The 57671-nt window shown below is 35.3% G+C and carries 65 protein-coding genes, 2 tRNA genes and 2 rRNA genes (1 of these 69 running past the window's edge); 5 read left to right on the top strand and 64 right to left on the bottom strand.

Annotated elements, in window-relative coordinates; all coding sequences use genetic code 11:
* The 7 genes from E0Z07_RS02250 to E0Z07_RS02280 all read right to left on the bottom strand — a co-directional run.
* A 23S ribosomal RNA gene (locus E0Z07_RS02250) occupies positions 1 to 566 on the bottom strand (it extends 2329 nt beyond the left edge of the window).
* 151 nt (positions 567 to 717) lie between these two features.
* Positions 718 to 791, bottom strand: a tRNA-Ala gene (locus E0Z07_RS02255).
* Positions 792 to 884: 93 nt separating this feature from the next.
* A tRNA-Ile gene (locus E0Z07_RS02260) sits at positions 885 to 958 on the bottom strand.
* An 81-nt stretch (positions 959 to 1039) separates the two neighbouring features.
* A 16S ribosomal RNA gene (locus tag E0Z07_RS02265) occupies positions 1040 to 2557 on the bottom strand.
* Together the 16S and 23S rRNA genes with 2 tRNA genes alongside form the textbook arrangement of a ribosomal RNA operon.
* Positions 2558 to 3647: 1090 nt before the next feature.
* Positions 3648 to 4214, bottom strand: a complete 567-nt coding sequence (xpt, locus tag E0Z07_RS02270; protein WP_006259458.1) for a xanthine phosphoribosyltransferase — start codon at positions 4212 to 4214, stop codon at positions 3648 to 3650.
* 153 nt (positions 4215 to 4367) lie between these two features.
* A complete protein-coding gene (locus tag E0Z07_RS02275; protein ID WP_006259459.1) occupies positions 4368 to 5702 on the bottom strand; it encodes an MATE family efflux transporter in 1335 nt (444 codons plus the stop codon).
* A gap of 209 nt (positions 5703 to 5911) precedes the next feature.
* Positions 5912 to 6406, bottom strand: coding sequence for a class I SAM-dependent methyltransferase (locus tag E0Z07_RS02280; RefSeq protein ID WP_233446007.1), 495 nt, complete (start codon positions 6404 to 6406; stop codon positions 5912 to 5914).
* Positions 6407 to 6536: 130 nt separating this feature from the next.
* On the opposite strand from E0Z07_RS02280, the gene E0Z07_RS02285 reads away from it, so the two are divergent.
* On the top strand, positions 6537 to 7505 hold the full coding sequence (locus tag E0Z07_RS02285) for an AraC family transcriptional regulator (protein WP_006259461.1): 969 nt from the start codon (positions 6537 to 6539) through the stop codon (positions 7503 to 7505).
* A 236-nt stretch (positions 7506 to 7741) separates the two neighbouring features.
* Here E0Z07_RS02285 and E0Z07_RS02290 read toward each other — a convergent pair whose 3' ends face one another.
* From E0Z07_RS02290 to rpsL, 40 genes are all read right to left on the bottom strand, one after another.
* Positions 7742 to 8380 (bottom strand): hypothetical protein, encoded by a 639-nt coding sequence (locus E0Z07_RS02290; protein ID WP_006259462.1) that lies wholly within the window; start codon positions 8378 to 8380, stop codon positions 7742 to 7744.
* 172 nt (positions 8381 to 8552) lie between these two features.
* Positions 8553 to 9995 (bottom strand): HmuY family protein, encoded by a 1443-nt coding sequence (locus E0Z07_RS02295; RefSeq protein WP_006259463.1) that lies wholly within the window; start codon positions 9993 to 9995, stop codon positions 8553 to 8555.
* Positions 9995 to 12118 (bottom strand): TonB-dependent receptor plug domain-containing protein, encoded by a 2124-nt coding sequence (locus E0Z07_RS02300; RefSeq protein WP_016650416.1) that lies wholly within the window; start codon positions 12116 to 12118, stop codon positions 9995 to 9997. Before E0Z07_RS02300 ends, E0Z07_RS02295 begins: the two co-directional genes overlap by 1 nt.
* A 144-nt stretch (positions 12119 to 12262) precedes the next feature.
* Positions 12263 to 13201, bottom strand: coding sequence for a citrulline utilization hydrolase CtlX (ctlX, locus tag E0Z07_RS02305; protein ID WP_006259465.1), 939 nt, complete (start codon positions 13199 to 13201; stop codon positions 12263 to 12265).
* A gap of 10 nt (positions 13202 to 13211) precedes the next feature.
* On the bottom strand, positions 13212 to 14126 hold the full coding sequence (locus E0Z07_RS02310; RefSeq protein ID WP_006259466.1) for a dimethylarginine dimethylaminohydrolase family protein: 915 nt from the start codon (positions 14124 to 14126) through the stop codon (positions 13212 to 13214).
* Positions 14127 to 14234: 108 nt separating this feature from the next.
* Positions 14235 to 15521, bottom strand: coding sequence for a citrate synthase (locus E0Z07_RS02315; protein ID WP_006259467.1), 1287 nt, complete (start codon positions 15519 to 15521; stop codon positions 14235 to 14237).
* Between the two features lie 339 nt (positions 15522 to 15860).
* Positions 15861 to 17153, bottom strand: coding sequence for a phosphopyruvate hydratase (gene eno, locus E0Z07_RS02320; protein ID WP_006259468.1), 1293 nt, complete (start codon positions 17151 to 17153; stop codon positions 15861 to 15863).
* A gap of 96 nt (positions 17154 to 17249) precedes the next feature.
* Positions 17250 to 18374, bottom strand: a complete 1125-nt coding sequence (carA, locus tag E0Z07_RS02325; protein WP_006259469.1) for a glutamine-hydrolyzing carbamoyl-phosphate synthase small subunit — start codon at positions 18372 to 18374, stop codon at positions 17250 to 17252.
* 105 nt (positions 18375 to 18479) lie between these two features.
* Entirely contained in the window at positions 18480 to 18956 is a 477-nt protein-coding gene (gene rplQ / locus E0Z07_RS02330) for a 50S ribosomal protein L17 (protein WP_006259470.1), read from the bottom strand.
* Positions 18957 to 18988: 32 nt separating this feature from the next.
* Positions 18989 to 19981, bottom strand: a complete 993-nt coding sequence (locus E0Z07_RS02335; protein ID WP_006259471.1) for a DNA-directed RNA polymerase subunit alpha — start codon at positions 19979 to 19981, stop codon at positions 18989 to 18991.
* A 25-nt stretch (positions 19982 to 20006) separates the two neighbouring features.
* A complete protein-coding gene (gene rpsD, locus E0Z07_RS02340; protein ID WP_006259472.1) occupies positions 20007 to 20612 on the bottom strand; it encodes a 30S ribosomal protein S4 in 606 nt (201 codons plus the stop codon).
* Positions 20613 to 20701: 89 nt separating this feature from the next.
* Positions 20702 to 21085 carry a 30S ribosomal protein S11 gene (gene rpsK, locus E0Z07_RS02345; protein ID WP_006259473.1) on the bottom strand — a complete coding sequence of 128 codons (384 nt, stop codon included), beginning with the start codon at positions 21083 to 21085 and terminating at the stop codon, positions 20702 to 20704.
* Positions 21086 to 21096: 11 nt separating this feature from the next.
* A complete protein-coding gene (rpsM, locus tag E0Z07_RS02350) occupies positions 21097 to 21471 on the bottom strand; it encodes a 30S ribosomal protein S13 (RefSeq protein WP_006259474.1) in 375 nt (124 codons plus the stop codon).
* A gap of 2 nt (positions 21472 to 21473) precedes the next feature.
* Entirely contained in the window at positions 21474 to 21590 is a 117-nt protein-coding gene (gene ykgO / locus E0Z07_RS02355; RefSeq protein WP_002987490.1) for a type B 50S ribosomal protein L36, read from the bottom strand.
* A gap of 13 nt (positions 21591 to 21603) precedes the next feature.
* Positions 21604 to 21819 (bottom strand): translation initiation factor IF-1, encoded by a 216-nt coding sequence (infA, locus tag E0Z07_RS02360; protein WP_002987492.1) that lies wholly within the window; start codon positions 21817 to 21819, stop codon positions 21604 to 21606.
* A gap of 5 nt (positions 21820 to 21824) precedes the next feature.
* Positions 21825 to 23171: a preprotein translocase subunit SecY gene (gene secY, locus E0Z07_RS02365; RefSeq protein ID WP_006259476.1), complete on the bottom strand. Its 1347-nt coding sequence runs from the start codon at positions 23169 to 23171 to the stop codon at positions 21825 to 21827.
* 16 nt (positions 23172 to 23187) lie between these two features.
* A complete protein-coding gene (rplO, locus tag E0Z07_RS02370; RefSeq protein WP_006259477.1) occupies positions 23188 to 23640 on the bottom strand; it encodes a 50S ribosomal protein L15 in 453 nt (150 codons plus the stop codon).
* A gap of 11 nt (positions 23641 to 23651) precedes the next feature.
* Complete coding sequence (rpmD, locus tag E0Z07_RS02375; RefSeq protein WP_006259478.1) at positions 23652 to 23834, bottom strand: 50S ribosomal protein L30; 183 nt, start codon at positions 23832 to 23834, stop codon at positions 23652 to 23654.
* A 12-nt stretch (positions 23835 to 23846) separates the two neighbouring features.
* On the bottom strand, positions 23847 to 24371 hold the full coding sequence (gene rpsE, locus E0Z07_RS02380; RefSeq protein WP_006259479.1) for a 30S ribosomal protein S5: 525 nt from the start codon (positions 24369 to 24371) through the stop codon (positions 23847 to 23849).
* Between the two features lie 6 nt (positions 24372 to 24377).
* Entirely contained in the window at positions 24378 to 24728 is a 351-nt protein-coding gene (gene rplR, locus E0Z07_RS02385) for a 50S ribosomal protein L18 (RefSeq protein WP_006259480.1), read from the bottom strand.
* Positions 24729 to 24739: 11 nt separating this feature from the next.
* Positions 24740 to 25282 carry a 50S ribosomal protein L6 gene (rplF, locus tag E0Z07_RS02390; protein WP_006259481.1) on the bottom strand — a complete coding sequence of 181 codons (543 nt, stop codon included), beginning with the start codon at positions 25280 to 25282 and terminating at the stop codon, positions 24740 to 24742.
* Between the two features lie 17 nt (positions 25283 to 25299).
* Complete coding sequence (gene rpsH, locus E0Z07_RS02395) at positions 25300 to 25698, bottom strand: 30S ribosomal protein S8 (protein WP_006259482.1); 399 nt, start codon at positions 25696 to 25698, stop codon at positions 25300 to 25302.
* Between the two features lie 21 nt (positions 25699 to 25719).
* A complete protein-coding gene (rpsN, locus tag E0Z07_RS02400; protein WP_006259483.1) occupies positions 25720 to 25989 on the bottom strand; it encodes a 30S ribosomal protein S14 in 270 nt (89 codons plus the stop codon).
* A gap of 2 nt (positions 25990 to 25991) precedes the next feature.
* Entirely contained in the window at positions 25992 to 26543 is a 552-nt protein-coding gene (gene rplE, locus E0Z07_RS02405) for a 50S ribosomal protein L5 (RefSeq protein WP_006259484.1), read from the bottom strand.
* Positions 26544 to 26545: 2 nt separating this feature from the next.
* Positions 26546 to 26863, bottom strand: coding sequence for a 50S ribosomal protein L24 (rplX, locus tag E0Z07_RS02410; RefSeq protein ID WP_006259485.1), 318 nt, complete (start codon positions 26861 to 26863; stop codon positions 26546 to 26548).
* Positions 26864 to 26875: 12 nt separating this feature from the next.
* Positions 26876 to 27244, bottom strand: coding sequence for a 50S ribosomal protein L14 (gene rplN, locus E0Z07_RS02415; protein WP_006259486.1), 369 nt, complete (start codon positions 27242 to 27244; stop codon positions 26876 to 26878).
* A gap of 2 nt (positions 27245 to 27246) precedes the next feature.
* Positions 27247 to 27504, bottom strand: coding sequence for a 30S ribosomal protein S17 (gene rpsQ / locus E0Z07_RS02420; RefSeq protein WP_006259487.1), 258 nt, complete (start codon positions 27502 to 27504; stop codon positions 27247 to 27249).
* Positions 27505 to 27521: 17 nt separating this feature from the next.
* Complete coding sequence (gene rpmC / locus E0Z07_RS02425) at positions 27522 to 27713, bottom strand: 50S ribosomal protein L29 (RefSeq protein WP_006259488.1); 192 nt, start codon at positions 27711 to 27713, stop codon at positions 27522 to 27524.
* 13 nt (positions 27714 to 27726) lie between these two features.
* Positions 27727 to 28146: a 50S ribosomal protein L16 gene (gene rplP, locus E0Z07_RS02430; protein ID WP_006259489.1), complete on the bottom strand. Its 420-nt coding sequence runs from the start codon at positions 28144 to 28146 to the stop codon at positions 27727 to 27729.
* 18 nt (positions 28147 to 28164) lie between these two features.
* The gene (gene rpsC, locus E0Z07_RS02435) at positions 28165 to 28884 is read right to left on the bottom strand and encodes a 30S ribosomal protein S3 (RefSeq protein ID WP_006259490.1); all 720 of its coding nucleotides are present in this window, start codon (positions 28882 to 28884) and stop codon (positions 28165 to 28167) included.
* A gap of 8 nt (positions 28885 to 28892) precedes the next feature.
* The gene (rplV, locus tag E0Z07_RS02440; RefSeq protein WP_006259491.1) at positions 28893 to 29303 is read right to left on the bottom strand and encodes a 50S ribosomal protein L22; all 411 of its coding nucleotides are present in this window, start codon (positions 29301 to 29303) and stop codon (positions 28893 to 28895) included.
* Between the two features lie 9 nt (positions 29304 to 29312).
* Positions 29313 to 29591, bottom strand: a complete 279-nt coding sequence (gene rpsS / locus E0Z07_RS02445; protein ID WP_006259492.1) for a 30S ribosomal protein S19 — start codon at positions 29589 to 29591, stop codon at positions 29313 to 29315.
* An 11-nt stretch (positions 29592 to 29602) separates the two neighbouring features.
* Positions 29603 to 30427, bottom strand: coding sequence for a 50S ribosomal protein L2 (gene rplB / locus E0Z07_RS02450; protein WP_006259493.1), 825 nt, complete (start codon positions 30425 to 30427; stop codon positions 29603 to 29605).
* Between the two features lie 6 nt (positions 30428 to 30433).
* Positions 30434 to 30724, bottom strand: a complete 291-nt coding sequence (rplW, locus tag E0Z07_RS02455; RefSeq protein ID WP_006259494.1) for a 50S ribosomal protein L23 — start codon at positions 30722 to 30724, stop codon at positions 30434 to 30436.
* A 7-nt stretch (positions 30725 to 30731) separates the two neighbouring features.
* Positions 30732 to 31361: a 50S ribosomal protein L4 gene (rplD, locus tag E0Z07_RS02460; RefSeq protein ID WP_006259495.1), complete on the bottom strand. Its 630-nt coding sequence runs from the start codon at positions 31359 to 31361 to the stop codon at positions 30732 to 30734.
* Positions 31361 to 31978 carry a 50S ribosomal protein L3 gene (gene rplC, locus E0Z07_RS02465; RefSeq protein WP_006259496.1) on the bottom strand — a complete coding sequence of 206 codons (618 nt, stop codon included), beginning with the start codon at positions 31976 to 31978 and terminating at the stop codon, positions 31361 to 31363. The genes rplD and rplC overlap by 1 nt, the downstream gene beginning before the upstream one ends.
* Positions 31979 to 32090: 112 nt before the next feature.
* A complete protein-coding gene (rpsJ, locus tag E0Z07_RS02470; protein ID WP_006259497.1) occupies positions 32091 to 32396 on the bottom strand; it encodes a 30S ribosomal protein S10 in 306 nt (101 codons plus the stop codon).
* A gap of 12 nt (positions 32397 to 32408) precedes the next feature.
* Entirely contained in the window at positions 32409 to 34544 is a 2136-nt protein-coding gene (fusA, locus tag E0Z07_RS02475; RefSeq protein ID WP_006259498.1) for an elongation factor G, read from the bottom strand.
* A 21-nt stretch (positions 34545 to 34565) separates the two neighbouring features.
* Positions 34566 to 35042, bottom strand: a complete 477-nt coding sequence (gene rpsG / locus E0Z07_RS02480) for a 30S ribosomal protein S7 (protein ID WP_006259499.1) — start codon at positions 35040 to 35042, stop codon at positions 34566 to 34568.
* A gap of 25 nt (positions 35043 to 35067) precedes the next feature.
* Positions 35068 to 35448 carry a 30S ribosomal protein S12 gene (gene rpsL, locus E0Z07_RS02485; RefSeq protein WP_002987523.1) on the bottom strand — a complete coding sequence of 127 codons (381 nt, stop codon included), beginning with the start codon at positions 35446 to 35448 and terminating at the stop codon, positions 35068 to 35070.
* A gap of 462 nt (positions 35449 to 35910) precedes the next feature.
* On the opposite strand from rpsL, the gene rlmB reads away from it, so the two are divergent.
* Together rlmB and E0Z07_RS02495 are read left to right on the top strand one after the other, a co-directional pair.
* On the top strand, positions 35911 to 36645 hold the full coding sequence (gene rlmB, locus E0Z07_RS02490; RefSeq protein ID WP_131540181.1) for a 23S rRNA (guanosine(2251)-2'-O)-methyltransferase RlmB: 735 nt from the start codon (positions 35911 to 35913) through the stop codon (positions 36643 to 36645).
* Positions 36646 to 36648: 3 nt separating this feature from the next.
* Positions 36649 to 37695, top strand: coding sequence for a hypothetical protein (locus E0Z07_RS02495; RefSeq protein WP_131540182.1), 1047 nt, complete (start codon positions 36649 to 36651; stop codon positions 37693 to 37695).
* 22 nt (positions 37696 to 37717) lie between these two features.
* Here E0Z07_RS02495 and E0Z07_RS02500 read toward each other — a convergent pair whose 3' ends face one another.
* Entirely contained in the window at positions 37718 to 38461 is a 744-nt protein-coding gene (locus E0Z07_RS02500) for a rhomboid family intramembrane serine protease (protein WP_131540183.1), read from the bottom strand.
* A 737-nt stretch (positions 38462 to 39198) separates the two neighbouring features.
* On the opposite strand from E0Z07_RS02500, the gene E0Z07_RS02505 reads away from it, so the two are divergent.
* Positions 39199 to 40476 carry a replication-associated recombination protein A gene (locus tag E0Z07_RS02505; protein ID WP_131541069.1) on the top strand — a complete coding sequence of 426 codons (1278 nt, stop codon included), beginning with the start codon at positions 39199 to 39201 and terminating at the stop codon, positions 40474 to 40476.
* A gap of 14 nt (positions 40477 to 40490) precedes the next feature.
* Here the strand turns inward: E0Z07_RS02505 and E0Z07_RS02510 are convergent, their stop codons facing one another.
* From E0Z07_RS02510 to E0Z07_RS02520, 3 genes are all read right to left on the bottom strand, one after another.
* On the bottom strand, positions 40491 to 41189 hold the full coding sequence (locus tag E0Z07_RS02510; RefSeq protein ID WP_131540184.1) for a YjjG family noncanonical pyrimidine nucleotidase: 699 nt from the start codon (positions 41187 to 41189) through the stop codon (positions 40491 to 40493).
* A 55-nt stretch (positions 41190 to 41244) separates the two neighbouring features.
* Positions 41245 to 41937, bottom strand: a complete 693-nt coding sequence (gene radC, locus E0Z07_RS02515; RefSeq protein WP_131540185.1) for a RadC family protein — start codon at positions 41935 to 41937, stop codon at positions 41245 to 41247.
* Between the two features lie 165 nt (positions 41938 to 42102).
* On the bottom strand, positions 42103 to 43464 hold the full coding sequence (locus E0Z07_RS02520) for a UDP-N-acetylmuramate--L-alanine ligase (RefSeq protein ID WP_131540186.1): 1362 nt from the start codon (positions 43462 to 43464) through the stop codon (positions 42103 to 42105).
* A 106-nt stretch (positions 43465 to 43570) separates the two neighbouring features.
* Here E0Z07_RS02520 and E0Z07_RS02525 point away from each other — a divergent pair, with 106 nt between their 5' ends.
* Complete coding sequence (locus E0Z07_RS02525) at positions 43571 to 43870, top strand: hypothetical protein (protein ID WP_073145607.1); 300 nt, start codon at positions 43571 to 43573, stop codon at positions 43868 to 43870.
* Positions 43871 to 43919: 49 nt separating this feature from the next.
* Here E0Z07_RS02525 and E0Z07_RS02530 read toward each other — a convergent pair whose 3' ends face one another.
* The 13 genes from E0Z07_RS02530 to hpt form a co-directional block, all read right to left on the bottom strand.
* Positions 43920 to 46241 carry a hypothetical protein gene (locus E0Z07_RS02530; protein ID WP_131540187.1) on the bottom strand — a complete coding sequence of 774 codons (2322 nt, stop codon included), beginning with the start codon at positions 46239 to 46241 and terminating at the stop codon, positions 43920 to 43922.
* Complete coding sequence (locus tag E0Z07_RS02535) at positions 46201 to 47205, bottom strand: hypothetical protein (RefSeq protein WP_131540188.1); 1005 nt, start codon at positions 47203 to 47205, stop codon at positions 46201 to 46203. The genes E0Z07_RS02530 and E0Z07_RS02535 overlap by 41 nt, the downstream gene beginning before the upstream one ends.
* 85 nt (positions 47206 to 47290) lie before the next feature.
* Positions 47291 to 49444 (bottom strand): S46 family peptidase, encoded by a 2154-nt coding sequence (locus E0Z07_RS02540; protein ID WP_131540189.1) that lies wholly within the window; start codon positions 49442 to 49444, stop codon positions 47291 to 47293.
* Between the two features lie 65 nt (positions 49445 to 49509).
* On the bottom strand, positions 49510 to 49911 hold the full coding sequence (mnhG, locus tag E0Z07_RS02545; protein WP_131540190.1) for a monovalent cation/H(+) antiporter subunit G: 402 nt from the start codon (positions 49909 to 49911) through the stop codon (positions 49510 to 49512).
* A complete protein-coding gene (locus E0Z07_RS02550; protein WP_006259512.1) occupies positions 49904 to 50179 on the bottom strand; it encodes a cation:proton antiporter in 276 nt (91 codons plus the stop codon). The genes mnhG and E0Z07_RS02550 overlap by 8 nt, the downstream gene beginning before the upstream one ends.
* On the bottom strand, positions 50176 to 50658 hold the full coding sequence (locus E0Z07_RS02555; protein ID WP_006262079.1) for a Na+/H+ antiporter subunit E: 483 nt from the start codon (positions 50656 to 50658) through the stop codon (positions 50176 to 50178). Before E0Z07_RS02555 ends, E0Z07_RS02550 begins: the two co-directional genes overlap by 4 nt.
* 7 nt (positions 50659 to 50665) lie before the next feature.
* Positions 50666 to 52177: a proton-conducting transporter transmembrane domain-containing protein gene (locus tag E0Z07_RS02560; protein WP_006264730.1), complete on the bottom strand. Its 1512-nt coding sequence runs from the start codon at positions 52175 to 52177 to the stop codon at positions 50666 to 50668.
* Positions 52174 to 52527, bottom strand: a complete 354-nt coding sequence (locus tag E0Z07_RS02565; protein ID WP_006259515.1) for a Na+/H+ antiporter subunit C — start codon at positions 52525 to 52527, stop codon at positions 52174 to 52176. The genes E0Z07_RS02560 and E0Z07_RS02565 overlap by 4 nt, the downstream gene beginning before the upstream one ends.
* An 11-nt stretch (positions 52528 to 52538) precedes the next feature.
* Positions 52539 to 52982 carry a Na+/H+ antiporter subunit B gene (locus E0Z07_RS02570; RefSeq protein WP_006259516.1) on the bottom strand — a complete coding sequence of 148 codons (444 nt, stop codon included), beginning with the start codon at positions 52980 to 52982 and terminating at the stop codon, positions 52539 to 52541.
* A complete protein-coding gene (gene mbhE / locus E0Z07_RS02575; RefSeq protein ID WP_131540191.1) occupies positions 52972 to 55278 on the bottom strand; it encodes a hydrogen gas-evolving membrane-bound hydrogenase subunit E in 2307 nt (768 codons plus the stop codon). Before mbhE ends, E0Z07_RS02570 begins: the two co-directional genes overlap by 11 nt.
* Before the next feature lie 163 nt (positions 55279 to 55441).
* On the bottom strand, positions 55442 to 56443 hold the full coding sequence (gene obgE, locus E0Z07_RS02580; protein ID WP_006266952.1) for a GTPase ObgE: 1002 nt from the start codon (positions 56441 to 56443) through the stop codon (positions 55442 to 55444).
* An 88-nt stretch (positions 56444 to 56531) separates the two neighbouring features.
* On the bottom strand, positions 56532 to 57107 hold the full coding sequence (locus E0Z07_RS18170; protein ID WP_006259519.1) for an adenylate kinase: 576 nt from the start codon (positions 57105 to 57107) through the stop codon (positions 56532 to 56534).
* Positions 57108 to 57137: 30 nt separating this feature from the next.
* Positions 57138 to 57671, bottom strand: a complete 534-nt coding sequence (hpt, locus tag E0Z07_RS18175) for a hypoxanthine phosphoribosyltransferase (protein ID WP_006259520.1) — start codon at positions 57669 to 57671, stop codon at positions 57138 to 57140.

The raw sequence follows: 57671 nt of genomic DNA on the forward strand, positions 1-57671 counted from the left end.
AGCTCCGACCGCTTGTAGGCGTATGGTTTCAGGATCTGTTTCACTCCGTTATTCACGGTTCTTTTCACCTTTCCCTCACGGTACTGGTTCACTATCGGTCTCTCAGGAGTATTTAGCCTTAGCGGATGGTCCCGCCAGTTTCAATCAAGGTTTCACGTGCCCCGACCTACTCAGGATACCACTATTCTTATCTTCTCTTACTTATACGGGACTATCACCCTCTTTGGTTTACCTTTCCAGGTAATTCTAATTAAATCCGCAAGAAATCTCGTGGTCCTACAACCCCAAAATTGCCGTAACAACTTTGGTTTGGGCTATTCCGCGTTCGCTCGCCACTACTTACGGAATCACTTTTGTTTTCTTCTCCTCCGCCTACTTAGATGTTTCAGTTCAGCGGGTTCGCCTCCTATACAGGATAGTATGTCTTCAACATACTGGGTTGCCCCATTCGGATATCTACGGATCAATTCGTGTGTGCCAATCCCCGTAGCTTTTCGCAGCTTATCACGTCCTTCTTCGCCTCTGAGAGCCTAGGCATTCCCCATACGCCCTTATTTTGCTTATGTGCTTACAATTCTTTCGAATCGTACTTTCTATATATTTCTATATCTTTTTTATTCTTTCTAACTGTTTTGTTAGTTAAGTTTTATCAATATGTCAATGAACTTGTGGCGAATCGTCACTGATAATTAAACCAGTTTTGATTTTATGCCGTAGTGGAGAATATCGGAGTCGAACCGATGACCTCCTGCGTGCAAGGCAGGCGCTCTAGCCAGCTGAGCTAATCCCCCGTCTCTAGTGTTTGGTTAACAGCTTACAGTTAACAGTAACTTTTGGGCGGTTAGTTTAACCTCTAGTATTTCCTTATCGAATTAGTAAATTAGTAGTCCCGGGCAGACTCGAACTGCCGACCCCTACATTATCAGTGTAGTACTCTAACCAGCTGAGCTACGAGACTCTGTATTACTTAATTCTTTTATTCTTTTTTTTGGTATTAACAGCGAGAGTAAAGTATCATACTTCTATAATTATTCTCTAGAAAGGAGGTGTTCCAGCCGCACCTTCCGGTACGGCTACCTTGTTACGACTTAGCCCTAGTTACTAGTTTTACCCTAGGCAGCTCCTTGCGGTCACCGACTTCAGGTACCCCCAGCTTCCATGGCTTGACGGGCGGTGTGTACAAGGCCCGGGAACGTATTCACCGGATCATGGCTGATATCCGATTACTAGCGATTCCAGCTTCATAGAGTCGAGTTGCAGACTCCAATCCGAACTGAGACAAGCTTTGGAGATTCGCATCCTGTTGCCAGGTAGCTGCTTTCTGTACTTGCCATTGTAGCACGTGTGTAGCCCAGGACGTAAGGGCCGTGATGATTTGACGTCATCCCCACCTTCCTCACGGTTTGCACCGGCAGTCTTGCTAGAGTCCCCGCCACTACGCGCTGGTAACTAACAATAGGGGTTGCGCTCGTTATAGGACTTAACCTGACACCTCACGGCACGAGCTGACGACAACCATGCAGCACCTTGTAAATTGTCCGAAGAAAAATCTGTTTCCAAATCTGTCAATCTACATTTAAGCCCTGGTAAGGTTCCTCGCGTATCATCGAATTAAACCACATGCTCCACCGCTTGTGCGGGCCCCCGTCAATTCCTTTGAGTTTCATTCTTGCGAACGTACTCCCCAGGTGGGATACTTATCACTTTCGCTTAGCCACTCAGTCCGAAAACCGAACAGCTAGTATCCATCGTTTACGGCGTGGACTACCAGGGTATCTAATCCTGTTCGCTCCCCACGCTTTCGTTCATCAGCGTCAATAAATACGTAGTAACCTGCCTTCGCAATTGGTATTCCATGTAATATCTAAGCATTTCACCGCTACACTACATATTCTAGTTACTTCCATACTATTCAAGCTCTGCAGTATCAATGGCAGTGTCCTAGTTAAGCTAGGAAATTTCACCACTGACTTACAAAGCCGCCTACGAACCCTTTAAACCCAATAATTCCGGATAACGCTCGGATCCTCCGTATTACCGCGGCTGCTGGCACGGAGTTAGCCGATCCTTATTCTTACAGTACCGTCAAGTCCCTACTCGTAGGGAGGTTTCTTCCTGTACAAAAGCAGTTTACAATCCATAGGACCGTCATCCTGCACGCGGCATGGCTGGTTCAGAGTTGCCTCCATTGACCAATATTCCTCACTGCTGCCTCCCGTAGGAGTCTGGTCCGTGTCTCAGTACCAGTGTGGGGGATCTCCCTCTCAGGACCCCTAATCATCGTTGCCTTGGTATGCCGTTACCACACCAACTAGCTAATGATACGCATGCCCATCTTATACCGATAAATCTTTATTATCAATACGATGCCATATCGATAAACCATGGAGCATTAATCCGAATTTCTTCGGGCTATTCCCCTGTATAAGGTAGGTTGCATACGCGTTACTCACCCGTGCGCCGGTCTCAAAAAAGCAAGCTCTTTCTACCCCTCGACTTGCATGTGTTAGGCCTGCCGCTAGCGTTCATCCTGAGCCAGGATCAAACTCTTCATCGTATATTTTTAATTTCGTAAATTAAAAAAGTATAATTCCAAATCTTAGCGATTTGCCTTACTCTCTTATTTGTATGCTGTCAATCCAATATGTTTATGAACGTGTCTTCTTATTTTATTCTCACTTGTTTTTCAAAGCGAGTGCAAAAGTAAAAACTTATTTTGAATTAGCAAAACTTTTTAAGAAAATATTTTTCTTTATTTTTTCGCTCAACTCCCGTTTTTACTGAAGCGGACTGCAAAGATACTACCTTATTTTTTACTTATCCAAATTTATTTTTGTAAATTTTTTAAAGCTTATTTTTAGTCGTTCTTGCTTCACTTTTTGTTTATGATCGTCTGCTCTTCGAGACATTGTTACCGTAGCAACTACTTCTCTAATGCGGATGCAAAAGTAGTGTCTTTTCTCTTACTTCCAAACTTATCTTTGTCTTTTTTTCAATGTTTTTAAAAAGTATTTCATAACTCATTATTATACCACCTTTTACAAGCGAAAGTTTTTTTGTCTTTTTTTAATGGTTATAGCGTTATGGCGTCTCTATACTATATATACGTAAGGTTGGACGGTAGAATGTATTTAATATTGTACTCTATTATATATATGTAATAATTGAGAATATACCTTCTTATGCCCTTTCTGTCTATTTCTAAATGTTACTTTATCCTACCCAAAGGTGTTTTATCTACTTTTTTGTAGTTGATCTACTTATATAGGTATGCTTTTTTAGAAGAAAAGTCCCTTATTATATGGCTATTATCTTGTTTCGAAGAAAAACAGATGTACTTTTTTTATTCTCACATTGAGTAATTATCATCGTAAACAATTGTCTATCAAAAAGTAAAGTAAATTACCAGTATTATCTTTCTAAAGCCAAAACACTTCTGTATCCCAGTAATAGCAAGCCTTTATGCCTACTTCTTCAACACCGCTTCAACATTTCTCCAAGATTGCTCTATCTGAGCACCTCTTTCTTGAAGCAATATTGAAAAGGTCTTGTCGCACTCTTGAAGAGGGGTAACTTATGATGACAATAAAAAAGCCCTAGACTATATAGTCCAGGGCTGTATATGAATATAAAACTATTCTAAAATATTATCTAATCGTAATCGTGCAGTTAGACAGATCTTCTATTATTGCTAAAGATTCTACTCTTACTCCTTGCTCTTCTATTAACTTACGTCCGTCTTGAAATGCTTTTTCTATAATGAATCCCATTCCTACTAAATTAGCACCAGACTGTTTTATTAAATCTAGTACTCCTAAAGCGGCATTACCATACGCTAAAAAGTCATCTACAAATAAAACATTGTCTGTAGGCTGAAGAAAATCATTACTTATAACTACATCATACGTTCTATCCTTAGTAAAAGAGTGTATCTGTGTATGTAACATATTCTCCATTGTGCTAGGTTTTTTCTTCTTAGCAAATACCACAGGAAGATTTAATAAATATCCTGTCATAATAGCTGGAGCAATCCCACTAGCCTCAATAGTCATAATTTTATTCACATTAGTTCCTGCAAATCTTCTTACGAATTCTACTCCAATAGATTTCATTAGTACAGGGTCCATCTGATGGTTGATAAAACTGTCTACTTTTAAAATTCCTCCTTCAAAACATCTTCCATCTTGCAAAATTCTCTCTCTTAATAATTCCATATATGTTGTGTTGTATAATTATAAAATGAAAAGGACGACTAAACTTCCTTTGAAAATTGCAAGCGAATTTACGCATAATCCTTTTATCCCTATCCTAGTTCCTTTAAATTCTTTACTCAAGCAAGAAAAAACAGTCTCTATTCTTCTATTAATTTATACCATCCTCTTAAAACTACGTCTTAACACAAAAATCACGACAATAAAAATAGCCCAATCGATCAAAGCACTTGCCCAATAAATACCATTAATCCCAAAAATACGGGGCACAACTAACATAATAGGAACATACAACACTAGCTGTCTAAAAAGCGCAACCAAACTAGCTGGCCTCGCATTCTCTACAGATGGAAACCAAACCATACCCATGAATATAGCTGGCAACACCAACAAAACACTCATATATACACGAAAATTAATCAATTGATCTATTGAAAATAATTGGTTTGGTATCATTAAGGATAAGACATCCTGAGGAAAAAACATTACTAAACACCAGAAGGGTAATAATAGCCCTACTCCAGTCCAAGTAAATAATACATATGATCGCTTAGTACGAACATAATTCTGGACACCATAATTCATCCCTGCTACTGGCTGAAGTGCACGCATCAATCCGAACATAGGTGTACACAATAATAAATAAAAACGATTAACAGCAGTAAAGAAGGTAATGTCACTATCTGTACCATACTTAGACAAGGCATTAAAAATGACTATATTCTGAATGACAACCATCACCATCATAATCATGGCAGGCATTCCTAGCTTAATAATAAATCTAGTAATCTGCTTATCATTAAAAAATGACCAAACATTAGTCTTAAAAGAAGATTTAGAAAAATGATAATACCCTATACCTAGAATAGTATAAACAATCATCGATACATTAGTAGCCCAAGCAGCACCAACTACCCCACCTCCTAATGTAGAGATAAAAATAGGCTTAAGTACTATATCGATTATTAACCCTATCGCTATCATTATAGCTGCAGTCTTCATCTTTCCTTCTGCGCGAATCATCATATTCAACGCTAAACCATGTACCCAAAAGAAAGTACCTAATAGAATAACCTTATAATACTGGGAAGCTAAAATAGCTATCTCCCCTCTGCCTCCCATCAAATAGATTAGTTCATCGGCAAAAATATAGGCGGGAAGCATAAAAGCCACGGAGAATAAAATGCTAAGAAAATTAACTGAACCTAAACATCTAGCCAAATTACTCTGATCATCTGCTCCTATCCAAATACTAATAGCGGCACCTGCACCCGTGCCTATAAGGCTACCGATAGCTTGTCCAATCTGTGCTAAAGGAAAAGCTATCCCAACAGCTGCCAATGCTGTATCATTAATCAGGTGCCCAACAAAGACACCGTCTAAAAAGTTATTTAGCCCAAATAAGACCATCGCTATAATAGCTGGCCAAGACATCTGCCACATCACATTAGGCAAATTGCCTTTTAAAATCAATTGTTTCTGTTTATCCATATTTATAAGTGAATGATTTAATAATTCTCACAGATAAACATTAGAAACAAGGATAAGAAGATTTCTTTCTTTACAACTTAGTCGCTTTTAGAATAACAAATGGACGTACAACAGCTTGTCCCAACTTATTAGTTGTATTCTCCATATACTGCCATTGTTCTATATTATAGAAACCAATATTAGTCAATAAACGAATAAGCCACTCTGTCTTATGAAAATGGAAGACTTCTTCTGTAGCAAAAGCTTGTTTTAGAGCAAAGTCCTTCTGAACGTAAAATACGATATATATCTTGAAAATACTTATTTGGCTCTTCCCAAAAATAAATAGTGTTGATCGAAAAGAAACCGTCAAAAGATTTGTCTTCAAAATCCATTCTTCCTGTATCATTCCCTAAAGACAATTTGACTTTACTTTCTTTTATTAGCTCTTTATTGAATTCGGCTGCTTCACTTAACATGACATCAGATAACTCAATACCTTCATAACTCAAGCTTTTTTCTTTAGAAAACAAATATGGCAAATGGCGACCATTACCAAACCCTAATTCTAGAATATGCATCCCTGCTTTAATGTTTAAGCGGTCAATAGTTTTATAAATCATATTGCTATTGGATGCATACATCCTATTTCCAACCCTAACTCCATCATCTCCACTAGGACATTTAAGCTGCTTTGCTAATTCAATATTATCCATTGGCTCCATATACTATAAATTTTGACCAAATATAGTTATTTAGAATTAATCTTAATAATTATATTTGTGCAAATTTCCTTCATGTAACTAAAATAGTTGTTACCTAAAAAGGAATAAACTTTACGCAAAACGGATTATTATGGAAATGATCATTAAGGACATCAATACAAAAGAGATCTTACTAGAGAAAAGATATCAAACTTTATGCTCAGAAACAGCTAATCTAGATAAATGTAAGACCATACGCATCCACAATGATATAGTAGAAAATAAAGTAACAGAGTACTATAATCAGAATTCTATTCTAATCTTCGGGATGATGAATATAAAAAAGGATATCTCTATAGAGATGTATACAGATGAACCATTTTATGAAATGCACTTTTGTATAAATGGTAGATCAGCCTTTAATTCGACTTACAACAATGTAAAGTTTAATAAAAATCAACACAACCTATATTTACAAAAAGAACTACAAGGTACTTTTAAACAAAATGAAAACAGCAATGAATATATGGAGGTACTATTCCCTCAAGACCATGTGGACTCCTTAATTAATCAATATGAAGGTCTGATCCCTCCTATCAATAAAACAAACAACCAGTTATTCCAAAACAATGCTTTAGTAAACGTAGAAATAAAAGCAGTTCTTACCGAAATTTATAACACAAATAGAACTGGTGTCATGAAACAATTATACTTAGATGTAAAGAGTAAAGAATTACTCCTATTACAATTCGAGCAATATATACGTTTAAATTCCAATAAGGATTTGACAAAAATATCTCTATCTGATAAACAAAAACTGGCAGAAGCTAAAGAACACATAGAACAAAACTATCAAGCCCCTCTTAGTTTATCAGAACTTGCACTAGAAGTGGGATTAAATGATTATAAACTAAAGAAAGGCTTCAAAGAGGTCTACAATACTACAATATTCGGATATGTGTATCAATTAAGAATGGAATACGCTCATAAATTGTTGCGCAACACAACTATACCTATCAAAGAAATAGCTCACTACTGTGGATATGAGCATGTACAACACTTCACTTCTGCCTTTAAACGTATGTATCAAACTACACCAGCTAAATACAGAGAAGCTTAGAATTTCTTCTTTAAGGGGCTTATCAAATTTCTTTTGAAAGCTCTGACTTCCTTTTTAGGATATGGTAGTTTAGTGATATCAACATCTCCTATCCCTTGAACTCTAACCATAATCTCAAGAAGAGTAATTTTAGCTCTAGTGTTCTCTTGTGTGATGACAAACTTAACCAGATCAGATTCATAGTAAACGCTATCTTTCTGTCCCTCTTCGACATCTAATAATCTACCTAGTACATATTAATCATTTAGTTCATAATGTATCAAATCATTAACCGAGTCAATTACAATAGGTCTTTGAACAGGAGTAAGTTTATTATTCCACTCCTGCACTTTTTCTACTTGAACTTCATTTAATTTTTGAATCAGTTCTCTCTTCGTTCCTTTAAAATAATACTCTTGGTCCTGAATAGGATAAAAAGTAGATACTTTAGGAATCTGAGAAGTTGCCATAAAAGAAAAAATAGAAAGATAAATCACTCCTACTTTGGCACTGCGATATGATCTATGGATAGTAATATTATTAAATACATAATAGGACAACACCACACTGACTAAAGCCATATAGTCAGTATAATCAACCACCCGTCCGATAGATAATCCAAAACCATTAAGCCATGATAACACAGGGGTAGATAAAGGACTTTTAAACCATATAAACAATAACACTGTACTTATATGAATACCTCTAGTATATTTTGGAAAAAAGGCAGACCAAAAAAATGGGAAGATAAATAGTCCTGTAAAATCTGATAGTTTGCCCGTTATCACATTAGAAAACTCTTCTTTCAACCAAAAATCATTACACAGAAGCAAAGCTAGGCATACTAAAAATAAAGGATGTAGAATCTTATTAGAATGTGTAACTATAGGCATCATAGACAGATTAAAAACTTAAAAGTAATAAAAAAACCCCAAGAGCGACAATCTTGGGGTTTTCTAACAAAAATAAACTAACAACTCAATAAACAACAAATACTTGAAGTACTGTATGATTACATTGAATCACATACATAACCTGCGACAACAAATAGTTATGTAATATTATTAATTACCTTAATAGGCTATATTCAAATCTTGGGTATCCACGTTCACCTTTTTCATTCATAAAGCTCAATACACGCATCTTATAGTAGTTGCCTTTTGAATCTTTAATTACGTAAAAGATATTAGTAAATAATTTTTTATCATTCGCTACGTCCCTCCATGTACCACCTATAGTACGTAAATCTAAAGATAGTGCGCTTTTATCTACATCAGCTAAAGAGAAATTCTTATACATTGTTTTATCCTTTTCAGGTATTGTAACTTTATAAGCAGTAACACCCGCATATCTATTGTTTACAATAAAATCTGAATAACCATAAGAACCTTTAGGATCTCCGTTTTGATCAACTGTATTTGTAAATACAGTAAAGTTTAAATCCCATTTTTGTTTACTTGGTTCAACATTAACAATCTTATTAGTATCGAAACTAAAGAAAACAAAGTTATAAGATGAATTCTTCTCTATAAACACTTCCTTATGTGTACTATCATTTAAATCTGCATACTGCAGTAGATAACCTTGATCTTTTCTTAGTATTCTAATCTTCTTCCATCCTCTTGTATCACCAGTTACATTTACAGAACCTGCAGCAACACTAGAAGCACCAGGTTTAAAACCTAAGTTTACTAAATAAACTTTATTTTCATCAGGGTTAAGTTTTACCTCCTTAATTGCTGTTGCTGATAATTCACCAGTAGGAGCATCTATATAAGCAACATTAGCTGGATCAAATGTACCTATCTGTACCTGAGTTTTTAGACTCGTTACATCACTTTCTCTCACTTTATCAATATCTGTACTTGATAAAGCACTTGTAGCCATATAAATAGATCCGTTCAATTTAACTCTAAACTCTTTATCTGCATAAAAGGCTAAGTCCCAAGAATCACGTTGTACAAGATACATTGCCTTTCCTCCTAAATCTACGTATACTTGTTTAGGTTGGCTCGGTCCACCAATAGCAGGCATTAAAAGACCTCCAATAGCTGTATCAAAACTAACCACCATCACATTATATCCTTGAATCTTAGGTTCTTTTATTGAATAATTAACCTTCACTATATCAAACTGGACTGTCTTATCAGAACGATCATAAGGATATATTAGGTTATTAAATACAAAATTCACTTTTCGATCGCCTTTAGCGAAAGGAATAGTTAATATACCCGCTTTAGCACTTGGAATAGTATTATAATCTACATCATATCTTGCATTTACTTCAGAAACTCTCATCTCAATACTACCCGCTTCGGCAGCCGGTTCAGAAAAAATCACATTTAATTCTTTCTTTTCTACGATTTCTCCATAACTGATAGATTGTTCTTCATAAGCTACAATAAAATCCCTTGTGTCACTATTACCATTCTTAGAATCCTTTTCACATGATATCATCATAAAAAGAGATACAATAAATATGCTAATATGTAATAAACGTCTCATCATCATTAAAAACCTAATTTATATTGTAATTTTACAAAGAAGCTTCTTCCATATCCCAGTGGTTGTGAAGGAGAAGAAGAGCTATGCGCTGTTCCAGAACTTGTTGTTGATGTTAAATCTTTAACATCAAATATATTTCTTACCCCAACTGTTGCAAACAACATATTCTTAAAGAAAGGCTGGCGGACACTAAAATCCATCCAAGAATAGCTTTCTTGCTTTCCTTTCATATAGTATTCACCAAAAAGATCTGACTCCATCTTATAACGATACTCTTCCCCATTAAATTTATAATATAACGAGAACATAGTCCCTGTAGATGGCAACTTATAACTAACATTAGCTGTCACTTCAGGAGTATATAAGAATTTATCTGTATCACTAGGAGCACCATATATTTGCTGAGCAGCCCCTGAATAAGTAAAACCAAGACCTACATCTAATGTTTTCCAACGCAATTGATTCAAGAAAGTTACTCCTATATTTCTATAACGATTAACATTATGATATTTATACTTAAGTCCTGATGGATCAATAATCTGAATTACATCAATCTTATCTTGTACATTCAAAAAACGTCCAGTCAAACTACTACTAAATTCAATATCTTCACTAAATTCTACTGCCTTTTTAATATTCAAAAAGAACGTCTTCCCTTTCTCAGGATTTAAATTTGGATTACCTTGTAAATCATGATTAACGTCTACAAAATACGTATATAACTCTTCATAATTAGGCAAACGAGGTGATGTGCCTACAGTAGCACGAATCTCATAATTATTTGGCAATACATATTTAAGCATTAAACTCATAGCATGCTGACTGTCAAAAGTATTTGAAGTCATTAAACGGTATCCAGGACGAATCATGAAATTAGGCATAACGTCAATCTCTGATGAAGCATAAAAATCATAACTTCCTAAAGATCTGCTTTGAGGAGATTCTCCTAATGATTCGCTCATTAATGAATACCCTTTACTATTCGCTACTTCATATCCTACTTGGAATCTAGCTCTCTCCCATTTAATAAAATCACTAAAAGTTCCCCTCGAAAAGAACACTTCTCTACTTTCACTTTTATATGAGTTTTTATCAAATTTCTCGTCATACTTAATTCTATATCTATAAAAATCTATCTCCCTCTCTTGTTTCTGATAAGTAAAAGACAAATCAAAACGGAAAAGATCTTGAAATTTACCAGAAGTATTTAGAACGTTAGACCATCTCTTTGTATTCGTAATACGATCTTTAGCAATAGGATCAATCGTTTCAAACACAGGATCCTCGTTTACCTCGAAGGTCTTACTATAATCCTTCATTCTCTCATCAAAGTATTCGAACTTATAGAATACACGATAAGACTTATGGTGGTAATTCAGAAGAGCCTTTACATTATTTTGATTCTTTGGTAACCATTCGTGCCCCCTTTTATCCTCATCTCCATAATAAGTAAACCCTTTTCTATCATTAAACCATCCTTTAAAATCATTATGAGTATAACTAACACTTGCATATAAATTATCATTTATATTATGTCCTATCGTTAGCCCCTGAATATGCTTTCCTTTATTCTTCAAATTATATTCATCACCAACAGTCTCTTCTTGTGTAAAGAAATTTACGTTCCAATCATGAATATTATTTTTCTTAGTAATGATATTTATAATTCCTGTTACTGCATTGGCTCCATAGTCAACCCCCATGGCTCCTTCTACAATTTCTACTTGTTCAATATCATCTAAGTTAATCTGAGTAAGGTCTGTATTATTACCAAAGCCTTCATCAGAAATCATAGGTACATTATCCACTAGTATCGTAAAATACTGGGCGTCTAAACCAAACATCTTCACAGTAGATCTACCTGTACCAGCATTTGGTAGTATAGATATATTCATCACTTGATTTAATGCGTCAGCTAATGTTACTGCCCCTAAATTTTCTAAACGTTGCCTATTCAGAACTGTCACATTATTAACAGCCTTATTTATAGATTGTGGACTATACTGTCCAGAGATAACAATTTCTCCAAGATTAGCATTGGGTGGCGTTATAGTATCTTGTACTTGAGCAAAAGTAAATGCTGGAATTGCACAAAAAGCACTCAGTACAAATATGGTATTACGCTTCATTTATTCTTTTTGTTTTTTATTTAGATGATTTCTTGATTGCAAAGATAGAAAAATATCTTATTTAAAATGAATTTAAATAATTATTTTGTAAATAAAAAAACGAAGCTATTGCTTCGTTTTCAGTATATCAAAATAAATATCTATCTAATTCTTAGGTAAGAACACTTCTGCCATCATACAACGAGCACTTCCACCACCACAAGCTTCTATAGTATCTAAGCTACTATGTAAGATTGGACAATGCTTTTCTATTGCTTTTATTTGATTAGCGTCTAAACTATTATAAGCTTGCGTTGACATTACTAAATAACGTTGATCGTTTGCTCCTTTTACTTGTAACATATTACCAGCAAAATTATTAACTTGTTCTTCCGTAATAGTAATAACTTCTTTTCCTGTGCTCTTTAAACTATTTAAGACTGTTTTTCTCTCTTGTTTATCATCAATACAATCTGCGCAAATTACAGCAAATGTTTCGGCTAAACACATCATAACATTAGTGTGATAGATATGTTTTCTTTCTCCATCTACTGTTTGAAACGCTTCAAAAATTACCGGGTCTGTCTCAAAATCTTCACAAAACTCAATAACTAAACCTTCATCAGCACGTGGTGACAATGCACAATACGTCTTTTCATTAGCTCTATCTAACAATAAACTTCCTGTTCCTTCTAAGAATAAATCATCTTCTTCCGCCGACGTATAATCCCATATATCATCATCAATTACAAAGCCCTCTTTCTCCAAGATATCAAATATATCTTCTCTTCTCTCCAGCCTTCTATTCTCAGCAAACATTGGGTAAAGAACTACTTCTCCACTTTCGTGAAAAGAAATCCAGTTATTCGGGAAAATACTATCTGGTGTATCAGGATCTACAGTATCTTCTACTACAATAACATTAACTCCAACAGCTCTTAATTTTTCTACGAAAGCATCAAACTCTTGTTGAGCTTTTGCATTAACTGTAGCAGGAGTTGTATTATCAAGTACTTTTTGATAATAGTTATTTACTGCAGTTTGTTCGTTCATACGAAACGCCACAGGGCGAATCATTAATATTGTATTAGTAGTTTGATTCATAACATATATTTTAATCACGTATCAAAGGTAATGTAGAACATCTTAATAACCCCTCTTGTTTTGCAATTTCTGCATAAGGAATCTCTTCTACAACGAAATTATTATCTCTTAACCAATTATTCAGTCTTGTGAAATTACGTTCAGACACAATAACTTCTGGGCTAATAGAAAATACATTCGAAAACATATGATACATTTCTTCTCTTTCAATGTGGAATAAGTTGTCTTTACCGAAAATTTCAACTAATTGATAGTATTCTTTCTCATCATAAAAACCACCTTTATAGATTATTCCTTTATCATTTCCGATTGGTTGAAAACAACAATCTAAATGCAATGCATTATCACGAGGTTCTGTTCTAGACTTCACCAAGTCAAATGATAAAACTGTTTTATTAGGGAATAATTCTTTAATAAAATCAACACCTAGTTGATTTGTTCTTGCTGTAATATATTCTTTATAATCTGGACGCTTATAGCTTCCTATAAAAATATAATCATTCCATGGCATTACATCTCCTCCTTCAAAGTGTACTTCTTCTGGAGCAGAGATTATAGATGCAGGATTAATTTGATCTAACACATACTGTATTGCATGTAATTCACGATCTCTATCTGGTAGGATATTCGCTTTAATGAATTTATCTTCAATCACAAATCCAATATCACGAGTAAAAATTTGATTGTAGTCTTCAATGATTTCAGGTCTATACACCTTTACATCATATTTTTCGAATACTTTATTAAAAGCATCCATTTCTTGAATCATGTCAGATTCTACAGGATAAGTACCTGCTTTAATATGCTCTAACGACTTAGGGTCGTAAGCTTCTTCTACTGTAGGTGTGGGTCCGATACTATTAGCTGTACCTAGGACCACAGCCCGCAATCTCGAGGTTTCATTCTTAACGTTTAACTTAAGCATAAATATTGATTTTCCACAAATATAACAAAATACTCTCTACTTAATTCTTTACAAAATAAAAAAGGCACCCTTAATTAGGGTGCCTCCTCAACAAATATAAAATAAATATTATTTTCTATCTTTCATAGGAACAAATGTTCTTAATGCTTCACCAACATATAACTGTCTAGGTCTTCCAATTGGCTCTTTATTAATTCTCATTTCTTTCCACTGAGCGATCCATCCTGGTAAACGTCCAATAGCAAACATAACTGTGAACATTTCAGTAGGGATACCTAAAGCTCTATAAATAATTCCTGAGTAGAAGTCAACATTAGGATATAAGTGTCTTTCTACGAAATAAGGATCTTTAAGCGCTGCTTCTTCTAATTTTTTAGCAATATCTAAAACAGGGTCATCAACACCTAATTTTCCTAATACTTCATCAGCTGCTTTTTTGATGATTCTAGCTCTTGGGTCAAAGTTTTTATAAACTCTGTGTCCGAATCCCATTAAACGGAAAGAATCGTCTTTATCTTTAGCTTTGTTTAAATATTTCTCAACATCACCTCCATCATTCTGAATTGCTTCAAGCATTTCTAATACAGCTTGATTAGCTCCCCCGTGTAATGGACCCCATAAAGCAGAAACACCAGCAGATACAGATGCAAATAATCCTGCATGAGAAGAACCTACCATACGTACTGTAGATGTAGAACAGTTTTGTTCATGATCAGCATGTAAGATAAATAATTTATCAATTGCATTTTTTATAATTGGATCGATTTCATAAGGTTCTGTTGGCAAAGCAAACATCAATCTTAAGAAGTTATCCACATAGCTCTTAGTGTTATCATAATAGTTTAAAGGATATCCTTTAGCTTTTCTATAGGTCCAAGTTGCTATTACTAAGAATTTACTCATTGTCTTACATACAGCCTCATATAATGACTTAGAACAATCAGCATCCACTACTTTAGGATTAAATGCAGTTAAAGCACTAGTCAAAGAAGCTAACACTCCCATTGGGTGTGCCGTCTTAGGAAACCCATCAATGATATTCTTCATTTCTTCATTAACTAATGAATACTTTCTAATATCATTCTCGAATTTTTCTATTTGTTCTTGAGTTGGTAATTCACCGAAGATAATCAAATAAGAAACTTCTAAGAAGTTAGAATATTCTGCTAATTCTTCAATAGAATACCCTCTGTATCTCAAGATTCCTTCTTCTCCATCTAAGAATGTAATTGCACTCTTGCATGCACCAGAATTTTTATAACCTGGGTCATAAGTAATAGCTCCAGTTAAAGCACGTAATTTCAATACATCAATTGCTACTTCATTCTCAGTACCAACTAATACAGGAAACTCATGTCTTTTACCGTCAACCTCTATATAAGCTGTTTTAGACATATTGTTATTATTTTATTTTTTCTATAAGTTTTACTCACTACTAGCAAACATACTCTAGTAATTTTTCAGTAGGAAAGATAGGAATTATTATGCATACATACAAGTCATATTCGTAAAGTAATCATTAAAAATGAACAAAAAACCTCATTTTAGAGACTAACAAAACGAATGAAAAAATAAGGCATACTAAATAATCATAAATACATTGGATTAGTTAAAAAAAAACATTATTCACAATAATTTATTTTTACAAAATACCAGCATAACCGTGCCCATGTACTATAAAATAAAAAAGCGGTAGATATGATATCATATCTACCGCTTTTTATTTATAAAGGATTATCTTTTTACTTTAAAAGCATTCCCCTGAGGATAATAAGCGATATCACCTAATTCTTCCTCTATTCTTAATAATTGATTATACTTAGCCATACGATCAGATCTAGACGCAGAACCAGTTTTAATTTGTCCACAATTAAGAGCAACAGCTAAATCAGCAATAGTACTATCTTCTGTTTCACCTGAACGGTGAGACATAACAGAAGTAAATCCAGCATTCTTAGCCATGTTAACAGCAGCTATAGTCTCAGTAAGTGTTCCTATCTGATTTACTTTAATCAAAATAGAGTTACCAATACCTTCATTAACACCACGCTCAAGTCTAGCTACATTAGTAACGAATAAATCATCACCTACTAACTGAACTTTATCACCAATCTTATCCGTTAAATACTTCCAACCATCCCAATCATCTTCATACATACCATCTTCAATAGATACTATTGGATACTTCTCAACTAACTCAGCTAAGTAATCAGCTTGCTCTTGAGAAGTACGAACTTTACCTAATTCACCTTCGAATTTAGTATAATCATATTTACCATCTACATAGAACTCAGAAGCCGCACAATCCAAAGCGATCATAATCTCATCTCCAAATCTATAGCCTGCATTCTCAACTGCTAATTTAATAGAATCAAGAGCATCTTCAGTACCTTTTAATGTAGGAGCAAAACCTCCTTCGTCACCTACTGCTGTACTTAATCCTCTCTCGTGTAAAACGTTCTTCAAATGATGGAATATCTCAGTCCCCATTTGCATAGCATGTGTAAAAGTAATTGCTTTTACAGGCATGATCATAAACTCTTGAAATGCAATAGGAGCATCAGAGTGAGACCCACCATTAATAATATTCATCATTGGAACTGGTAGCGTGTTTGCAGAAACACCACCTACATAACGATATAATGGCATTCTTAACTCATTTGCTGCTGCTTTAGCTACTGCTAAAGAAACACCTAAAATAGCATTCGCTCCTAAATTTCCTTTATTACTAGTACCATCTAATTCAATCATCAATTGGTCAATAGTATTCTGTTCGAAAACACTAACACCTACGATGTGCTCAGCAATTACATTGTTAACGTTATCAACAGCTTTTAATACTCCTTTACCTAAGAAAGCTTTACCACCATCGCGTAACTCTACTGCTTCGTGCTCACCCGTAGAAGCTCCAGATGGAACAGCAGCACGACCTAACATACCACTTTCAGTAATAACATCTACTTCTACTGTAGGATTCCCTCTAGAATCTAATATTTGACGTGCATGCACACTAATAATTGTACTCATAAATTGTGTCTTAAAATTTAGTATAAACAAATTTACAACTTTAATTGAACTTACTTAATACAGATAAGAAATAAAGTTTATATATAACGAAAGGAACTACACTGTAGCTCCTTTATTATTTTTTATATTCTCGACAAACTCATCAAATAAATATCTTGAATCATGTGGTCCAGGACTTGATTCAGGATGATATTGTACAGAGAAAACATTCTTATTTTTCATCTTCATACCAGCAACAGTACCATCGTTTAAATGCACATGAGTTAGCTCAAGATTATCATGCTTACTTAGCTCCTCCTTATTAATTGCAAAACCATGATTCTGTGATGTGATTTCACCTTGAGTAGAACCTAAATTCATAACAGGATGGTTCACTCCGCGGTGTCCGCTAAACATCTTAAAAGTACTCACACCTTGAGACAAGCCGATTAATTGATGGCCTAAACAAATACCGAAAACAGGAAGCCCTGAATCTATAACTTTATTAACCGTGTCAAGAACTCCTAATTTTGCTAAAGCTTGTGGATCACCAGGTCCGTTAGATAGGAAATATCCATCAGCACCAAATGCTACTAATTCATCATAAGAAACATTGTAAGGAAACACCTTTACATAACAATCTCTCTCTTCGAAACAACGCAAAATATTTGTTTTAATACCAAAATCAACTGCCGCAATTTTATGAGACGCATCAGGATTACCAAAGTAGTAAGCTTCTTTAGTAGATACTTTAGAAGACAACTCTAAACCTTCCATTGAAGGAACGTTCTCTAACATCACTTTTAACTCCTCAATTGATTTACCATCTGTTGAGATGATAGCATTCATAGCACCGTTGTCTCTAATATGAGCGGTAAGAGCACGTGTATCAACATCAGAAATAGCTATAAGATTAGCCTTTTCCAAATAAGTCAATAAATCCGATTCTGAATTTGGACGTGAATGATAATAACTAAAGTTTTTACAAACTAAACCAGAAATCTTAATTCCATCAGAATCAACTTCGTCAACATTAACCCCATAGTTACCAATATGAGCAGTTGTTGATAACATGATTTGACCGAAGTAAGAAGGATCTGTAAAGATTTCTTGATAACCTGTCATTCCAGTGTTAAAACAAATCTCTCCGAATGCTGTACCTTCTACACCAACCGACTTACCAAAAAAAACAGTTCCATCTTTTAAAACTAAAACCGCCTTCTTTCTTTCTGAATATTCCATTGTATTGTTGTGTTGTATTAATTTTTAGCAAAAATAAAAAAAAAAGGACATCCTTATAAAGAATGTCCTTAATATTATAAATAACAAAAATAAATTTTGTTGATACTATTCATTAGTTTCAGCTTCATTAGAAGTTGCCTCAGTCGCAGGAGCTTCAGCAGCTTTCTTTTTACCTCTACGAGTAGATGATTTTTTAGCTTCTTTCTTAGCAACGTTGTATAATTCGTTGAAGTCAACGAATTCAATCATAGCCATATCAGCGTTATCTCCTAAACGATTACCTAACTTAATAATACGAGTATATCCACCTGGACGATCTCCTACTTTTTGAGCTACTTCTCTAAATAGTTCAGTAACTGCGTCTTTGTCTCTCAAATAAGAGAAAACAACACGACGGTTATGAGTATCGTCAGTTTTAGCTTTAGTTACTAATGGCTCAATAAACTGCTTTAAAGCTTTAGCTTTAGCTACAGTAGTATTGATACGCTTGTGCTCGATTAAAGAACAAGCCATATTAGCAAGCATAGAGTTTCTATGTCCTGCTTTTCTACCTAAGTGATTTATTTTCTTTCCGTGTCTCATTTCTTACTAGAATTTAGACTTTGCAGTCTAGTTTATTCTTTATCTAATTTGTATTTTGATAGATCCATCCCGAAATTAAGTCCCTTAACAGCTACTAACTCTTCTAATTCAGATAAAGACTTCTTACCGAAGTTTCTAAATTTCATCAAGTCGTTTTTGTTAAATGATACTAAGTCTCCTAATGTATCTACTTCAGCCGCTTTCAAACAATTCAATGCTCTAACTGAAAGATCTAAATCAACTAGTTTAGTTTTTAGAAGCTGTCTCATATGAAGAGATTCCTCATCATACGATTCAGTTTGTGCAATCTCATCTGCCTCTAAAGTAATTCTCTCATCTGAGAATAACATAAAGTGGTGTATTAATGTTTTTGCAGCTTCAGTTAACGCATCTTTTGGATGAATAGAACCATCGGTAATGATATCAAAAACTAACTTCTCATAGTCAGTTTTTTGCTCAACACGATAGTTTTCGATAGCATACTTAACGTTCTTAACTGGAGTATAAATTGAGTCAGTAAAGATAGTACCAATAGGAGCATTAGGTTTTCTATTCTCTTCAGCTGGTACGTAACCTCTTCCCTTCTCAATAGTAAGATCCATATTAATAGTTACATTACTATCCATATTACAGATAACTAATTCTGGATTCAGAATCTGGAAACTAGAAATGAATTTCTGGAAATCACCTGCAGTCAACTGTTCTTTACCAGAGAAAGAGATACTAACAGTTTCATTATCAACATCTTCAATTTGACGTTTAAAACGAACTTGTTTTAGGTTAAGAATGATTTCAGTAACATCCTCAACTACACCAGCGATAGTAGAAAACTCATGATCTACTCCTTCAATACGAACTGAAGTAATTGCATATCCTTCAAGAGAAGAAAGAAGAACTCTTCTTAATGCATTACCTATTGTCAATCCATATCCCGGTTCTAAAGGTCTAAATTCGAATTTGCCTTTAAAATCGGTCGAATCAATCATGATAACTTTATCGGGCTTTTGAAAATTAAATATTGCCATATTTGTTTCGACTGAATGTCAATTATTATTTGTTGTACAACTCTACGATTAACTGTTCTTTGATGTTTTCAGGAACTTGAAGTCTTTGAGGTACAGAAACAAATGTTCCTTCTAACGTTTCAGGATTCCAAGTAATCCACTCGTAAACAGCGCTAGAATTAGATAATGAACGTTCGATAGTCTCTAGAGATCTTGATTTTTCACGAACAGCAACTTTATCACCAGGTTTCAATTGGTATGAAGGAATATTTACTAATTCCCCATTTACAGTAATATGTCTATGAGAAACGATTTGACGTGCAGCTCTACGAGATGGAGCAATTCCCATTCTGAATACTACGTTGTCTAATCTTGACTCACATAATTGAATTAATACCTCACCAGTAACTCCACGAGCTGCAGCAGCTTTTTTGTATAAGTTTCTGAATTGTTTTTCTAAAATACCGTAAGTATATTTAGCTTTTTGTTTTTCCAATAACTGGATAGCATATTCTGATTTCTTACCTCTTTTTCTTGCTAAACCATGTTGTCCTGGAGGGTAATTTCTTTTTTCTAAAGACTTGTCATCTCCGAAAATTGCTTCACCGAACCTACGTGCGATTTTTGTTTGTGGACCAGTATATCTTGCCATTTCTTAATAAAATTGAAAAAAGGTAGGGATTATGAATTCAGGTCACTTTCCTCCGATAATCTATTCCTACCTTTGGTTATACTATAAAATTAAACTCTTCTTCTCTTTGGAGGACGACATCCATTGTGTGGCATTGGAGTAATATCGATAATCTCTGTTACTTCGATTCCACCGTTATGTAAAGATCTGATTGCAGATTCTCTTCCGTTTCCAGGTCCTTTTACATAAACTTTTACTTTTTTCAATCCTGCCTCAAGTGCAACTTTACCGCAATCTTCTGCAGCCATTTGAGCAGCGTAAGGAGTGTTCTTTTTAGAACCTCTGAATCCCATTTTACCTGCTGATGACCAAGAAATCACTTCACCTTTTTTGTTAGTTAATGAAATGATGATATTGTTAAACGTCGCATTAATATGAGCTTCACCTGTTGACTCAACAAGTACTTTACGTTTTTTTGTATTCGCTTTAGCCATATTACTACTTATTATTTAGTTGCTTTTTTCTTGTTAGCAACAGTTTTTCTTTTACCTTTTCTTGTTCTAGAGTTGTTCTTAGTTCTTTGTCCTCTTAATGGAAGACCAGCTCTATGACGGATACCTCTGTAGCATCCGATATCCATTAAACGTTTGATGTTTAATGAAATCTCTGAACGTAATTCTCCTTCAATTGTGAATTGACCTACAGCTTCACGGATAGCTCCGATCTCATCGTCATTCCAATCTTGAACTTTTTTATTTTCGTCAACTTTAGCTCTTTCTAGAATTTCTTTAGCTCTACTTGAACCAATTCCAAAAATATAAGTTAAAGCAATGATTCCTCTTTTGTGTTTAGGTATATCTACCCCTGCGATTCTTGCCATAATTATCCTTGTCTTTGTTTAAATCTAGGATTCTTTTTATTAATAACGTAAAGTCTACCTTTTCTACGTACTATAATGCACTCGGCACTTCTTTTTTTAACTGATGCTCTTACTTTCATTTTAATAGCCTCTTTAATATCTATAAGTAATTCTTGCTTTGGTCAAATCGTAAGGGCTCATCTCTAATTTTACTCTGTCACCAGGTAATAATTTGATATAATGCATACGCATCTTACCTGAGATATGGGCGATTACTACGTGTCCATTTTCTAATTCCACACGGAACATAGCATTTGATAATGCTTCAATAATTGCTCCGTCTTGTTCTATTGCTGATTGTTTTGCCATAAAAACTAAGCTGTTGCTCTTCTATTTTTACCACTTGTCATCATGCTATCATACTGTTTGTTCAGTAAATAAGCATTGACTTGTTGAATTGTATCGATTACAACACTTACCATAATCAATAACGATGTTCCTCCATAAAACATTGCCCAACCTTGTTGAACTCCTAATAAACTTACCACGATTGCAGGGAAAACTGCGATTAGTGCTAAGTAAAGAGAACCTGGGAATGTTATTAAAGACATGATTCTATCTAAGAAATCACCTGTCTCACTACCTGGTTTAACACCTGGTATAAAACCGCCACTTCTCTTTAGATCATCAGCCATCTTATTAGTAGGTACTGTAATTGCGGTGTAAAAGTACGTAAAAATTATGATTAATAAAGCAAAAAGTGCATTATACTCCCAACCAAACACATTATGAAATGTTGTACTGATTGATTTAGCAGTATCCGAAGTTGACAAACCTGCTACTGCAGCTGGCACAAACATGATCGCCTGAGCGAAGATGATTGGCATAACTCCTGATGCATTTAACTTTAATGGAATCCACTGACGGTTACCGCCTAACATAGATTGATCATAAGTTCCTGAAGCACTTCTTCTTGCATACTGAACCGGTATACGTCTCACAGCAAGAGTTAAATAGATACAAGCAACGATGATTAACAACCATAAAATTACTTCTATAACCACCAACATAGGTCCTCCATTATTTTCTGTAATTCTTGATTGGAATTCTTGGATGAAAGACATTGGAAGTCTTGCAATAATACCAACCATAATTAATAATGAAATTCCATTTCCAATACCTTTATCAGTAATTTTTTCACCTAACCACATTGCAAAAACAGTTCCGGTCACTAGTATAATTACTGAAGAAAACAAGAATGAGAAAGAATTGAAACCTAACAAAAATGCATCCGGTGGTAATTGCACATACAAGTTATAGATGTAACTAGGTCCTTGTAATAAAGTAATACCGATTGTCAACCATCTTGTTATTTGGTTCATCTTCTTTCTACCGCTTTCTCCATCATTTTGTAGCTTTTGTAGATAAGGAACCGCGATTCCCATCAACTGAACTACTATGGAAGCAGAAATATAAGGCATAATACCTAATGCAAATACAGATGCTTGCGCAAATGCACCACCTGTAAAAACATTTATTAACCAACCGATACCTTGATCAGTTTGATCAGTTAAAGCTTGCAATTTCGTTGCGTCAATACCTGGAAGGGTAACTTGTGTACCAAAACGGTACACAAGCAATAACCCTAAAGTTATCAAGATTTTGTTCTTTAACTCTTCAATTTTCCAAATACTGGCTAATGTTTCAAAAAACTTCTTCATCTTGTTTATTAAGATTTTATAACGTTACAATTTCTCCACCAGCTGCCTCGATTGCCTCTTTAGCAGATGCTGAAAACTTGTGTGCAGAAACTTTTAATTTTGCTTTTATCTCTCCACGCCCTAAAACCTTAACTAAACTATTTTTAGAAGTTAATCCTAACTCAACTAAAAGAGCAAAATCAACAGTGTCTTTTACTACTCCGCTATCAACTAAAGATTGTAATCTTTCTAAGTTGATAACATCATATTCTACTCTATTGATGTTTTTAAAACCAAATTTAGGAACACGTCTTTGAAGTGGCATTTGTCCTCCTTCAAATCCGATTTTTCTTGAATATCCTGAACGTGATTTAGCACCTTTGTGTCCTTTTGTAGAAGTTCCTCCTTTACCAGACCCTTCACCACGACCAACACGTTTGTTTTGGTTGTGTACTGAACCTTTTGCTGGTTGTAAATTACTTAAATTCATACTCTACAATATTATTTAGCCTCCTCTACAGAAACTAAGTGTTGAACTTTACTTACCATTCCTAAGATTGCAGATGTAGCATCATGCTCCACCACTTGACCAATCTTACGAAGTCCTAAAGCCTCTAATGTTCTCTTTTGTACAAGAGGACAATTAATTTGGCTTCTTACTTGTTTTACTTTAATTTTTGACATAACTCTCTCAAATTAACCTTTAAATACTTTTTCTAAAGAAATTCCTCTTTGTTTTGCAACTGTAGAAGCACTTCTTAAACGTAATAAAGCGTCAAAAGTAGCCTTCACCACGTTGTGAGGATTTGAAGATCCTTGAGATTTAGATAATAAATCTTTAATCCCAACAGATTCTACAACCGATCTCACAGAACCTCCAGCGATTACTCCAGTACCCAAAGATGCAGGCATCAATAATACTCTTGCTCCACTGAATTTTCCTTTTTGTTCGTGAGGAATAGTATGACCATTTAAAGGAACTCTAACTAAGTTTTTCTTTGCATCCTCTACTGCTTTAGCGATTGCTTCAGAAACGTCTTTTGATTTACCCAAACCATGACCCACTACACCGTTTTCGTCACCTACTACTACTACAGCAGAGAATCCAAAAGCTCTTCCCCCTTTAGTAACTTTAGTAACACGGTTTACACTAACCAAACGATCTTTAAGATCAAGACCAGTTGGTTTTACAAATTCTACGTTTTTATAATTTTGATACATAACTAATTAGAATTTTAATCCAGCTTCTCTAGCGCCTTCAGCTAATGATTTAACACGACCGTGGTATAAATAACCTCCTCTATCGAAAGATACAGTTTCTACACCAGCTTTCAAAGCTTTCTCTGCAATTAGTTTCCCAACCGATGCAGCAGTTTCAATATTGGTTCCTCTTGTTATCCCAGCTTCTCTTGAAGATGCTGCAGCTAGAGTTACTCCATTCACGTCATCTATGATTTGCGCATAGATTTCTTTATTACTTCTGAATACAGAAAGTCTTGGCTTAGCAGCAGTACCGCTAACGATCTTTCTAATTCTGAATTTAATACGTTGTCTTCTTTCAGATTTTGTTAATGACATAGTCTTAATTTTTAAGCTGATTTACCTGCTTTTCTTCTTAACTCTTCACCCACAAACTTGATACCTTTTCCTTTGTAAGGTTCTGGTTTACGGAATGAACGGATTTTTGCTGCTACTTGACCAACTAATTGTTTGTCAAATGAAGTTAATTTAACGATTGGATTTTTACCTTTTTCAGATATAGTTTCCACTGTAACTTCTTTTGCAATATCCATCACGATATTATGAGAGAAACCTAAAGCTAAATCTAACTTTTGTCCTTGATTAGCAGCACGGTATCCTACCCCAACCAATTCCAAACTGATAGTAAATCCTTCTGAAACTCCTTTAACCATATTGTTGATTAAACTACGGTATAATCCGTGTTTAGCTCTTTCAATCTTATCATCAGAAGAACGCTCAACGATTACTTGGTCTTCTTCAACTTTAATACTAACTGTATCAAACTTTTGAGAAAGCTCTCCTAATTTACCTTTTACAACAATCTCTCCTTCTTTAACGTCAACCGTTACTCCAGCAGGTATTGCTATTGGACTTTTACCTATTCTTGACATCTCTTAGTCTTTTTAAATTAGTATACGTAACAAACTACTTCTCCACCAACATTCAATTGTTTCGCTTGCTTTCCAGTCATCAATCCTTTTGATGTTGAAACGATAGCGATTCCTAATCCGTTAAGGATTCTAGGAAGATCTGCTGCAGAAGCGTATTTACGCAAACCTGGTTTACTAATTCTTTGGATATCTCTAATTACAGACTCTTTTGTGTCTTTATCATATTTCAAAGCTATTTTGATTGTCCCTTGAACTGAACTATCATCAAATTTATAGCTTAAGATATATCCTTGATCGAATAATATTTTCGTGATTTCTTTTTTGAAGTTTGAAGCTGGAATTTCAACCACTTTGTGGTTAGCTCTCACAGCGTTTCTAACTCTTGTAAGGAAATCTGCTATTGGATCTGTATACATGTTTTTACCTTTAAATCTTAATTACCAACTTGCCTTTTTTACTCCAGGTATCAATCCATTATTTGCCATTTCACGGAATGTAACACGAGAAATACCGAATTGACGCATATACCCTCTTGGTCTTCCTGTTAACTTACATCTGTTGTGTAAACGAACTGGAGAAGCATTTTTAGGTAACTTTTGTAATCCTTCATAGTCACCAGCTTCTAAAAGAGCTGTTCTCTTAGCAGCATATTTATCTACTAATGCTTGTCTTTTAACCTCACGGGCTTTCATTGATTCTTTAGCCATACTTAATTCTTTTTAAAAGGTAATCCTAATTCAGCAAGTAAAGATTTCGCTTCTTTATCTGTTTGAGCAGATGTTACGAAAGTGATATCAAAACCAGCGATTTTGTTAACTTTATCGATATTGATTTCAGGGAAAATGATTTGCTCAGTAACACCTAAGTTATAATTTCCTCTTCCGTCAAAACCATCAGATTTAATACCTGAAAAGTCTCTTACACGTGGTAAAGCTGAAGTTACTAAACGATCTAAAAATTCATACATTCTCTCTCCACGTAACGTTACTTTTGCCCCGATTGGCATTCCTTTTCTTAATTTAAAAGTAGCAACGTCTTTCTTAGAGATAGTAGCTACTGCTTTTTGTCCTGTAATTTTAGTTAACTCCTCAACAGCGTAATCAACTAATTTTTTATCAGAAACAGCAGCACCAACTCCACGGCTAACAACGATTTTCTCAAGTTTTGGAACTTGCATTACGTTTTTATAACCGAATTCCTCAGTAAGAGCAGAGATAACTCTGCTTTTATATTCTTCTTTAAGTCTTGGTATATAAGCCATAACTATAATACTTGATTTGATTTTTTAGAAACTCTAACATTTTTTCCGTTCTCGTTTTTCACGATAGCTACTCTTGTAACTTCGTTAGTCTTAGGATCTACGATCGCTAAGTTAGAGATTTGGATTGGAGCCTCTTTTTTAACAATTCCACCTTGAGGGTTAGAAGCACTTGGCTTCACGTGTTTAGAAATGATATTCACCCCTTCAACAATAGCTTTGTTCTTTTCACGTAATACACGTACAACTTTACCTTCAGTACCTTTATGGTCACCAGCGATAACGCGTACAGTATCTCCTGTTTTTATCTTTAGCTTAATCATGTTTAGAACGAATTATAACACCTCTGGTGCTAATGATACAATTTTCATGAATTGTTTTTCACGAAGTTCTCTCGCAACCGGACCAAAAACACGAGTTCCTTTCATCTCCCCAGCAGCATTTAACAATACACATGCGTTATCGTCAAATCTGATGTAAGATCCGTCAGCTCTTCTCACTTCTTTTTTAGTACGAACTACAACTGCAGTTGAAACGCTACCTTTTTTCACGCTTCCGTTTGGAGTTGCTTCTTTAATTGAAACTACAATTTTATCACCTACAGAGGCATAACGACGTTTCGTTCCTCCTAAAACACGGATAGTCAAAACTTCTTTTGCACCCGTATTATCTGCTACTTTAAGTCTAGATTCTTGTTGTACCATAATTATTTCGCTCTTTCAATGATTTCAACTAATCTCCAACATTTTGATTTAGATAATGGACGTGTCTCCATGATCTTTACTGTATCACCAATGTTGCAATCATTTGTTTCGTCGTGTGCAACGTATTTTTTCGTTTTCAACACGAACTTACCATATAATGGGTGTTTTACTCTCTTTACTTCAGACACAACAATAGATTTCTCCATTTTATTGCTAGTAACAACACCTATTCTCTCTTTTCTTAATTTTCTATTTTCCATCTTTCGGCAGAATACAATTATTGTAACTCTCTTTTACTTAACTCTGTATTCACTCTTGCAATACTTCTTCTTACGTTTCTCAACTGTAATGGATTCTCGATTGGAGAGATTGCGTGAGCAGATCTTAAGTTATTATATGTGCTAGTCAACTGTACCAGTTGCTCTTGTAATTCAGCTACAGATAGATTTACTATTTCTGATTGTTTCATGATAAAAATTTTATTATGCTTCGAAATCTCTAGCAATTACAAATTTAGTTTTTACAGGAAGTTTTTGAGCAGCTAAGCGTAACGCTTCTTTTGCTACTGAAATTGGCACTCCACCAACTTCGAACATAATTTTTCCTGGTTTTACCACAGCAACCCAGTATTCTACTGCACCTTTTCCTTTACCCATACGTACCTCTAGAGGCTTTTTAGTAATAGGTTTGTCTGGGAAAATTTTAATCCATAACTGCCCTTCACGTTTCATGAAACGAGTAGCAGCGATACGCGCTGCCTCGATTTGACGTGAAGTGATAAATGCAGAGTCCATAGATTTGATTCCAAACATACCATTTGAAAGTTCATGCCCTCTTTGAGAAATCCCTTTCATTTTACCTTTCTGTACCTTACGGTATTTTGTTCTTTTAGGCTGTAACATTTTTCTTCAGTTTAAAAATTACTTTCTTTTGCGTGGGTTAGATTTACCTTTTGGAGATCCTGCTGATTTAGATTGTTTTTTATCCATTCCAGCTAACGGAGAAAGATCTCTCTTACCGTAAACCTCACCTTTCATGATCCACACTTTAATTCCCATTCTACCATAAGTAGTGTGAGCTTCAGCAAGTGCATAATCGATGTCTGCTCTGAAAGTTGACAACGGAATTCTTCCTTCTTTGAAAGTCTCAGAACGAGCCATTTCAGCACCGTTTAAACGACCAGAAATCATAACTTTGATTCCTTCAGCGTTCATTCTCATCGCTGCAGCCATTGCCATACGGATAGCTCTACGGTAAGAAATTCTGCTTTCGATTTGACGAGCGATACTAGCAGCCACTAAGTATCCGTCTAATTCAGGACGTTTGATTTCAAAGATATTGATTTGAACTTCCTTATCAGTAATCTTTTTCAATTCCTCTTTTAACTTGTCTACCTCTTGTCCACCTTTTCCGATAATGATACCAGGTCTAGCAGTAGTGATAGTAACGGTTACAAGTTTTAAAGTTCTCTCGATGATTACTTTAGATACACTAGCTTTTGATAAACGAGCATGGATATACTTTCTGATCTTGTGATCTTCAGCGATTTTGTCACCGTAGTCATTTCCACCATACCAGTTTGAGTCCCATCCTCTGATAATACCAAGGCGATTCCCGATTGGATTAGTCTTTTGTCCCATACTGCTTATTAATTGCTTTGTGTGTTATTATTAGATCCTAATACGATTGTTACGTGATTAGAACGTTTTCTGATTCTGTGTGCTCTACCTTGAGGTGCAGGACGAAGTCTTTTTAACATCATTCCTCCATCTACTCTGATTTCTTTAACGATCAATCCAGCTTCTTCAATGTTAGCGTCGCTGTTTTTCGCTTGCCAGTTAGCAATTGCAGACAAAAGTAATTTCTCTAAATTACGAGAAGCATCTTTTGAACTGAATTTTAATATATTTAGAGCTTTTTCTACTTTCTGTCCTCTTACTAAATCCGCTACTAAACGCATTTTTCTAGGAGAAGTAGGGCAATTGTTTAGCTTTGCAAAAGCAACTTGCTTGTTAGCTTCTTTAATTTGCTCAGCTCTTTCTCTTTTACGAACTCCCATAGCTTCTTATTATTTTTTACCTTTATTCTTTGCACCAGCGTGACCTCTGAACGATCTTGTTGGTGAAAATTCCCCTAATTTATGTCCTACCATGTTCTCTGTTACATAAACAGGAACAAACTGACGACCATTATGTACTGCGATAGTTTGTCCAACGAAATCAGGTGTAATCATTGAAGCTCTTGACCAAGTCTTGATAACTCCATTTTTTCCACTTTCTACGTTTACTTGAACTTTCTTCTCTAATTTATAGTGAACATAAGGTCCTTTTTTTAACGAACGTGCCATGTCTTAATCTTTTATTTCTTTCTACGTTCAACGATATACTTATTACTCGACTTAACTTTAGAACGAGTTCTGTACCCTTTAGCAGGCATCCCGTTTCTAGAACGTGGGTGTCCTCCTGACGAACGACCTTCTCCACCTCCCATTGGGTGATCTACTGGGTTCATTGCTACTGGTCTAGTTCTAGGTCTTCTACCTAACCATCTTGATCTACCTGCTTTACCAGAAACGATTAATTGGTGATCGTGGTTAGACACTGCTCCGATAGTAGCCATACATTCTAATAAAATCAAACGGATCTCTCCAGAAGGCATTTTAATAGTAGCATATTTACCATCTCTAGCAACTAACTGAGCGAAAGTACCTGCTGAACGAGCGATAACTGCTCCTTGTCCAGGACGTAATTCGATACAAGATATAACAGTTCCTAAAGGAATTTTGCTTAAAGGCATTGCATTACCAACTTCTGGTGACGCATCTACTCCTGAAACTACAGTTTGTCCAACTTTCATACCGCTTTGTGCAATAACGTATGATTTAGCTCCATCTACATAAGCAATCAAAGCGATGAATGCTGTACGGTTTGGATCATACTCAATTGACTTAACAGTAGCTGGGATACCAACTTTAGTTCTTTTAAAATCAACTATACGGTATCTTTGTTTATGACCACCACCCATGTAGCGCATGGTCATTTTTCCTTGACTATTTCTACCTCCAGATTTTTTTTTCGGTGCTAGTAAACTACGCTCCGGCTTATCAGTTGTTATAGCGTCAAAACTATTCACAACTCTAAAACGCTGACCTGGGGTAATAGGTTTTAATTTTCTAACTGACATTATTTATTAGATATTTGAATAAAAGTCTATACTATCTCCTTCTTTCAATTCAACTATTGCTTTCTTGTAAGCATTAGTTTTAGCGTTGATCATTCCACTTTTCGTGTACTTAACAGAACGCTTTGCAGCATAGTTCATAGTATTCACGTTAACAACAGAAACTCCATAAGCAGCCTCAACTGCTTTTTTAATTTCAATTTTGTTCGCTTTTCTATCAACAACAAACCCAAAACGGCCAAAAGTTTCGCCGTCTTTAGTTATTTTTTCTGTAATTATAGGCTTAATTAAAACACTCATGTTCCTATTATTTACTTAAATTTTCTACAATTCCTGCTACAGAACCCTCAGTTAACACTAAACTTCCAGCATTCAAAATACTGTAAGTACTTAATTCAGAGTTAGTTACAACAGCAGCCTTCCCTAAATTGCGTGATGACAAATATACATTTTTATTTGATTCACCAAACACAAATAGAGATTTTTTATTTTCCAATCCTAAACCTTTCAATACGTTGATGAAATTCTTAGTGCTTGGAGCCTCGAAATTAAAGTTCTCAACTACGATTAAATTTGATTCTTTCACTTTGATAGAGAAAGCAGATTTTCTCGCTAAACGTTTTAAACTTTTGTTTAATTTGAAAGAGTAGCTTCTTGGTCTTGGCCCGAAGATTCTTCCTCCTCCACGGAAAACTGGCGATTTAATACTTCCTGCTCTTGCAGTACCAGTTCCTTTTTGTTTTTTAATCTTACGCGTACTTCCAGAGATCTCAGCTCTTTCTTTAGCTTTGTGAGTTCCTTGTCTTTGATTTGCTAAATATTGTTTAACATCAAGATATACTGCGTGATTATTTGGTTCTATACCGAATACTGAATCTAAAAGCTCAACTTTTCTACCAGTATCTTTTCCTGTGATATCTAAAACTTTTACTTCCATTACTTCTGAACGATTACATAAGAGTTTTTGTGTCCTGGAATTGCTCCCTTAACCACAAGTAGATTTTTATCAGCTACTACTTTTAAAACTCTAAGGTTTTGTACTGTTACATTTACTCCTCCAGTTCTTCCTGCCATGCGCATTCCTTTGAATACTCTTGATGGGTAAGAAGAAGCTCCAATAGATCCTGGCGCTCTTAAACGGTTCTTTTGACCGTGAGTTACCTGACCAACTCCACCAAAACCATGACGTTTTACAACCCCTTGGAATCCTTTTCCTTTAGATACACCTTGTACATCTACATATTCACCTTCTATGAATAAATCTGCAGTGATCACATCACCTAATTTATACTCTCCAGCAAAATCTTTGATTTCAACAACTTTTCTCTTAGCAGATGTTCCAGCTTTTTTAAAGTGACCTAACTCAGCTTTAGTAGCATGTTTATCTGTCTTGTCATCGAAACCAAGTTGTAACGCTTCATACCCGTCAACCTCAATGGTTCTGACTTGGGTAACGACATTAGGACCCATTTCGATTACTGTACATGGAATGTTTTTTCCATTCTCATCGAAAATACTAGTCATGCCGATTTTTTTACCAATTAACCCAGACATAAATATTAATTATTAATTATAAAATTTTATTTTATTTTCTAAAAGAACTAAGTATTGGTGACTATAACACCAATACTTAGCCTTTGATATTCTTATTGAATCTTGTTATTTATCACACTTTGATTTCAACTTCAACTCCACTTGGTAACTCTAATTTCATTAAAGCATCAATAGTTTTAGAAGATGAAGAATAGATATCTAACAATCTTTTGTATGAACTTAACTCAAACTGCTCTCTTGCTTTTTTGTTCACGTGAGGAGAACGAAGAACAGTAAAGATTTTTTTATGAGTAGGTAATGGAATAGGTCCAGTTACTACTGCTCCTGTACTTTTTACAGTTTTTACGATTTTCTCTGCTGATTTATCAACCAACATATGATCGTAAGATTTTAATTTTATTCTGATTTTTTGACTCATTTTACTCTAAAATTAAGCGTTACCTTTTGCTTTAGTGATTACTGCCTCTGAAATGTTTGATGGTGTTTCAGAGTAGTGAGAGAACTCCATTGTAGAAGTTGCTCTACCAGATGATAATGTTCTTAATGTAGTTACATATCCGAACATTTCTGATAATGGAACAGAAGCTTTAACAACTTTTGATCCAGCTCTATCATCCATGCTGTTGATTTGTCCACGACGACGGTTCAAATCTCCAACGATATCACCCATGTTTTCTTCAGGAGTCAATACTTCTAACTTCATGATAGGCTCTAAGATGATCGCACCTGCAGCTTTAGCAGCAGCTTTGTATCCCATTTTAGCAGCTAATTCGAACGATAATGCATCCGAGTCAACCGCGTGGTAAGAACCGTCAGTTAAAGTTACTTTCATAGAATCCATTTCGAATCCAGCTAAAGGTCCTTGTTTCATCGCCTCTCTAAATCCTTTCTCTACAGAAGGGATATATTCTTTAGGAACGTTACCACCTTTAACTTCATTCACGAACTGTAATCCAACGAATGGTTTTCCATCAACGTCATCAGCAGGTCCCATTTTGAATACGATATCAGCAAACTTACCACGTCCACCAGATTGCTTTTTATAAGCTTCTCTATGTTGTGCTTCACGTGTAAGAGCTTCCTTATACTCAACTTGTGGCTCTCCTTGATTAACTTCAACTTTGAACTCACGTTTCATACGGTCGATCAATACGTCTAAGTGTAACTCACCCATACCAGAGATTACAGTTTGTCCAGACGCTTGGTCAGTTTTAACTGTAAAAGTTGGATCTTCCTCAGCTAATTTAGCTAAAGCAGTACCCATTTTATCCATATCCGCTTTTGTTTTTGGCTCAATAGCGATACCGATTACTGGGTCTGGGAATATCATACTTTCTAATACGATAGGTTTTTTCTCATCACATAAAGTATCTCCAGTTTTAATATCTTTAAATCCTACTGCAGCTCCAATATCTCCAGCCTCAATATATTCAACCGGGTTTTGTTTGTTAGCGTGCATTTGGTAGATACGAGAAATACGCTCTTTGTTTCCAGAACGAGTATTCAATACATAAGATCCAGCGTCTAAGTGTCCTGAATAAGCTCTAAAGAATGCTAAACGACCTACGAATGGGTCAGTAGCAATTTTAAATGCTAATGCAGCGAACGGCTCAGTAACCGATGGCTTACGTACGATTGGCTCTTCAGTATCAGGATCTGTACCTTCGATAGCTTCCTTATCCATTGGAGAAGGTAAGTAACGACATACAGCGTCTAACATGAACTGAACACCTTTATTTTTGAATGAAGATCCACAAGTCATAGGGATGATGCTCATATCAAGAGTAGCAGCACGTAAAGCTACGTGGATTTCGTCCTCTGTGATTGAGTCCTCATCTTCCATAAATTTCTCAAGAAGATTTTCATCATAAGCAGCAATCTCTTCGATTAATTGACCTCTGTATTGTTTTACATCGTCAACCATCTCTGCAGGGATCTCAACAACGTCAAAAGTAGAACCATGATTCTCATCATGCCATACGATTGCACGGTTTTTCACTAAGTCAACGATACCTTTGAAATCAGCCTCATCACCAATAGGTAAAACGATTGGCACAGCGTTAGATTTCAACATATCTTTAACTTGTTGACATACTGCTAAGAAGTTAGCTCCTTGACGGTCCATTTTATTAACGAACCCCATACGTGGAACTTTATAATTATCAGCTAATCTCCAGTTAGTTTCAGACTGAGGCTCAACACCATCAACTGCACTAAACAAGAATACTAATCCATCTAATACACGTAAAGAACGGTTTACCTCTACAGTAAAGTCAACGTGTCCAGGAGTATCAATAATATTGAAGTGGTACTCCATAGATTCAGGTATTTTAGCACCTTGAACTGTTGGGAAATTCCAAGTACATGTAGTAGCTGCTGATGTAATAGTAATACCTCTTTCAGCCTCTTGCTCCATCCAGTCCATTGTAGAAGATCCTTCGTGAGTCTCTCCCATTTTGTGGTTTTTACCTGTATAGAACAAAATACGCTCTGTAGTTGTTGTCTTACCAGCATCGATGTGTGCAGCGATACCAATGTTTCTTGTATATTTTAAATCTCTTGCCATTGTATATAGTTTCTGTATGGATTAAAATCTAAAGTGAGAGAATGCTTTATTAGCTTCAGCCATTTTATGAGTATCCATTCTCTTTTTAACAGCAGCTCCTTCTTCTTTAGCAGCAGCTAAGATTTCAGACGCTAATTTTCCAGCCATAGATTTCTCATTTCTTTTTCTCGCATACAAAATCATCCATTTCATCGCCATAGAAATTTTTCTATCTGGACGAATTTGCATTGGAATTTGGAATGTAGCTCCACCTACACGACGAGAACGAACTTCTACGTGTGGCATAACATTAGTTAATGCATCTTTCCAAATTTCTAATGAAGATTTTTCTTCATCTTGTTTTTTCTCCTCAACGATCTCTAAAGCATCATAGAATACTTTAAAAGCTGTTGATTTCTTACCGTCCCACATTAAGTTGTTTACAAAACGCGTAACTAATTGATCATTAAATTTTGGATCTGGTAAAAGAGGTCTCTTTTTCGCCTGTCTTTTTCTCATGTCTTCTTCTTAAACGTTTAAACGATTATTTTTTGTCTTTAGGACGTTTTGCTCCGTATTTAGATCTTCTTTGTGTTCTACCGTTTACTCCAGCAGTATCCAAAGCTCCACGTACGATGTGGTATCTAACACCTGGCAAATCTTTTACCCTTCCACCTCTAACTAATACTATCGAGTGCTCTTGTAAATTGTGTCCTTCTCCTGGGATGTATGCGTTTACTTCATTACCATTTGTTAAACGTACCCTTGCAACTTTACGCATTGCAGAGTTTGGTTTTTTAGGTGTAGTAGTATAAACACGCGTACAAACTCCTCTTCTTTGAGGACAAGAATCCAAAGCAACCGATTTACTCTTCTTAGTCAATTGGGTTCTCCCTGTTCTTACTAATTGTTGAATTGTTGGCATAATGTTTATTAATAATTTCTACAATATATTATTCCGCACTATATACGGGGTTGCAAATGTATAACTATTTTTTATTTATTCAAACCTCAAAGCATTAATTTTCAACATAATTAATTTTTTTTATCAACAATTCTCCTTTTACCTCTTTTTTTCTCTTTATACGATAGTTATTCAAAAGTTATCAACATTATTGCTCTTTCTTTTTAGCAATCTAGCATTAGTTCTAAATCTTCTCTTTCACTATTCAATAGTACCCAAAAAAACAGACCTTATCTCTCTTCTCTCCTTTTATATATCACCACAAAAAATATTTCACTTTACAGCTTTAAGACTCAATAACATATCTCCTATTATATATTATAGTATATACTACCTAATATTTTTATAAATACCACTAAACTCAAATACTTAAAATCTATCTTTGCACGTTTTTTTAAATTATATTATAAGTAACTTTGCCCCATGGAACAGGACAATCAGATATTTGGTATTCGTGCAATCATCGAAGCCATAGAAGCAGGAAAAGATATAGATAAGGTATTCATACAGAAAGAAGCTTCTGGAGAGTTAATGAGTTCTCTTCTTAAGACACTAAAGAAGAACAACGTAAACTTCTCTTATGTACCTATCGAGAAACTAAATAAACTAACTAATAAAAACCATCAAGGAGCTGTAGCGAATATCTCCCCTATCTCTTTTACTTCATTAGAAGTACTAGTAGAAGGTGTATTAGAGAAAAAAGAGAAACCTCTTTTCGTTATCCTTGATCAGATATCAGACGCTCGTAACTTCGGTGCTATTATACGTACTGCTGTATGCTGTGGTGCAGATGGTATCATCATATCTAAGAATGGAGCTGCTCCAGTAAACGGAGATACTGTAAAAACATCTGCGGGTGCTGTATTTAATATTCCTATCTGTAAAGTAGATCATATTAAGGATGCTGTATTCTATCTACAGGGGTCTGGTGTAATAACACTAGGTGCAACAGAGAAAGCAGAAAAAGAAATCTATGATGTAGATCTAAATGTACCTGTAACGATCATTATGGGAAGTGAAGATAAAGGTATCAACCCATCTGTACTTAAAATCATAGACGAGAAAGCAAAGTTACCGATGTTTAGCACAATAGATTCACTAAACGTATCTGTAGCTTGTGGAGCATTTTTATACGAAACAATCAGACAAAGAAGATAAGATTTGAAAGACGTAAAGGTATTATTAAAGAAGCCTAACTACCCTGTTAGCGATGAGTTCATGGCATACTTAACCAAGTATAAGCGCACTACTAAGACTAGTGTGATCTATGATGACTTATTGCGATTCAGTGGTTATATCAATATCGAGGACAGTAACGGTAATGATACACTGTGGTTACGTGTATATTATCCAGAGTTCGAGTATAAAGAGATAGAAGCTAGCCTTACTAAGATATATACCTTACTTCACTCTGATGGTGACATCGAGACACTACAGTATCTAACTATTGATCATATTGACTTTTGTTCGTTTGGTAATTCTAAACCATTCCGAGTGAAAGTTCGAAATATACTCAATGACAACATCACCAACTTCTATGTAAAGAGAGCCGATGCCTCACGCATATACGGATTAGAACTAGAAGAGATGCTGTCTCCGAATACGATGAACTATCTCGTACACAATGACACCTTAATAGAAGAACACATATTAGGTATACCTGCTGATGTATTTATCACAAATCACCTACCTAAATGTACTGAAAGTGAAAAATCACAGATCGCTAAAGAGTTTGTCAAGTTTAATGAACGCTGTATGATCGGTCTACTGGGTGATATGAGATCTTATAATTTCGTCATTATACCTACTCATGACTTCGATCAGGTAGTCTATAGAATCAGAGCTATCGACTTCGATCAGCAGAACTATGAAGGTAACCTCAAGTTCTACCTTCCTCAGTTCTTTAAAGAGAACTATACTATCGTGAAGATGGTATTAGAGAAACTAAAACATACTTCGATAGAACAGTATCGACGAGAAGTGAGGTCTGTGATTGTAAGAAGAGTACTGAGTAACAAAGAGAGACTAGACGAACTGATCCACGTGATGATACAGGATACAGTCTCTACTCCAGAACATGTAGAAGAGTTAAAAACGTCCTTACACAAATTAACTCATGAGAAGTCTTTCAAATATTGTAAAAATATGGGAGAGATACTCGAAACAGCAATAGACTTCGTAGTCAAAAACTATAAAAGCACCTTCTAAGGTGCTTTTATAGTTTATATCGTTATCTGATTTGATACTGAGAGATCAGTACTGGTAGTGTCTTTCTATAAGGATCTTTACTCTTCTTTTGTTTCGGTATGATAATAAAGTTGCCATGCTCATCGAAGCACCTCATAAAGGGGTCTGACTGAGGATCAAAGTTAGGGTCTTGCCACTCATACTTATACCCCTGCTCTATATGCTCAGGAGAAGAAACTACAAAACTAAGAATCAATCCTGTCAAAAAACCACTCAAATGTCCTTCCCACGAAATACCGCTCTCTACATGGGGAAACATATACCACACCGTACCACCATATAGCACTACGATAACTAGCGATAATGCCATCAGTCTATAATATCGCGTCTGTACTCCCTTAAAGAACATAAAGCTCACTAGCACATAGACTAATCCACTAGCTCCGATATGATAACTATCTCTACCTATCAACCATGTACCGAAACCTGATAGCAGAATCCCTAAGATCAGTACCACCAACGCTTGTTTCTTATAAAAATACTGCAACATTAATAGCAGTGCAAAGAGGGCTATAGAGTTATTATACAAATGCTTTATCCCACCATGTATAAAAGGACTAAACACAATTCCCCTTAACCCCACTACCGTTCTCGGCAATACGCCATACTCGTGTAACTCATAAAAATTATTCCAATCCATCCAATACACTCCCCATATCAGTACAACGACGAATAAGGGTAGTAAAATTAGATTAATAGATAATGGAGGTAATTTCTCTTTACTCATATATTCATTCCTTTCTCCTTAAGTACATCTTATTATATAAGGTGCATATTTATTCCCTATACAAAATCTATCCATAAACACCCCTTGTAATGAAAGGCTATTATACATAGTACTCAAATTTTATATAGGTTAAATATAACTCATTTTATAACGAATTGTTTTTTCATTCACACCATTTTAGCATTGAGACGAGTATCACCCTCCTCAAAAGTATCTCTATTTAGTAACTATCATCTAAAAAAAGCAATTCACTTTTTTATTTATAATCACAAATTCAGGTCTAAAAAAGAACAATAAACAATATCATTACCTCTTTTTTTTTGAAAAAAGGTCCAAAACAAGTCCATAATCCCTAAATCAGTAAAAAAACAAATCATTTTTTTTATTCAACAAAACAAACAAAAGACTAAATATCAACCAATTACACAACACCCCTTAAAAAACAAAATATTGAAAACATACCGCCAGCCTAGTAAAATAGGCTCTTAATTTGAATTCCTTGGACAATAATAGGACAATAAGCAATGAATACTGGACTAGAGAAGCCCTTTGTCCAAGAATACTTCTTCTATACTCCCCGCATTCTCCTTCAAGTAAGAATAAACATCAACATTAGCTTATGCACAGATATTCATGCTCTAATCAATAACTACTGCGCCTTAAACATTCCATTACTGAAAAACATCGTTATCTAAAAAAGAGATTGTATTTTTGTGAGAAGAGATTTAATTACGATAATGGAAGCACCTTTAGCAGAACGAGTACGCCCACATACACTGAGTGACTATGTCAGTCAAGAACACCTCGTGGGAGAGAATGGTATCTTAACGAATCAGTTAAAAGTTGGGTTTATCCCATCCTTAATCTTTTGGGGACCTCCAGGTACAGGCAAAACTACTCTGGCAGAGATTATCGCAAAAGAAAGCGAGAGACTCTTCTATGTATTGAGCGCAATTAACTCAGGGGTTAAAGATATCAGAGAAGTAATCGAGAAGGCAAAGTCTAACAGTGGTCTATTCACTGCTAGGAACCCTATCCTATTCATCGATGAGATACACCGCTTTAGTAAATCTCAACAAGACTCTCTACTAGCTGCAGTAGAGCGTGGCTGGGTCACGCTAATCGGTGCTACAACAGAGAATCCGAGCTTCGAAGTTATCCCTGCTCTCCTCTCTAGATGTCAGGTCTACACACTTAATGCGTTTACAAAAGAAGACCTACAGCACCTCCTAGAGCGCGCTATGAATAAAGATCTATTCTTAAAAAAGAAAAAGATAACCCTGACAGAGACAGAAGCTCTATTTAGAATATCAGGTGGAGATGGTCGTAAGCTACTAAACACCTTCGAGCTTATCATCAATGCTACTCATGATGACGAGATAGAAATCACCAATGAACGCGTAATGCAAGTAGTACAAAAGAATACTGTACTATATGATAAGACTGGTGAGCAGCACTATGATATCGTATCTGCTTTTATCAAGTCTATCAGAGGTAGTGACCCTAATGGGGCTGTATATTGGTTGGCAAGAATGATAGAGGGTGGTGAAGATGTGAAGTTCATCGCACGAAGATTACTTATAGCTGCATCAGAAGATATCGGGAATGCTAATCCGACTGCACTCATTATGGCAAACAATACCTTCCAGGCTGTGTCTGTCATAGGATACCCTGAGAGTAGAATACTACTTAGTCAGTGTGCTATCTATCTAGCTACATCCCCTAAGAGTAACTCTACCTATCTAGCGATAGGCAAAGCACAACAACTCGTCAAACAAACAGGTGACTTATCTGTACCTATACACTTAAGGAATGCACCTACTAAACTAATGAAAGAACTAGGGTATGGCAAAGAGTACTTATACTCTCATGACTATACAAATAACTTCGTAGAACAAGAGTTCCTACCAGACGAACTAGAGGGCACTGTACTCTATGAGCCTGGTGTAAACAATAGAGAGAATAGCACTCGAGAGTTCTTACGCAACAGATGGCAATTTAAATACAACTATTAAATAGAAAGACCTGCTTATAGCAGGTCTTTTAGTTCTATTAATTTCTGTACGTGATAGATCTGAGGTGTTACTTTTTCTTTTGATTGGCTGTAGTAGATTGCATCCATTCCTACGCCTAGCGCTCCTTCTATATCCGCTAAGAAGTTATCACCTATCATCACAGAGTCTTTCACCCCTGCCTTTGCTTTATCTAAAGCGTAATTAAATATCTCAGGATTTGGCTTACTCACTCCAGCCATTTCAGAATTAGTCACTGTCTGAAAATAATCTGATATTCCTGATCGATCTAACTTTTTGCCTTGTACTTCATTAAAACCGTTGGTAATAATATGAAGTTTATACTTATCTTGTAAATAGTCAAGTACTTCTATCGCACCATCAAATAAATAATTATGATTAGGCATAGCCTTTAGATAATTATCCCCTAATAGTAACATCTCTTCTGTAGTAGACTGATACCCTAACTTAGCAAAGGTATCTCTGATTCTCCCTATTCTAAGCTCTTCTTTACTTACCTGATTTAGACTATACTTGTCCCAATACTCATTATTAATCGCAACATAGTGACTCAGAAAAGCCTCTGTACTAAAAGGTAATTTTAATTCTTCAATAACATCATTAAAAGCTAAAGCAGAGTTCTTCTCAAAATCCCATAAGGTATGGTCTAAATCAAAAAAGATATCTGTCTTACTTGTTAAGCTTTTTACTCCCATTTTTTATAATCTTTTGTTTGAATTACAAAAGTAGGTATTTTAGAACTAAATCTACTTATAAAATACTCTCATCTGCAAAGCTATAATAACTGTATTCCGTAATAATCAAATGATCTAGTAACTGTATGTCCATAATACGCCCAGCTTCTTTAATCTTCTTAGTGATCTGTATATCTGCATCACTTGGCTTGACCTTACCACTAGGGTGATTATGCGTTAAGATTATCCCGACAGCCTTCTGCTCTAGTGCTGTCTGAAATAACAGTCTTATATCTACTACAGTACCTGTGATTCCTCCCTTGCTCAATGGAGCTTTATACTTCACCTTATTAGAATTATTCAGATAGAGTACCCAGAACTCTTCATGCTCTAGATCACCAATGATAGGATTAATTAGTTCAAACACATCACTGCTAGTAGTGATGATAGGTTCTTCTATACGCTCACTTAATCTCCTTCTCTGCCCTATCTCTAAAGCCGCAATAATCGCAATAGCTTTCGCTTCTCCTATTCCTTTAAACGCAGTGAGCTTAGAGATACTCTGTCTCGCTAATACGCTTAGATTATTGTTATACATCGCTAATATACGCTTACACAGCTCTACTGCAGACTCCTCTCTATGCCCTGATCCTATGAGTATAGCTAATAGTTCGGCGTCACTTAAGGAAGTCTTTCCCTTCAGCATTAGCTTTTCTCTAGGTCTATCATCTTCTGCCCATTGTTTGATCGTGATCTTTTGGTGTTCCATAGTCATTGTTTTATACTATTCTATCGTACAAAAACTAAACCTAATGAAGTTATTCTATATAAAGTTTGTATTAAAAAACAGTCAGTATTCAAACAAAAAAAGGTTATCAAATACAGCTGTACTTGATAACCTCTTTAATAGTATTATAATAATAACGTATGCCGTCTATTTATTCTTTACTTTCTCACTAAAAGCTTGCATATCTAATCCACCATAGTTACCTGAACTCATGAATAACAATACAGCATTGCTTAAGTCTAATTGCTCTAAATATTGTTTAAAATCAGCAGCGTTAGTATACGTAGCTAACCCTGGTCTATTAAATGCCGTTTGCATTTGCTCTTGAGAGATCTCTGGCATATTCTTAATCTTAAGCGCATCTAAAGAATAGAATACCACTGCTTCGTCTGCCTTAGCTAACGCACCTTCATACTGTGATAAGAAAGCCGAGTTAAGGCTACTATATGTATGTAGTTCTAGACATGCGATTACTTTCTTATTAGGGTACTGTGCCTTCACTGCTTCTGTTGTAGCGATCACTTTACTCGGTGAATGTGCAAAGTCTTTATAGATTACTGTCTGTTCTGTCTCTACTAACTTCTCTAATCTCTTAGATGCTCCTTTAAATGATGCGATAGCTTCGTAGAAATCTTCTTCATCTATCCCCATATTCTGACAGATCCACTTCGCTCCACTTATATTACTAAGGTTGTGCTTACCAAAAACCTCTAACGGCATAGGCCCGTCATTCGTATCTAAATAGGTCTGCTCATTCTCGATAGTATAAGAAGGTGTAGTATAAGGTATCTTTCTAATCGGATTAGTAGCTTCTTCTACTAGTTGGTTTACCACAGCGTCTTCTTCGTTATAGACTAAGATTCCACCATTCACTAACTTTCCAATAAAAATCTTAAACTGCTCTACATAGTTTTCAAAAGTTGGGAATACATTGATATGATCCCATGCGATACCACTTAACAAGGCGATATTCGGCTGGTAGATATGAAACTTAGGACGAAGATCTAATGCTGATGATAGGTATTCATCACCTTCTATTAACATAAATTCATTATCTGAAGTAAGGTTTACCATTCTATCGAAGCCTTCTAACTGTGCCCCTACTAGATAATCTACTTCTACATTATGATAATGCATCACATGTAATATCATAGAAGTAATGGTAGTCTTACCATGAGACCCACTTATCACTACACGTGTTTTATTCTTAGAATGTTCGTAGATAAACTCAGGGTAAGAATAAATAGTCAGTCCTAATTCTTTTGCTTTTAGCAATTCTGGGTTATCCCCCTTAGCATGCATCCCTAGAATAATAACGTCTATCTCTTCTGTTATCTTCTCTGGGAACCACCCTTCTTCTTTTGGTAATAATCCCTTAGCTTCTAATCTAGACTTAGAAGGTTCAAATATAGTGTCATCACTACCTGTTACAATATCTCCTTTTGCATGTAAGGCTAATGCCAAATTGTGCATTGCACTTCCTCCGATTGCGATAAAATGTATACGCATTATATAAGTTTTTTACTGTCAATTCTACTAGTTGTAAAATTACAATTTAAATAACAATATGAAATTCTTTTTCTTTATATTACATTCAATTTTTAGCTAATATACCATGCAACATGATAAATCCTATTACGAAATAAACAACAACAGAGATACGAGTCTTGTTTACTACATTATCTCCTTTGTATGTTCGGTTATTGCATTCTTTATCTGTTGGATTCCTTTTGTCAATTTTATCTCTATCTTTTTTAGCCTTATTGGTCTTGCCTTCGGAATCGCAGCCTATCGAAGAGCTAAAAAAGCTCTTGTCAGTACTACTATGCCCTTAGTTGCTATTATTATTTCACTGTTTCCACTAGTAATCTCTATAGGCACTACATCGGTACTACTCATCTATATCAATAAATAGATACTTTATAAATATAAAAAGCTCAAGTGACCTTGAGCTTTTTTCATTCTTAATAATTCAGTCCTAAATACTTTCTGAAGTAACCACATTCTTTAATTACTTCTTGGTAATATTTTGTATCACTATACTTAGCAGCTAATTCTGAGAAGCCATTCCACTTCTTAAACATGACATCATCACCCCATGCTCCCATATAATAATCCTTATTATGATAGGTCTGTACATAGAATTCATTTCGCTCAAGCTTAGCATCGAAGTAAGCTAGCTTTGCTTTTTCTTCTTTTGTAGTCGCATATTGCTTAGCTATCGTATAGTACTTTCTAGCATTATTCATATTCAAGATGCTAGATTTATTCTCCATACTGATACTATTACTGCCATACTCATCCCAAATACTGTTATAATACAATACGCGTGCATTACCAAAATATGTAGCATTATAATAAGCATTACCTACTAAAAGTGCATTGCTAAATACATCTTTACCATTAGCAATATTTGCCTTCATATCTCTTAGTTTCTCTAAGAATGATAGCTTCGTATATACCGTAGTCTGCTTAGCTGCATGATCACAATCGTTACAGTCCTTGATCTTTCCGTTAAATGGATTACCTAAAAGAGTAGCTGTGTTATACATCAACACCGTGTACTCATCATCATAGGTATTCTTCTTCTTGATAGGTTCTGCCTTCTTCATCTCTACAATAGCTTCATCTATCTTATCTTCATAAAACAAATGAATCGCTCTACTCTCATAAATATCACTAAGATTATATTGATATAAAGATGTAAACAACTTTTCTATCTCTGAATGATTCGTTTTTAACAAGAAACTCTCCATAGCACTAGATTGCTTCTTATCTTTATAAAAAGCTACACCTTGAGAGTTTAATATCTCTGCCATGATAGCATTGCCTTGCTCTTTATAAGTAGCTGATAAAAACTGTCTAATCCAACCTGCTGCGTACTCATATCTAAAAGGATCACTATAGCCATTCTTCACTAGCTCTGTATAAACCCATTTCAGTTCTGGCAATAGTTTTTCTTCTGTACTCTTATCTAATTTTTTGACTTGAGACACTGTATTAATCAAGGCAAATAATCTGATTTGCTCTGCTAATAATTTATCTCCTTTTTTAGAATAATCACTTGCTTCCTCTATTTGCTTAGTGGCACTCTTGTACTCTCCTTGGAAGATATCCATATACCCTGCTGCTAACTTCCACAACACTGGATTAGCAACTTCTTGTGGTTTATCCGCGACAGACTTTATCCACTTCAGTGTATTCTGATCTATCTTCTTCTTAATCGCCTTGAAATACTCATCACGAGATTTAAAACTACTTTCTGCAAATACATTCACTTCCTGCTCTTGCATGTTCACCCATCTCGTCAAGATGTAATCTATATGCGGGCTCTTCGGGTTAACCTCATAGGCACGCTTCATAGATTCACCAAGGTCATCATAGTATCCCATTATAGACCATATCGCTGCTTTCACATCTCTATCTTCTGTATTCTCCACTATTTTTGTAATGGCAACTTTATCAAGAGGCTTAAAGTTATACAAGGCTACTTGACGCATAGAAGGTTCTCTATCAAAAACAGTAGCATATAATAGGTTTGACTTCGCAAAATTAGCTTGTTCATAATACGCCCCTGCTACATAAGACATCGCTCTATAATACAGTGTATTCTGAGGTTGACTACTCGCTGTAGAGTCGAAATAAGCAATCACACTACTCTTATCTACTGAGTAGAACTTAGCTTTCATCACCTGAAACCACATTCTATTAGCAAAAAAAGTATCCTTCTTATCCATCTTCTCATAGAAGCTCTGTACTTTATTAGCATAGTCTGTTGGCAATTGCTCTTTGACTTGTTGCTCATAGTTCCAATACTCGAACTCTTGAGCTGAATATTGTTCTACTGTTTTGGCAAAGTTTAGAAAGTTAATAAAGTTCTCTACTTTCTTATTCTTTAAGTCTAAGTCATAGATACTACTTCGTTTCTTTCCTTTTCGCAGTTCGCTATATATAGTATACATCGTGTCTATCTCAAACTCATTAGACACTAAACATTCCTTCACTACATCCGCTGGTACAGTATTCCCTAAATATTGTGTCCACTCCTTAACAATATCCTCATTATACATACCTGCGTTATACATGTATGCACCATCATAGAACTTCTCATAAGGTGCAAAAAACAAAGGCTTATATGAGTTATCTACAAATGCTTCTGGTGTAAAACTTGAAACAGAGGAATAACTCCACCACCCATCAGCACATCCGTATGAGTATACACCAGCTCCTAACAGCAGTGACAAGCTACTCGCATACAACAATCTTTTTCCAAACTTCTTTTTCATAATAAGGGATATTTCTTGAATTTAAATCATATAGTATAATTTCAGAGGGGCACTTCCCACTTGCCTTCTCTAAGTCTTTTTTCATCTCTAACAACTGTGCACTAGTAGTCGTTTCTACTTTTATCTGGTCGCCCACTAAAAACAATTGTCCAAAATACATTCCTTCTTTTGTCACACTATATCTAGTCTCGTCTATTCTTTTAAAAGCACTTATTTTATCCACTTCATCTGTACGAACTCTACTGATCAAGCGAACTACTTTATTAGCTCTAGTATGTACTACCCATGAATAAATAGGAAAAGCATACTTCAGTTCTAAAGGATAATCGGCCAATGCACCTATATATTTGCTCCCTATATTACGGTCGTAAATAGAGTTTAAAGAATCTGCTGAGATAGTTCCCATATTATAGTACATCAGTACACCATAGTCTACTTTAGGTATTCCGGTCTTAGCAGCGTACTTCACTTGGTGTAGTCTAATCGTAGATGACACCTTCCACTGGCTGGCTTTCTTAATCGACTCTATTAATTCAAAAAAAGAATCCTTACTCTTTAAGCTCCAATCACAGTCTAGTTGTATCTCGCTTATCTGTATATGGTTGTGTTTATTAATCTGATTGATATAGTCTATTATCTTTTTTGACAATTCTCTATCTACCTTACTATTCACTAAGACTTCATTCTTTATGTATACAACAGGAACAATCTCTACATCAGGGATAGAGTCTTTAAACAGTATAGGTCGTATAGGTATAGGAGAGTCTCCTTGTAGTCCAATATCAAAATAGCGAATATAAAGCTTGTCCACTTCTAACTCTTTAAGCGTAGTACTTTCTAGTGAGTCTAACTGAAAGTTAGTTCTCCAATAGTAAAAAGACAACTTCGTCTGCAAGTCCTTATCTCCCTTAGAGACACAACTAACCAAGAATATTAAACAGATAAATAACACATACCTTTTCATGATGTAAACTTAATTCAGGAAACATTTATGCACAAAAAAAAACGCCTAAATAATTTAGGCGTTTTGTGAATTTTAACTAAACGAACTATTTTACAATAGTCATCTCGTCTACAATATGTTTAGCGTCAGCGAACTTATCTATAATGAATAGTACGTAACGAATATCTACGTTAATTGTACGTTGTAATTTAGGGTCATAAATAACGTCTCCTGCCATAGCTTCGATATTACCATCAAACGCAAGTCCGATTAATTCTCCTTTTCCATTTAATACTGGAGAACCTGAGTTACCTCCCGTGATATCATGGTTAGTCAAGAAGTTTACAGGCATATGTCCTGCTTTATCAGCATACACACCATAATCTTTCTTATTATATAAGTCGATTAGTTTTTGTGGTGCTTCGAACTCTTCATCACCAACTTTATGTTTAGCAACTGTACCTTTTAAAGTAGTAAACCAGTTCTCTGCAGCATCATTTACTTTATTTCCTCTTGGTAGGTCTTTTACAGTACCATAAGTTAAGCGTAAAGTAGAGTTTGCATCTGGATAGTACTTACCTGTAGGATTACTTTTTTGTACTCCATCTACAAACAATCTATATGCTTTTTGGAACCTATCTTCTAATGCAGTTACATTATCAGGCATAGCTCTATAATGATCCATGATAGCTACAGATAACTTCAACATAGGATCACGAGAAATAGTCACTCCTTTAGGATCTGCTAAGAAAGCATCGATAGCTTCTTGGTTAGCAAACACACTCTTTTCAAAAATCTCATCTACATACTTTTCAAAATCACCATTGTATTCTTTGTTGATTTCTGCTACATAAGGAGCAATTGCATATCCTGTAGATTTAGTTGCATAAAGAGCTAATTGTTTAGCTAACATTTCTCTTTCTAATGGCTCATAAGTACTACCATAGATACTCTTAATGTACTCTTTAAACTCAGGTAACATCTCAGCACGTTTCTTATCATCACCAGCAGCATATGCTTCCATACCTCCAGCTAAACGATATGGTGCAGCTACTAAATTAGAAGTACGCAACATTGTCATTAAGTAATTATCATGACGAGACTTCTCATTAGTCGCTTTGTACCAAGCATTAATATCAGCTATTACATTTCCGTATTTAGCAGCGTTCTCTTTTTTAGAAGCCCATTTATGGAAATCTTTTTCAGCTTTTGTTTTAGTTGCTACAGTCTGATGTTGAGTCAATGCATCAATCATACCTTGACGGTTCTTCCAGTAGTTAGCTACACCTGCATATTTAGATGCATAGTTAAGACGTACTGCATCGTTTGTAGCCATGTATTTCTTCATTACATCCATCCCTAACTTAGATCCTTCAACCCAAGCTGGATAAGCGAACTTAATATTTTGCTCTACTCCTTGTGCAGGCATCCATCTATTAGTTCTACCTGGATATCCTAATATCATAGAGAAGTCACCTTCTTTAATACCTGTGATAGATACTGGTAAGTGGTGTTTAGGAACCATTGGTACATTATCAGCAGAATACTCTGCAGGGTTACCATCTTTATCAGTGTACACACGGAATAAAGAGAAGTCACCTGTATGACGTGGCCATTCCCAGTTATCAGTATCACCTCCGAACTTACCAATGCTGTTAGGAGGGGTTCCTACTAAACGAACATCATTGTAATCTTGGTATACAAAATAGTAGAACTCGTTACCTTGGAAGAATGATTTTACAGAAACAGTATATTTTCCATCACCATCATTCTCTTTTTGAATCTTAGCGATCTCTTGGTTGATTGCTTTCTCTCTTTCAACTTCAGACATCTTATCATTAACAACGCTTAAGATACGCTTTGTTACATTGTCCATTCTTACAAAGAAACGAACAGAAAGCCCTTTAGCAGCTCTCTCACTAGCTTTGTCTTTTGCCCAGAATCCATTCGTTAAGATATCGTCTTCTGGTGTAGATAATTTAGCTATTTTATCATATCCACAGTGGTGGTTAGTCAATACCAAACCTTGATTAGATACAATCTCTGCTGTACATCCTCCATCAAATTGTATAATAGCATCTTTCAACGAATGATTATTGATACTATATATTTCTTCAGATGTCAACTGTAGTCCCATCTTCTCCATATCGCGCTGGTTTAAACGCTCTATGAACATTAAGAACCACATCCCTTCATCAGCCTTTACCGTCGTAGGTATCGCTAATATGAATGCAGTTAAAAATAAAACGATTTTTTTCATATTAATTAGTATGTTAGAAATGCGAAGATAAATTTAATTCTATAAATCTTCCTCAATTGTTGTAATTATTCTTTGCCTGGTGATTGCTTATCAGATGTTAACTTTTCCTCTCTACAAGCGTCTAAAGGAATATTATTATGGTTATCATATCGATTCTGTAACTCATCTACTACAGACTTATCCCATAACTTTATCCCTGTAATATAAGCCGTTCTTGCGATTAAGAATGCAGCTACTGGTGACGTAATAAACAAGAAAAAGATAATAGCTAACACTTTAGTCGTTGTCGAAAACTCAGCAAAATGAATAGCTGCTGCTGTAAGAATACAACCTATACCTAAAGTCGCTGCCTTAATCGTAATAGATAGTCTTGTATAAAAGTCAGGCATACGTACGATCCCAATAGAAGCAATCAATACGAATACCGCTCCTATAGTACTTAATATCATTATAAAAATATCAATCATCTCTATTCCTTTTTAATAAATAATAGGCAAAAGCCACTGTACTCAAGAATGCTATTAATGCCAATATCATTGCTACGTCTAAGAATATTGGGTCATTAGCAATCAAGCTAAACACCCCGATAACCCCAACCCCTACTGTAATCAATAAGTCAAGAGCAACTACCCTATCCGATACACTTGGTCCTTTTAGAAATCTTATAAATATGAAGATTAAAGACAAGCTAATGATAGGCATTATTACATATATTAAATAATCTTCTACTGTCATCGCAATATCTCTAATAGTTTAGTTTCTGTTCTCTCTTTCATATTTTTAATAAACTTGTGTTTATCTCTCAAATACATAGTATGTATATAAACATAACTTTTATCTTCCGCAATATCGATCACCATAGTACCTGGAGTTAAGGCAATGATATTGGTCAACATCGTAATCTCAAAATCTGTCTTAGCATCTAGATTGTACTTAATGATACCAGGTGTCGTATGATAATTAGGTGTCATTACATCTATCGCCACACGTAAGTTAGCCTCCATCATATCATAAATAAAATAGAGAATAAAGATCATAATCTTCGGTACACGATAAAAGTATTCCTTATCTGCTTGCTTAGATCGTCTTGTTAACATCCATAAAATAAAGAATCCTGCCGCACCTCCAAAGATGAAGTTAGAATAATTTAACTGTCCTGTTAAAGCAACCCAGACAAATGTCAATAATAAATTAAGTAAAAAATACTTCAACATAATCTGCTTATTTTAAATGATGCATTACTGATTCTATATAGATTGACGGATTCATTAGTTCGTATGCTACACGTTCTGCTACTTTAAATACAAAAGAAGCATTAAACCCAATCAACAGAGATACTACAGCTAATCCAATAACTGGTAATACTAAAGCTATTTTACCTCTAGTATGGAACGGTGCGAAATAGTCTACCTCTTCCGCATTCGGCTTTGGCAAATCTTTCCAAAACACTTCTGACCAAATACGAGCTACAATAAATAAAGTAATAAAGCTCGCAAATATCAAGGTACCTAATAACACATAACTCTCCTGCTTAAAGGCCTCCTGAAACAAAAGAATCTTTGGCCAGAACCCAGACAACGGTGGTATACCTGCTAGAGAGAATAGGATAATCGCAAAGACGATAGACAACTTAGGGTAATCCTTATAGAACCCTCCTAATCGATAAATGTCTTGCGTTACACGTATCTTTTGTATCAGACCACTCATCATAAAGAAGTTACTCTTCACAATAACATCGTGGATTAGATAGAACACTACTCCTACAAAAGCTAGCTCTGTATAGATACCAATACCTGCTATCAGATACCCTATATGACAAACAATAAAGTAAGATAATATTCTTCTAATATTACGCTTATTGATCACCCCTAGTGCTCCACTTATCATGGTAAGAATAGCAATAACTATAAATACTTGTAATACAAAATCATCAGGTTCGAATACTACTGTGAATACTCTTATCATAGAATACACTCCCATCTTAGTCAACAATCCTCCAAACACAGCACCGATAGCTGATGGTGGTGTATGATAAGACGATGGCAACCAGAAGTACATTGGGAACACTGCTGACTTAATACCAAAACCAACAAAGAACAACAATGCGGTTACTGTTACTAATCCTCTATTCTCCACTGCTGCTACATGTTCAGGTAGGTCTGCAATATTCAAACTACCTGTTATTCCATATAGAATCCCGATGGCTGTTAAGAAGATTACCGAAGCTAACATATTCATTGTTACATACTTCACAGCACCTTCCATCTGTCTCTTTTTTCCTCCTAATGTCAATAAAACAAAAGAAGAAATAATCACTACTTCAAACCACACATAAAGATTAAATATATCTCCTGTCAAAAAGGCTCCCATCAACCCCATAATTAGGAAGTGATAGATAAAGAAGTGTCCATATCGTATACGGCTAATATTAGTCGCAGCCGTTGAGTATATACCTACAGCTAATGACACTATAGCAGTAAGCATCACCATCGTAGCGCTCAACATATCACCTACGAAGGTAATTCCAAATGGTGCTTCCCAGCCTCCCATTTGTAAAGTCATATTTCCATTTTCCCATATTAGGGTAAACAACCTCAAACTCACAAAGAAGCCGATGATGTTACCTATTACACTCACAGTCTTCTGTGCCTGTACATTCTTCCAGAAGAACAACAGTACAATAGCCGTCAGCATATGTGCTAATATAGGAGCTAATATAAAGTTCGAAATCATATATCTAAATCTTGGATATTAAGTGAATCTAAATCATCAGTTCCTGTTGTCTCATGTACTTTCTTCAATAGAATAATAGCAAAAGCTGTCAACCCAAAACTAATAACTATGGCTGTCAAGATTAGTGCTTGGGGCACTGGGTCTGCATATACATCTGTAAAATGCTTACTCTCTCCGTTAATGATTGGTGCTTTCCCTTTGGTTAACTCTCCCATTAAGAAGATCAATATATTGGCGCCATTACCTAGCATCATAAACCCTAAAAGTAACTTAACCATGCTTCTACGCAAGATTAAGTATATACCTGCAGAATATAAGATTCCAACTAATAATACTAATAGTAATTCCATACTTATCTCTTTTATTCACTTTCTGAAATAGTTAATAATATAGTTAGCACAACACCAACTACCACTAAATAGACTCCAATATCAAAAAACAAGGCAGTCCCCACTGAGCCTATAACTGCTACATTATCTGCGAACCATACTCCTGTCATAAAAGGTCTTCCCAATATCACAGGCAAAAAACCACTTATAAAAGAAATTGTCAAGCCTATAGGTATCAACATACGTGGCGGAATCTGAAACAGTCTCAATGTTCTTCTAGTCGTATAAGCAAAAGCGTGTAACACAAATGCTATAGACGCTATCAATCCTCCAACAAAACCTCCTCCTGATAAATAATGTCCTCTCAGTAATACAAAAAGAGAGAATAATAATAACAGAGGCAATAAATAATTAGTCGCTGTCCTCAATATCGTTGAGTCCATCTTCTTTATATCGTACTTAGTCTTATTCTTCATCTTCTCTATATTTTAACATACTGAATACTCCTAATGCTGCGATAGATAATACTATCGTCTCTATCATGGTATCGAACCCTCTAAAGTCAACTAGAATAACATTCACCACGTTCTTACCTTTAGCTAGCACATATACGTTTTCTGCATAATATCTACTGATATCCTTATCTGCTGGAGATACTAAAGCTTGTAAAGTAATAATAGAAATCAAAACACCGAATGCAATAGAAATAACTGCATCTCTAAACTGTATCTTCCTATTACCTAGTTTTAAGAATGGAGGTAACTTAAACAGTACCAAAATAAATAGTACTGTAGTCAATGTATCAATAGCGAACTGCGTCATTCCTAAATCAGGCGCGCCGTAGAATACGAATATTAAACAGATACAATACCCTACTACTCCAGTAGCAGCTATCGCTGTCAATCTTGATGATGTATTTATTGCAAAGACAATTGCTACTACCGCAATTAAGAATACGACTAACTCATAAGCTCTAAACTCAGACAGCCCTGTCGTGTTCACACGTAGTGGCACATCTGCAAACAACTTATATCCCACTAGTCCCACTAAGAAAACGATGATTACAGCTAGATAAGATCTTAGATATCCATTATGGAAGATCCAAGTATAACGGTATGCTAGTACTCTAAAGAACTCTACGATGATAGAGAATATATTCTTAGGAGATACTTTCTCGAAGTTCTCTACCACACATAGTGGGTTCTTCCATCTCTTAAAGATGATATACACTATCGTACCCAGCACGATCGTACATCCACTTAATAATAGGCTAGTATTTACACCATGCCATATCGCTAGAGGCATCTCTACTACAGAACCATAAATAGCACTAAAGGTCGCTATGATGATTTCGTGATACGCTATAGCTGGTAATACTCCTAATAGTAAGGTAAAGAATCCTAATACTACAGGAGGAGCTATAAGTGCCCAATCAGGTTGATGAGAGATACAGACATTCTTAGTCGCTTTACCGAAGAAAGGTTTTATACCAATTAAGAAACCTGAGCCCGTCAAAAACACATTTGTGAAGAATAAGGCACCTACTAATATTATCGCTAAAGTCTCATCCATATAATGAAGTCCACTCTCATAGATCAACTCTTTCCCAATAAACCCAAAAGTCAGAGGAATACCTGCACATGATAATGCGGCAACAACAGCTGCAACACTTAACAGAGGGAAATACTTACGCAGTCCTCCCAACTCGTTAATATCACGGGTATGTAAAGCGTGATCTATAATACCTGTAATCAAGAAAAAAGCTGCTTTATACAATGCGTGTGCTAATACGAATACCGCCATAGCATATAGCGCTATCTGAGTACCTATCCCTAACAAGAACATTAATAGTCCTAAGGCAGATATAGTAGAGTAAGCTAATATTCCTTTCATATCTTTTCTAAAGACACTGTGAAAAGCGCCGAATAGCATCGTCACACCACCTACTACCAGTAAGATTGTGTTCCACTCCATCTTACCTCCTAGTATAGGAGTGAATCTAGCTACTAAATATACACCTGCCTTCACCATCGTAGCAGAGTGTAGATACGCTGATACAGGTGTAGGAGCCTTCATCGCTCCTGGTAACCAGAAGTGAAAAGGGAATTGTGCAGACTTAGTAAAAGCTGCTATGAATAAGAAAATGATAATTAATAAGTAGAAAGGACTCTCTCTTAACACATCACTCTGTCCTAATAACTCGTGTATAGAATATGTTCCGGATATAGTTCCTACTATGACACCAAAGGACAGTAAGAAGAATCCTCCTAACCCTGTAATGGCTAAAGCCCATAATGCACTCGTTCTAGATTCTTCTTCTTCATTATTAAAACCAATCAAGAAGAAAGAACTTATACTCGTAAGCTCCCAAAAAATAAACAAGGTAATTAGATTGTCAGAAGTAACGACTCCTAACATTGCTCCCATAAAAACAGTGAGGTAGCAAATAAAACGGTGTAACAGAGGATGCCCTCTTAAATAAGAAGAAGCATATAAATATACCAATGTTCCAATTCCAGAAATCAATAATCCAAACAAAAGTGATAGACCGTCTATTTTAAAGTCTAAATTGATACCTAATGAAGGAATCCATTCAGTGCTAAATAGGACACTATTAAATCCGTCTTTTACAGAACGTAAAAAAGATAATAGATATAAAAAAATTGAAAATGGAAGTAGGGATATTAATGCTACAAATTTAGTTTGTACAAACTTCTTTAGAAATAACACTCCGAAAGCAAGTACAAAAGTGAGAAAAATTAATGTTAGCATATTTTGTTTATTTCTCTAAATATATATTTTCAGTTTGATGTAAATATATACAAAAAAAATAAATTTTAACTTATAACTTGCCGTATAACAACAAATAACATCCACATTTTTCTCACCTTCACCCTGCCAATAGGGAATTAAAGGCAATTCCCTTAATTTAATCTTATTTATTCAACATTTCCCATAATTTATCCTTTAACTCCATTAGCCCTTGTTGAGCCACAGAAGAGATAAACATATATGGTACTCCATCTAATTCAGCATCTAGCTGTTCTTTTAATTCAGATTTTAACTCATCATCTAGCATATCACACTTAGTAACTACTAAAAGACGGTCTTTATCCAGCATTTCTGGATTATATCTTCTTAACTCATCTATTAAGATGTCATACTCTTTTTTAATATCATCAGCATCCGCAGGCACCATGAATAACAAAGTAGAGTTTCTCTCGATATGTCTTAAGAAGTAATGACCTAAACCTTTCCCTTCTGCAGCTCCTTCGATAATACCAGGAATATCTGCAATCACAAAAGATTTAAAATCTCTATACGACACGATACCTAAGTTAGGCTTCAGTGTTGTAAACGGATAATCCGCTATCTTTGGTTTAGCTGAAGTAAGTACAGATAGTAATGTAGATTTACCCGCATTAGGGAATCCTACTAATCCGACATCAGCTAATACTTTTAATTCTAATATCACATCTAGTTCTTCACTAGGCAACCCAGGTTGCGCATATCTAGGAGTCTGGTTAGTAGATGATCTAAAATGCCAGTTACCTAATCCTCCTTTACCTCCTTCGGCTACGATTCTCTTTTCACCGTGTTCAGTAATCTCGAATAATACTTCACCTGTCTCTTTGTCCTTCACTACAGTTCCTAATGGCACCTCGATAATTCTATCTTCTCCATCTGACCCTGTACTTCTAGAACTTCCCCCATCACCACCGTGACCTGCTTTAATATGACGTGCAAATTTAAGGTGAAATAAAGTCCATAAGCCTTCGTTTCCGACTATGTATACGTGACCTCCGCGACCTCCGTCACCACCATCAGGCCCACCTTTTTCAATAAACTTTTCTCTGTGTAAGTGTGTAGATCCTCTACCTCCCTTACCAGAAGCTACATATATCTTTACGTAATCGACAAAATTCCCTTCAGTCATTTCCTTTAATTTTTTTCGTCCTTATTGCACCATACAATAGGAATTGGGCGGCAAATGTAATATTTTTTAGCGAATGTTATAAAGTACCTTATATTAAAGTATCTATAACTTTGCTTAAACGTCCTGTAATTTCTTCGATAGAACCTATTCCATCTACAGCGTAGAATTTATTTTTTGCTTCGTAGAACGCGATAAGAGGAGCTGTCTTCTCATTATACTCTGTATAACGTGTACGAATCTTAGCCTCATCTTGATCATCAGCTCTACCACTAGTCTTACCTCTCTCTAGGATACGTGCTACTAATACATCATCATCAGCCTCTAAACCTACAGTTCCTGCAAAAGTGATTCCTTTCTCATTCAATAGTTTTTCTAATGCTTCAGCTTGAGCGATTGTACGAGGAAAACCATCGAATAAGAATCCTGATTTATCCATATTCTTGCTCACCTCTTCTGCCAACATATTAATTGTAACACTGTCCGGAACTAGTTCTCCTTGATCCATATATACTTTAGCTTGTTTACCTAGCTCAGTATCGTTTTTTAAGTTAAAACGGAATACATCTCCTGTAGAGATATGTGTTAAATTATACTTTTCTTTTAAAAACTCAGCCTGTGTACCTTTCCCAGCACCTGGTTTTCCAAATAAAACTATTGCAATCATTATTTATTGTTTATTCTGTTAGTCTAATCTTTATTCTTTAATTTGGTATATCTCTGGTATATTTCTACCGTACTTATCATAGTCCATTCCATATCCTACGATAAACTTATTCTCAATCTCAAAAGCTACATAATCTAAATGAATATCTTTCGTATAAGCCTCTGGTTTTAAACATAACGTACATATACGTACTTCACTAGGTTTATGTTGATCAAATAATTTCTTTAACGCTACTAGTGTATTCCCAGTATCTACGATATCTTCTATAATAACTACTCTTCTATCAGTAACATCTATATCAAGTCCTAATAACTGATTAACTTGATTAGTTGATTGAGTTCCTATATATGAAGCCATTTTAACGAAACTCATTTCACATGAGCCTTTATAATGCTTCACCAAATCAGAAATAACCATAAACGAACCGTTTAGAACCCCTATAAATACAGGAACATCTCCGTTCATATCCATTTCTATTTGTTCTGCGATTTCACGCAATCTAGTATCAATCTGTTCCCTAGAAATAAAAGGAACAAACACTTTATCCAATACTTGTATTTCCAT

This window comes from Myroides odoratimimus (assembly GCF_004337635.1).
GTDB classification, from domain to species: Bacteria; Bacteroidota; Bacteroidia; order Flavobacteriales; family Flavobacteriaceae; genus Flavobacterium; species Flavobacterium odoratimimum.

Coding starts and splice junctions, on each gene's coding strand:
- xpt (WP_006259458.1), bottom strand. CDS start 4,214: ATGGAATTATTAAGAGAGAGAATTTTGCAAGATGGAAGATGTTTTGAA.
- E0Z07_RS02275 (WP_006259459.1), bottom strand. CDS start 5,702: ATGGATAAACAGAAACAATTGATTTTAAAAGGCAATTTGCCTAATGTG.
- E0Z07_RS02280 (WP_233446007.1), bottom strand. CDS start 6,406: ATGGAGCCAATGGATAATATTGAATTAGCAAAGCAGCTTAAATGTCCT.
- E0Z07_RS02285 (WP_006259461.1), top strand. CDS start 6,537: ATGGAAATGATCATTAAGGACATCAATACAAAAGAGATCTTACTAGAG.
- E0Z07_RS02290 (WP_006259462.1), bottom strand. CDS start 8,380: ATGATGCCTATAGTTACACATTCTAATAAGATTCTACATCCTTTATTT.
- E0Z07_RS02295 (WP_006259463.1), bottom strand. CDS start 9,995: ATGATGATGAGACGTTTATTACATATTAGCATATTTATTGTATCTCTT.
- E0Z07_RS02300 (WP_016650416.1), bottom strand. CDS start 12,118: ATGAAGCGTAATACCATATTTGTACTGAGTGCTTTTTGTGCAATTCCA.
- ctlX (WP_006259465.1), bottom strand. CDS start 13,201: ATGAATCAAACTACTAATACAATATTAATGATTCGCCCTGTGGCGTTT.
- E0Z07_RS02310 (WP_006259466.1), bottom strand. CDS start 14,126: ATGCTTAAGTTAAACGTTAAGAATGAAACCTCGAGATTGCGGGCTGTG.
- E0Z07_RS02315 (WP_006259467.1), bottom strand. CDS start 15,521: ATGTCTAAAACAGCTTATATAGAGGTTGACGGTAAAAGACATGAGTTT.
- eno (WP_006259468.1), bottom strand. CDS start 17,153: ATGAGTACAATTATTAGTGTGCATGCACGTCAAATATTAGATTCTAGA.
- carA (WP_006259469.1), bottom strand. CDS start 18,374: ATGGAATATTCAGAAAGAAAGAAGGCGGTTTTAGTTTTAAAAGATGGA.
- rplQ (WP_006259470.1), bottom strand. CDS start 18,956: ATGAGACACGGAAAGAAAATAAATCACTTAGGTAGAAAAGCAGGACAT.
- E0Z07_RS02335 (WP_006259471.1), bottom strand. CDS start 19,981: ATGGCAATATTTAATTTTCAAAAGCCCGATAAAGTTATCATGATTGAT.
- rpsD (WP_006259472.1), bottom strand. CDS start 20,612: ATGGCAAGATATACTGGTCCACAAACAAAAATCGCACGTAGGTTCGGT.
- rpsK (WP_006259473.1), bottom strand. CDS start 21,085: ATGGCTAAAGCGAATACAAAAAAACGTAAAGTACTTGTTGAGTCAACA.
- rpsM (WP_006259474.1), bottom strand. CDS start 21,471: ATGGCAAGAATCGCAGGGGTAGATATACCTAAACACAAAAGAGGAATC.
- ykgO (WP_002987490.1), bottom strand. CDS start 21,590: ATGAAAGTAAGAGCATCAGTTAAAAAAAGAAGTGCCGAGTGCATTATA.
- infA (WP_002987492.1), bottom strand. CDS start 21,819: ATGGCAAAACAATCAGCAATAGAACAAGACGGAGCAATTATTGAAGCA.
- secY (WP_006259476.1), bottom strand. CDS start 23,171: ATGAAGAAGTTTTTTGAAACATTAGCCAGTATTTGGAAAATTGAAGAG.
- rplO (WP_006259477.1), bottom strand. CDS start 23,640: ATGAATTTAAGTAATTTACAACCAGCAAAAGGTTCAGTACACAACCAA.
- rpmD (WP_006259478.1), bottom strand. CDS start 23,834: ATGTCAAAAATTAAAGTAAAACAAGTAAGAAGCCAAATTAATTGTCCT.
- rpsE (WP_006259479.1), bottom strand. CDS start 24,371: ATGTATCAAAATTATAAAAACGTAGAATTTGTAAAACCAACTGGTCTT.
- rplR (WP_006259480.1), bottom strand. CDS start 24,728: ATGTCATTAACAAAATCTGAAAGAAGACAACGTATTAAATTCAGAATT.
- rplF (WP_006259481.1), bottom strand. CDS start 25,282: ATGTCAAGAATAGGTAAAAGTCCAATAGCAATACCTGCTGGAGTAACG.
- rpsH (WP_006259482.1), bottom strand. CDS start 25,698: ATGTATACAGATCCAATAGCAGATTTCCTTACAAGAGTTAGAAACGCT.
- rpsN (WP_006259483.1), bottom strand. CDS start 25,989: ATGGCTAAAGAATCAATGAAAGCCCGTGAGGTTAAAAGACAAGCATTA.
- rplE (WP_006259484.1), bottom strand. CDS start 26,543: ATGGCTTATATACCAAGACTTAAAGAAGAATATAAAAGCAGAGTTATC.
- rplX (WP_006259485.1), bottom strand. CDS start 26,863: ATGATTAAGCTAAAGATAAAAACAGGAGATACTGTACGCGTTATCGCT.
- rplN (WP_006259486.1), bottom strand. CDS start 27,244: ATGGTACAACAAGAATCTAGACTTAAAGTAGCAGATAATACGGGTGCA.
- rpsQ (WP_006259487.1), bottom strand. CDS start 27,504: ATGGAAAATAGAAAATTAAGAAAAGAGAGAATAGGTGTTGTTACTAGC.
- rpmC (WP_006259488.1), bottom strand. CDS start 27,713: ATGAAACAATCAGAAATAGTAAATCTATCTGTAGCTGAATTACAAGAG.
- rplP (WP_006259489.1), bottom strand. CDS start 28,146: ATGTTACAGCCTAAAAGAACAAAATACCGTAAGGTACAGAAAGGTAAA.
- rpsC (WP_006259490.1), bottom strand. CDS start 28,884: ATGGGACAAAAGACTAATCCAATCGGGAATCGCCTTGGTATTATCAGA.
- rplV (WP_006259491.1), bottom strand. CDS start 29,303: ATGGGAGTTCGTAAAAGAGAAAGAGCTGAGCAAATTAAAGAAGCTAAC.
- rpsS (WP_006259492.1), bottom strand. CDS start 29,591: ATGGCACGTTCGTTAAAAAAAGGACCTTATGTTCACTATAAATTAGAG.
- rplB (WP_006259493.1), bottom strand. CDS start 30,427: ATGTCAGTTAGAAAATTAAAACCTATTACCCCAGGTCAGCGTTTTAGA.
- rplW (WP_006259494.1), bottom strand. CDS start 30,724: ATGAGTGTTTTAATTAAGCCTATAATTACAGAAAAAATAACTAAAGAC.
- rplD (WP_006259495.1), bottom strand. CDS start 31,361: ATGGAAGTAAAAGTTTTAGATATCACAGGAAAAGATACTGGTAGAAAA.
- rplC (WP_006259496.1), bottom strand. CDS start 31,978: ATGTCTGGGTTAATTGGTAAAAAAATCGGCATGACTAGTATTTTCGAT.
- rpsJ (WP_006259497.1), bottom strand. CDS start 32,396: ATGAGTCAAAAAATCAGAATAAAATTAAAATCTTACGATCATATGTTG.
- fusA (WP_006259498.1), bottom strand. CDS start 34,544: ATGGCAAGAGATTTAAAATATACAAGAAACATTGGTATCGCTGCACAC.
- rpsG (WP_006259499.1), bottom strand. CDS start 35,042: ATGAGAAAAAGACAGGCGAAAAAGAGACCTCTTTTACCAGATCCAAAA.
- rpsL (WP_002987523.1), bottom strand. CDS start 35,448: ATGCCAACAATTCAACAATTAGTAAGAACAGGGAGAACCCAATTGACT.
- rlmB (WP_131540181.1), top strand. CDS start 35,911: ATGGAACAGGACAATCAGATATTTGGTATTCGTGCAATCATCGAAGCC.
- E0Z07_RS02500 (WP_131540183.1), bottom strand. CDS start 38,461: ATGAGTAAAGAGAAATTACCTCCATTATCTATTAATCTAATTTTACTA.
- E0Z07_RS02505 (WP_131541069.1), top strand. CDS start 39,199: ATGGAAGCACCTTTAGCAGAACGAGTACGCCCACATACACTGAGTGAC.
- E0Z07_RS02510 (WP_131540184.1), bottom strand. CDS start 41,189: ATGGGAGTAAAAAGCTTAACAAGTAAGACAGATATCTTTTTTGATTTA.
- radC (WP_131540185.1), bottom strand. CDS start 41,937: ATGGAACACCAAAAGATCACGATCAAACAATGGGCAGAAGATGATAGA.
- E0Z07_RS02520 (WP_131540186.1), bottom strand. CDS start 43,464: ATGCGTATACATTTTATCGCAATCGGAGGAAGTGCAATGCACAATTTG.
- E0Z07_RS02525 (WP_073145607.1), top strand. CDS start 43,571: ATGCAACATGATAAATCCTATTACGAAATAAACAACAACAGAGATACG.
- E0Z07_RS02530 (WP_131540187.1), bottom strand. CDS start 46,241: ATGAAAAAGAAGTTTGGAAAAAGATTGTTGTATGCGAGTAGCTTGTCA.
- E0Z07_RS02535 (WP_131540188.1), bottom strand. CDS start 47,205: ATGAAAAGGTATGTGTTATTTATCTGTTTAATATTCTTGGTTAGTTGT.
- E0Z07_RS02540 (WP_131540189.1), bottom strand. CDS start 49,444: ATGAAAAAAATCGTTTTATTTTTAACTGCATTCATATTAGCGATACCT.
- mnhG (WP_131540190.1), bottom strand. CDS start 49,911: ATGATTGATATTTTTATAATGATATTAAGTACTATAGGAGCGGTATTC.
- E0Z07_RS02550 (WP_006259512.1), bottom strand. CDS start 50,179: ATGACAGTAGAAGATTATTTAATATATGTAATAATGCCTATCATTAGC.
- E0Z07_RS02555 (WP_006262079.1), bottom strand. CDS start 50,658: ATGTTGAAGTATTTTTTACTTAATTTATTATTGACATTTGTCTGGGTT.
- E0Z07_RS02560 (WP_006264730.1), bottom strand. CDS start 52,177: ATGATTTCGAACTTTATATTAGCTCCTATATTAGCACATATGCTGACG.
- E0Z07_RS02565 (WP_006259515.1), bottom strand. CDS start 52,527: ATGGAATTACTATTAGTATTATTAGTTGGAATCTTATATTCTGCAGGT.
- E0Z07_RS02570 (WP_006259516.1), bottom strand. CDS start 52,982: ATGAAGAATAAGACTAAGTACGATATAAAGAAGATGGACTCAACGATA.
- mbhE (WP_131540191.1), bottom strand. CDS start 55,278: ATGCTAACATTAATTTTTCTCACTTTTGTACTTGCTTTCGGAGTGTTA.
- obgE (WP_006266952.1), bottom strand. CDS start 56,443: ATGACTGAAGGGAATTTTGTCGATTACGTAAAGATATATGTAGCTTCT.
- E0Z07_RS18170 (WP_006259519.1), bottom strand. CDS start 57,107: ATGATTGCAATAGTTTTATTTGGAAAACCAGGTGCTGGGAAAGGTACA.
- hpt (WP_006259520.1), bottom strand. CDS start 57,671: ATGGAAATACAAGTATTGGATAAAGTGTTTGTTCCTTTTATTTCTAGG.